The organism is Fulvivirga sp. AWR4_260 (assembly GCF_056158185.1).
In genome coordinates, this window is record NZ_JBSWSU010000015.1 from 2,768,232 (window position 1) to 2,825,902 (window position 57,671).

General features: G+C 36.2%; 45 protein-coding genes (2 of these 45 cut by a window edge). 23 read left to right on the plus strand and 22 right to left on the minus strand.

Going from position 1 to position 57,671, the window contains the following annotated elements; translation table 11 throughout:
- Both ACXACQ_RS17995 and ACXACQ_RS18000 read left to right on the plus strand, forming a co-directional pair.
- Positions 1 to 2,816, plus strand: the 3' portion of a protein-coding gene (locus tag ACXACQ_RS17995; RefSeq protein WP_474977367.1) for a CheR family methyltransferase. 814 nt of this gene lie to the left of the window's left edge; the window shows 2,816 of its 3,630 coding nt (coding positions 815–3,630); the start codon falls outside the window, past its left edge; its stop codon occupies positions 2,814 to 2,816.
- 25 nt (positions 2,817 to 2,841) lie between these two features.
- Positions 2,842 to 3,195: a response regulator gene (locus ACXACQ_RS18000; protein ID WP_474977368.1), complete on the plus strand. Its 354-nt coding sequence runs from the start codon at positions 2,842 to 2,844 to the stop codon at positions 3,193 to 3,195.
- Here ACXACQ_RS18000 and ACXACQ_RS18005 read toward each other — a convergent pair whose 3' ends face one another.
- The 4 genes from ACXACQ_RS18005 to ACXACQ_RS18020 all read right to left on the minus strand — a co-directional run bounded on the left by ACXACQ_RS18005 (position 3,196) and on the right by ACXACQ_RS18020 (position 7,560).
- Positions 3,196 to 3,783 (minus strand): biliverdin-producing heme oxygenase, encoded by a 588-nt coding sequence (locus ACXACQ_RS18005; RefSeq protein ID WP_474977369.1) that lies wholly within the window; start codon positions 3,781 to 3,783, stop codon positions 3,196 to 3,198.
- Positions 3,780 to 4,145, minus strand: a complete 366-nt coding sequence (locus ACXACQ_RS18010) for a response regulator (protein ID WP_474977370.1) — start codon at positions 4,143 to 4,145, stop codon at positions 3,780 to 3,782. Before ACXACQ_RS18010 ends, ACXACQ_RS18005 begins: the two co-directional genes overlap by 4 nt.
- Before the next feature lie 35 nt (positions 4,146 to 4,180).
- On the minus strand, positions 4,181 to 6,409 hold the full coding sequence (locus ACXACQ_RS18015; protein ID WP_474977371.1) for an ATP-binding protein: 2,229 nt from the start codon (positions 6,407 to 6,409) through the stop codon (positions 4,181 to 4,183).
- A gap of 200 nt (positions 6,410 to 6,609) precedes the next feature.
- A complete protein-coding gene (locus ACXACQ_RS18020) occupies positions 6,610 to 7,560 on the minus strand; it encodes an aldo/keto reductase (RefSeq protein WP_474977372.1) in 951 nt (316 codons plus the stop codon).
- 165 nt (positions 7,561 to 7,725) lie between these two features.
- Here ACXACQ_RS18020 and ACXACQ_RS18025 point away from each other — a divergent pair, with 165 nt between their 5' ends.
- Positions 7,726 to 8,049 (plus strand): DoxX family protein, encoded by a 324-nt coding sequence (locus ACXACQ_RS18025; RefSeq protein WP_474977373.1) that lies wholly within the window; start codon positions 7,726 to 7,728, stop codon positions 8,047 to 8,049.
- Here the strand turns inward: ACXACQ_RS18025 and ACXACQ_RS18030 are convergent.
- From ACXACQ_RS18030 to ACXACQ_RS18040, 3 genes are all read right to left on the minus strand, one after another.
- Complete coding sequence (locus ACXACQ_RS18030) at positions 8,046 to 8,723, minus strand: alpha/beta hydrolase family protein (protein WP_474977374.1); 678 nt, start codon at positions 8,721 to 8,723, stop codon at positions 8,046 to 8,048. The two genes, ACXACQ_RS18025 and ACXACQ_RS18030, sit on opposite strands and share 4 nt — an antisense overlap.
- Positions 8,724 to 8,804: 81 nt before the next feature.
- Entirely contained in the window at positions 8,805 to 9,044 is a 240-nt protein-coding gene (locus tag ACXACQ_RS18035; protein WP_474977375.1) for a hypothetical protein, read from the minus strand.
- 114 nt (positions 9,045 to 9,158) lie between these two features.
- Positions 9,159 to 11,159: a cellulase family glycosylhydrolase gene (locus ACXACQ_RS18040; protein WP_474977376.1), complete on the minus strand. Its 2,001-nt coding sequence runs from the start codon at positions 11,157 to 11,159 to the stop codon at positions 9,159 to 9,161.
- A gap of 303 nt (positions 11,160 to 11,462) precedes the next feature.
- On the opposite strand from ACXACQ_RS18040, the gene ACXACQ_RS18045 reads away from it, so the two are divergent.
- Entirely contained in the window at positions 11,463 to 11,657 is a 195-nt protein-coding gene (locus tag ACXACQ_RS18045) for a hypothetical protein (protein ID WP_474977377.1), read from the plus strand.
- Between the two features lie 54 nt (positions 11,658 to 11,711).
- Here ACXACQ_RS18045 and ACXACQ_RS18050 read toward each other — a convergent pair whose 3' ends face one another.
- The 4 genes from ACXACQ_RS18050 to ACXACQ_RS18065 all read right to left on the minus strand — a co-directional run bounded on the left by ACXACQ_RS18050 (position 11,712) and on the right by ACXACQ_RS18065 (position 23,574).
- Positions 11,712 to 12,653: a PorP/SprF family type IX secretion system membrane protein gene (locus ACXACQ_RS18050; RefSeq protein ID WP_474977378.1), complete on the minus strand. Its 942-nt coding sequence runs from the start codon at positions 12,651 to 12,653 to the stop codon at positions 11,712 to 11,714.
- Between the two features lie 17 nt (positions 12,654 to 12,670).
- A complete protein-coding gene (locus ACXACQ_RS18055) occupies positions 12,671 to 18,916 on the minus strand; it encodes a T9SS type B sorting domain-containing protein (protein WP_474977379.1) in 6,246 nt (2,081 codons plus the stop codon).
- Positions 18,917 to 19,049: 133 nt separating this feature from the next.
- Complete coding sequence (locus tag ACXACQ_RS18060; protein WP_474977380.1) at positions 19,050 to 22,220, minus strand: FG-GAP-like repeat-containing protein; 3,171 nt, start codon at positions 22,218 to 22,220, stop codon at positions 19,050 to 19,052.
- 52 nt (positions 22,221 to 22,272) lie between these two features.
- On the minus strand, positions 22,273 to 23,574 hold the full coding sequence (locus ACXACQ_RS18065) for a PorP/SprF family type IX secretion system membrane protein (protein WP_474977381.1): 1,302 nt from the start codon (positions 23,572 to 23,574) through the stop codon (positions 22,273 to 22,275).
- A 230-nt stretch (positions 23,575 to 23,804) separates the two neighbouring features.
- Between ACXACQ_RS18065 and ACXACQ_RS18070 the strand changes: the two genes are divergently transcribed.
- The gene (locus tag ACXACQ_RS18070) at positions 23,805 to 24,623 is read left to right on the plus strand and encodes a porin family protein (protein ID WP_474977383.1); all 819 of its coding nucleotides are present in this window, start codon (positions 23,805 to 23,807) and stop codon (positions 24,621 to 24,623) included.
- On the opposite strand, the gene trpF is transcribed toward ACXACQ_RS18070, so the two are convergent.
- On the minus strand, positions 24,616 to 25,221 hold the full coding sequence (gene trpF / locus ACXACQ_RS18075) for a phosphoribosylanthranilate isomerase (protein WP_474977384.1): 606 nt from the start codon (positions 25,219 to 25,221) through the stop codon (positions 24,616 to 24,618). The genes ACXACQ_RS18070 and trpF overlap by 8 nt on opposite strands.
- Before the next feature lie 147 nt (positions 25,222 to 25,368).
- Between trpF and ACXACQ_RS18080 the strand changes: the two genes are divergently transcribed.
- From ACXACQ_RS18080 to ACXACQ_RS18135, 12 genes are all read left to right on the plus strand, one after another.
- On the plus strand, positions 25,369 to 25,686 hold the full coding sequence (locus ACXACQ_RS18080) for a thioredoxin family protein (RefSeq protein ID WP_474977385.1): 318 nt from the start codon (positions 25,369 to 25,371) through the stop codon (positions 25,684 to 25,686).
- A 7-nt stretch (positions 25,687 to 25,693) separates the two neighbouring features.
- A complete protein-coding gene (locus ACXACQ_RS18085; RefSeq protein WP_474977386.1) occupies positions 25,694 to 25,936 on the plus strand; it encodes a DUF6952 family protein in 243 nt (80 codons plus the stop codon).
- 64 nt (positions 25,937 to 26,000) lie between these two features.
- Positions 26,001 to 26,699, plus strand: coding sequence for a hypothetical protein (locus ACXACQ_RS18090; RefSeq protein WP_474977387.1), 699 nt, complete (start codon positions 26,001 to 26,003; stop codon positions 26,697 to 26,699).
- The gene (locus ACXACQ_RS18095; RefSeq protein WP_474977388.1) at positions 26,686 to 28,278 is read left to right on the plus strand and encodes a S8 family serine peptidase; all 1,593 of its coding nucleotides are present in this window, start codon (positions 26,686 to 26,688) and stop codon (positions 28,276 to 28,278) included. Before ACXACQ_RS18090 ends, ACXACQ_RS18095 begins: the two co-directional genes overlap by 14 nt.
- 23 nt (positions 28,279 to 28,301) lie before the next feature.
- On the plus strand, positions 28,302 to 28,955 hold the full coding sequence (rpe, locus tag ACXACQ_RS18100; RefSeq protein ID WP_474977389.1) for a ribulose-phosphate 3-epimerase: 654 nt from the start codon (positions 28,302 to 28,304) through the stop codon (positions 28,953 to 28,955).
- A gap of 21 nt (positions 28,956 to 28,976) precedes the next feature.
- On the plus strand, positions 28,977 to 31,337 hold the full coding sequence (locus tag ACXACQ_RS18105) for a TonB-dependent receptor (protein WP_474977390.1): 2,361 nt from the start codon (positions 28,977 to 28,979) through the stop codon (positions 31,335 to 31,337).
- Positions 31,338 to 31,348: 11 nt separating this feature from the next.
- The gene (locus ACXACQ_RS18110) at positions 31,349 to 31,939 is read left to right on the plus strand and encodes a penicillin-binding protein activator LpoB (protein WP_474977391.1); all 591 of its coding nucleotides are present in this window, start codon (positions 31,349 to 31,351) and stop codon (positions 31,937 to 31,939) included.
- Between the two features lie 80 nt (positions 31,940 to 32,019).
- On the plus strand, positions 32,020 to 33,423 hold the full coding sequence (locus tag ACXACQ_RS18115) for a COG3014 family protein (protein ID WP_474977392.1): 1,404 nt from the start codon (positions 32,020 to 32,022) through the stop codon (positions 33,421 to 33,423).
- A gap of 128 nt (positions 33,424 to 33,551) precedes the next feature.
- Entirely contained in the window at positions 33,552 to 34,007 is a 456-nt protein-coding gene (locus ACXACQ_RS18120) for a hypothetical protein (RefSeq protein ID WP_474977393.1), read from the plus strand.
- Positions 34,008 to 34,365: 358 nt separating this feature from the next.
- Positions 34,366 to 35,433 (plus strand): hypothetical protein, encoded by a 1,068-nt coding sequence (locus tag ACXACQ_RS18125; RefSeq protein WP_474977394.1) that lies wholly within the window; start codon positions 34,366 to 34,368, stop codon positions 35,431 to 35,433.
- A gap of 169 nt (positions 35,434 to 35,602) precedes the next feature.
- Positions 35,603 to 38,158 (plus strand): DNA gyrase subunit A, encoded by a 2,556-nt coding sequence (gene gyrA / locus ACXACQ_RS18130; RefSeq protein ID WP_474977395.1) that lies wholly within the window; start codon positions 35,603 to 35,605, stop codon positions 38,156 to 38,158.
- A 37-nt stretch (positions 38,159 to 38,195) separates the two neighbouring features.
- On the plus strand, positions 38,196 to 39,374 hold the full coding sequence (locus ACXACQ_RS18135; RefSeq protein WP_474977396.1) for a tetratricopeptide repeat protein: 1,179 nt from the start codon (positions 38,196 to 38,198) through the stop codon (positions 39,372 to 39,374).
- 175 nt (positions 39,375 to 39,549) lie between these two features.
- On the opposite strand, the gene ACXACQ_RS18140 is transcribed toward ACXACQ_RS18135, so the two are convergent.
- Entirely contained in the window at positions 39,550 to 40,629 is a 1,080-nt protein-coding gene (locus ACXACQ_RS18140) for a hypothetical protein (protein WP_474977397.1), read from the minus strand.
- 389 nt (positions 40,630 to 41,018) lie between these two features.
- Here ACXACQ_RS18140 and ACXACQ_RS18145 point away from each other — a divergent pair, with 389 nt between their 5' ends.
- Entirely contained in the window at positions 41,019 to 41,924 is a 906-nt protein-coding gene (locus ACXACQ_RS18145; protein ID WP_474977398.1) for a helix-turn-helix domain-containing protein, read from the plus strand.
- Between the two features lie 81 nt (positions 41,925 to 42,005).
- Positions 42,006 to 42,818, plus strand: a complete 813-nt coding sequence (locus tag ACXACQ_RS18150) for an SDR family oxidoreductase (protein ID WP_474977399.1) — start codon at positions 42,006 to 42,008, stop codon at positions 42,816 to 42,818.
- Between the two features lie 51 nt (positions 42,819 to 42,869).
- On the opposite strand, the gene ACXACQ_RS18155 is transcribed toward ACXACQ_RS18150, so the two are convergent.
- From ACXACQ_RS18155 to ACXACQ_RS18165, 3 genes are all read right to left on the minus strand, one after another.
- Complete coding sequence (locus tag ACXACQ_RS18155) at positions 42,870 to 43,364, minus strand: hypothetical protein (RefSeq protein WP_474977400.1); 495 nt, start codon at positions 43,362 to 43,364, stop codon at positions 42,870 to 42,872.
- Between the two features lie 83 nt (positions 43,365 to 43,447).
- Positions 43,448 to 44,185: a TlpA family protein disulfide reductase gene (locus ACXACQ_RS18160; protein WP_474977401.1), complete on the minus strand. Its 738-nt coding sequence runs from the start codon at positions 44,183 to 44,185 to the stop codon at positions 43,448 to 43,450.
- Positions 44,186 to 44,194: 9 nt separating this feature from the next.
- Positions 44,195 to 44,446, minus strand: a complete 252-nt coding sequence (locus tag ACXACQ_RS18165; protein ID WP_474977402.1) for a hypothetical protein — start codon at positions 44,444 to 44,446, stop codon at positions 44,195 to 44,197.
- Positions 44,447 to 44,597: 151 nt separating this feature from the next.
- Here ACXACQ_RS18165 and ACXACQ_RS18170 point away from each other — a divergent pair, with 151 nt between their 5' ends.
- Positions 44,598 to 45,290, plus strand: coding sequence for a DUF2293 domain-containing protein (locus ACXACQ_RS18170; protein WP_474977403.1), 693 nt, complete (start codon positions 44,598 to 44,600; stop codon positions 45,288 to 45,290).
- A 13-nt stretch (positions 45,291 to 45,303) separates the two neighbouring features.
- On the opposite strand, the gene ACXACQ_RS18175 is transcribed toward ACXACQ_RS18170, so the two are convergent.
- Genes ACXACQ_RS18175 through ACXACQ_RS18185 form a run of 3 tightly spaced genes read right to left on the minus strand, consistent with a single transcriptional unit; the run spans position 45,304 to position 47,639 of the window.
- On the minus strand, positions 45,304 to 45,543 hold the full coding sequence (locus ACXACQ_RS18175; RefSeq protein WP_474977404.1) for a DUF1456 family protein: 240 nt from the start codon (positions 45,541 to 45,543) through the stop codon (positions 45,304 to 45,306).
- Between the two features lie 39 nt (positions 45,544 to 45,582).
- Positions 45,583 to 46,275 (minus strand): hypothetical protein, encoded by a 693-nt coding sequence (locus tag ACXACQ_RS18180; RefSeq protein WP_474977405.1) that lies wholly within the window; start codon positions 46,273 to 46,275, stop codon positions 45,583 to 45,585.
- Between the two features lie 23 nt (positions 46,276 to 46,298).
- On the minus strand, positions 46,299 to 47,639 hold the full coding sequence (locus tag ACXACQ_RS18185; RefSeq protein ID WP_474977406.1) for a DEAD/DEAH box helicase: 1,341 nt from the start codon (positions 47,637 to 47,639) through the stop codon (positions 46,299 to 46,301).
- A gap of 257 nt (positions 47,640 to 47,896) precedes the next feature.
- Between ACXACQ_RS18185 and ACXACQ_RS18190 the strand changes: the two genes are divergently transcribed.
- The 3 genes from ACXACQ_RS18190 (at position 47,897) to ACXACQ_RS18200 (ending at position 51,506) form a co-directional block, all read left to right on the plus strand.
- Positions 47,897 to 48,571: a TatD family hydrolase gene (locus ACXACQ_RS18190; protein WP_474977407.1), complete on the plus strand. Its 675-nt coding sequence runs from the start codon at positions 47,897 to 47,899 to the stop codon at positions 48,569 to 48,571.
- Positions 48,568 to 49,284: a tRNA threonylcarbamoyladenosine dehydratase gene (locus ACXACQ_RS18195; RefSeq protein WP_474977408.1), complete on the plus strand. Its 717-nt coding sequence runs from the start codon at positions 48,568 to 48,570 to the stop codon at positions 49,282 to 49,284. Before ACXACQ_RS18190 ends, ACXACQ_RS18195 begins: the two co-directional genes overlap by 4 nt.
- A gap of 179 nt (positions 49,285 to 49,463) precedes the next feature.
- The gene (locus ACXACQ_RS18200; RefSeq protein WP_474977409.1) at positions 49,464 to 51,506 is read left to right on the plus strand and encodes a glutamine--tRNA ligase/YqeY domain fusion protein; all 2,043 of its coding nucleotides are present in this window, start codon (positions 49,464 to 49,466) and stop codon (positions 51,504 to 51,506) included.
- 75 nt (positions 51,507 to 51,581) lie between these two features.
- Here ACXACQ_RS18200 and ACXACQ_RS18205 read toward each other — a convergent pair whose 3' ends face one another.
- The 3 genes from ACXACQ_RS18205 to ACXACQ_RS18215 form a co-directional block, all read right to left on the minus strand.
- Positions 51,582 to 51,923, minus strand: a complete 342-nt coding sequence (locus tag ACXACQ_RS18205) for a hypothetical protein (protein WP_474977410.1) — start codon at positions 51,921 to 51,923, stop codon at positions 51,582 to 51,584.
- Positions 51,924 to 52,104: 181 nt separating this feature from the next.
- Positions 52,105 to 53,640 carry a golvesin C-terminal-like domain-containing protein gene (locus ACXACQ_RS18210; RefSeq protein WP_474977411.1) on the minus strand — a complete coding sequence of 512 codons (1,536 nt, stop codon included), beginning with the start codon at positions 53,638 to 53,640 and terminating at the stop codon, positions 52,105 to 52,107.
- Between the two features lie 233 nt (positions 53,641 to 53,873).
- A protein-coding gene (locus ACXACQ_RS18215) for a glycosyl hydrolase (protein WP_474977412.1) crosses the window boundary here: on the minus strand, positions 53,874 to 57,671 show its 3' portion. The gene runs 867 nt beyond the window's last position; only the last 3,798 of its 4,665 coding nucleotides appear in the window; its start codon lies beyond the right edge, outside the window; the stop codon is at positions 53,874 to 53,876.

Consider the following 57,671-nt stretch of genomic DNA (forward strand, 5'->3'; position numbering starts at 1 on the left):
TAGAAGAGTTTTTTAAGTATCTTTTAATAGGTGTTACGTCTTTCTTTAGAGATAATGATGCTTTTGCAGAATTAAAAACTGAAATAAGAAAGCAAATTATTAGTAAAGATAAACGCGCCAGACTGCGTGTTTGGGTACCCGGCTGTGCCACAGGTGAAGAAAGCGTTAGTATTGCTATTTTAATTAATGAACTATTAATTGAAACCAATAGGTATGATATTAAAGTTCAAATTTTTGCCACTGACATTAATGCCACTGCACTGAAAGAAGCCAGACAGGGCATATACAGTAAAGAAAAGGTTGAAGCCATCCCTAATGACCTAAGAAAAAAATACTTTGACAAAACCGGTAAAGAAGAGTATGAACTTTCAAGAGATCTTAAGCAAACTATATTATATACTCGCCATGACTTAACCAGTAACCCACCTTTCTTAAGGTTAGACTTGGTAAGTTGTCGTAACTTATTTATATACTTTAACCAAAGGCTTCAAAATCATATTTTCCCTATTTTTCAATATGCCCTTCATCCGGGAGGTTTGCTATTCTTAGGCAAATCAGAAACTGTTGGTAATTACAAGAACATATTCAATACCATTAATGCTAAATACAGAATATTTAGCAGAAAAGATAGAACTCCCACCAAGCCACTAAAGCTACCTTCTACCAAACCACTAAGTGTAGATAAAAAAATATCAGCCAACCACAACCTGAAGAATGAGACGCTCAGTATTCATGAGATGGTTAAAGAAACGGTATACCATACATTTGATTCGCCTTATGTTATTATTGATGACAATTTGGACATTATTGAAATAAGTGGTGATACCAATGATTTTCTACGTATAAAGCCGGGTTTAGCAAATATGAACCTGCTACGCCTAATTTCTGAAGACCTGCAAATAGAAACCCGAGCACTAGTTACTGAAGCAATCAAATCCATGAAAATTACTCGTGGTAGAATTAGAAGATACGAAGATTCGGGCCAAGAGCATTTAATGCGCTTAATTGTAAAACCATTGATATATGCTAAACCGGGTCATCCATATTTTATGGTAATTTTCGAATCATTTGATTTGAACGAACCGTTTTTGCAAAACAGAGAGCAGTATTTTGATGAAAGTGAAGCTACTTCTCAACATATTCAAGAATTAGAATATGAGCTAATCAGTAACAAGCAGCACATGAATACCCTTGTGCAAGAGCTTGAAACTACCAATGAAGAACTGCAAGCATTGAATGAAGAGCTACAATCATCCAATGAAGAGCTGCAAGCCTCTAACGAAGAGCTAGAAACTAGTAATGAAGAGTTGCAAGCGACCAACGAAGAGCTAGAAAATGCCTATGTAGACCTTAGAATAGCTTCGCAGAAGCTAACCAGACAAAAGCAGTTGATGGAACAAATTTCCATGGCATCACCCGATTTAATTGCAGTCGTATCTGGTGAAAACTTAATTTTAGAATATGTAAACCCTGCACTAGAAAATTTAGTAAAAAACAAGCCGCTAGAGAACAGGTCTGTGATGGGATTATTTAGCGGAACAGAAGATCAGGGTATAATAAGACTATTGCACGAAGTGCGAAGTACAGGCAAATCTCAGCAGGGTTACGAGTCACCTTTCACTTATTATCATAATAACGAGGAACATACCTTATATTTTAATTACTCACTAGCTCCATTACAATCAGAAGAGCAACAAGAGCAACCCGATGTTATTGTTTATGCTGCCGATGTAACCGACCAGGTAGCCGCACGCCTTAAGGCCGAAGCTAACGCTCGTTTCTTTAGCACACTGGCTGAGTCACTACCTCAAAAAATATGGACTTTAAATGCTGATGGCAATATTACTTATATCAATCAGACGCTTAGATCTTATTTAGATTACACAGATGAATCATTGGCTAATGTTGACATTAATAAGTGCATACACAAAGACGATCTAAAAAATGCAGTAGATGGCTTAAAAAAGGCCATGAAAACCAAAAAAGAATACCGAGCTCAGTATAGATTTTTTGATAGCAACAAAATTTATAAATGGCATTTGGTACGAGCCATTCCTATACTCAATACTGAAGAAGGAATAGTGGTATGGATATGTTCTGCAACAGATATACATGAGCAAAAAACTATAGAAGAGAAAAAAGACGAGTTTTTAAGTATTGCTAGTCACGAACTTAAAACCCCGCTTACTACAGCTAAAGCATACATTGAACTACTACAAGAAGTTTTAGCTGCTAACGATATTGATACATCTCGCCTCTATGTAGAAAAAGCGTATAAAGGTGTAACTAAAATACAATTACTAGTTAAAGACTTACTAGATGTAACCAGAATTCAAATTGGGAAATTAAAATTTAACTACGAAAAATTTGAGTTCAATAGAATTGTGCAAGAGGCCATTGATAATGTAAAACCATTATCAAGCCACCACAAAATCACGTTTGCAGGAGCACAGCTAAACAGTGTGATAGATGGCGACCCTGCAAGATTAGAGCAAGTGATGATGAATTTCATGAATAATGCCATTAAATATTCACCTGATGCTGATGAGATTATCATAAATAACAAAATAGAAGGGGAGACTATAACTTTTGAAGTAACAGATTTTGGTCCTGGTGTTCCTAGTCAGTATAAAGAAAAAATATTCGATCGTTTCTATAGAGTAAAACAAAAAGATGATTTCGCTTCAGGGTTGGGAATAGGTCTGTATATATCGAAGCAGATTATTGAAAGGCACAAAGGTAAAATAGGGGTTAAGAATAATAAAAATAGCAAAGGATCTACCTTCTATTTCGAAATCCCTATTGATCACGATTGAGCCTAAATACTAACCTGCGAAAAACATGAAAAAGAAACTTTTAATTTGTGATGACGACAAAGATATACTTGAACTCACCACTTTTATTTTATCAAAAGAATATGATGTTACAACCACTACCCATGTACGTGATATATTAGAAAGAGTAAAAACATCGCCTCCTGATCTTATCCTTATGGATTTGTGGATACCCGATATAGGAGGGGCGGAGGCAGTGAAGCTTTTAAAAAACAACAAGGACACCAAAAGCATCCCTATAATCATTTTCTCTGCTAACGATGAAATAGAAAATATTTCAATAAAGGTGAAAGCCAACTCTTACATAAAAAAGCCCTTTTCAGTGAAAGGGCTTAAAGGAATAGTTAAGAAATTTATTTAACTAAATATTTTCAAAGGAGAGTTCAGAAATGCTTAAGAAATAATCGTAAGCATTTTCTGCTCCAGCTTTAATCTCATCTTCTTTATCTGGGTGTATTTCGGCATAGGCATTAAGAAAATCTACATATTTCTTCCAATACATACCTGTTTCATTTCCATAACTATTCAAAAAGTTATAAGCATTTTCTTCATCAATATCAGGTATACTTTGCAGTTTCTTATAAATAACTTTTGCGCCCAAAGACGAGCCTTCAGATACATATAAGGCCCCCAACATCTCGGCCACAGAGCTAATTTGTAGCTTTTCGCCTAATTCAGGAATACCTTTAATATTAAGTACACTTAAATCTTTTAATGCTAAATGACTTTTTCTTCTGGCATCAAAGTTAAACTTGCTCAACGCCTGGTCTTGCTCAAAGCCATCATATCTATTCTCTATTGCATCATTAAACAAATAATTTCTTAGAAGAAATAATCTATATTCATTTAAAGTCATAGACGAAGACATTATCTTATTAGTAAAGTTGAGCGCTTCAGCTTTATCATGCTTTGGCTTGGTTAACTCACGTAGTTTCTCTGCTATCTTCATATTTTTGCTGCAATAGTGTCCATAACCTGCTCTATATGTTTAAGAGCAAACGGTTTTTCTATATATCCATCAATTCCGGCTTCATTGGCCCTGGTACTTATATCATGTGCACCAGAAAGCGCCATTACCACAATATCATTTTCCTTTCTCACCCTTATCATTACTTCAATACCATTAGTATCGCCCCAATTTATATCCATAAATATAGCATGAGGTGTACTATTTTGCATTTTCAAGTCAAACTCACTATAAGACATACACTTTACAATGTTATATCCTTTTCTTTGACCTATTATCTGTATCAGATCACACGTATCTTCATCATCGTCACATACCATTATGCACAACTGCTGCTTTTCCATTTTATCTTTTTTAAGTATTACTGATGAAGAACTGATTATTCTTGTTTAGGAAAAGCCACATAAAATGTAGATCCGTGTCCTAATTCGCTTTCAATCCAAATTTTACCATGGTGCCTGTCCATTATCTTTTTCACAATGGTCATGCCTACACCATTTCCTTCAAATTCTTCATCGGTTGTTAAACGCGAAAATATCTGAAATATCTTCCCTACATTTTTCATGTCTATTCCTATTCCATTATCATTTACGGAATATACTATTTCATGTTCATTTTCTATAATATCCACCTTCACAATACTTTTAGATTGTTTCAATGAATACTTAACTGCATTGGAGAGAAGGTTACTAAAAACCTGACTTATCATGGTTTCATCACCATAAAGTGGCACTAGCTCACCATACTGAAATTCTATTTCCTGATCGCTATATGCAGCCTTTAAATCTTCTATAATCTGAGGCAGCAGGCTTTTTACATCTACTTCCTTAAAACTAGTTTCGATTTTACCTATTCTCGAATAATTGAGTACAGCCTTAATAAGGTCGTTCATACGATCAGCATTTTTCACGATCTTTGAGAGCATATCAGCTGTTTGCTCAGTAAGGCTGGGGTTTTCTTGTATAAGTATTTCGGAATATACCTTTACCGCGTTGAGTGGTGTGCGCAAATCATGCGATACGGTGTAACTAAAAGTATCCAACTCTCTATAGGCAGCCTCCAGCTGATCGTTTAGCTTTCTTATTTCATTGGCCTTTTTCACGATCACTTGCAGCAAATCTTCTCTCAGTTTTACCACCAAACTTATATCGGCATTGGACCAAGGTTCCGATTTATTTTCCATCACCTGAGCCCATTTTTCGAAAGATTGTCTAGGGCATATTTCAAAACTGCCATTAGCGTCCTCCACTATATTCACTGCTTTATTAGGGTCTCCTCCCCAATAAATCGTTTGTATCACTTCTGGTTTAAACCAAATAATATATTCCTTCAAACCGGCAGAAATTACCGCAGAGATAATGCCCGAAGCATGATCTTTGATTTTGGGGCCATCAGGATAATAAATACTAAGTTCATCAGTAATTAAAATATCCTCTTTCTGATGCTCACTTAGCCAATCCACTAATGCATCAACCTCCGATTCATCAGGCGTATTCCCTAATAACGCCTTTTTATTATCAGCATAAATAGCTACACCACCAGCATCAATTAAATCTAAAATGGTATTCTTATGAGCCGTCAACCCATCTATAAGGTCATACTCTTTCAATGTCCAGCCCACTAGTTTAGAGGCTATTTCCCTGCTTTTTTCAATACTCTCATTTCTCTTGTCAAGTAAATGCAGTTGTAATGATGATGAGAACAATTGGCCCATAAACCTACAAGCTTGCCTTACTTTGGCATCAATAAAATAAGGTTCTCTATGATGGCAGCTAATCAATCCCCACAACTCATCGTTAAGCATTAAGGAGATAGTCATAGAAGCTCCCACCTTCATGTTTTTTAAATATTGAATATGAATAGGAGAGGAGGAGCGTAATACCGAGTGCGACAAATCAGTAGGCTCGTTACATTCTGTTATAATTTGAGGGTGTAACTTAACAGGATCTGAATGTACATTTTGTATCACCCTAGTACTATTGACCTTAAATAAATCTCTAGCTATCTGTGGAATATCAGAAGCAGGGTAATGTAGCCCAAAATAAGATGTTTCAATGGCATCTATTTTAGAATCAGCGATAACTTCACCATGCCAGTCATCATGAAATTTATAGATCATTACTCGGTCATAACCTGTTATGTCTCTAATTTCATCAGCAGTGTTGGCTAACAGTTCGTTCAAATTAGCACTATTATGAATTTTTTGCATTGCCCTAGTAAGGTAGCTCTGCAAGTTAAACTCATTAGTTTTTATTAACTCTGGCTCAAACTCCAGAATAACGTATTGTTCCCAACTATGAATGAGTACATTATAAGATTTTTTCTGCTGATCTTTTATGACTGGAAGTATCGGCACTGAAGTATCTGGTGTAATAAGATACCCCTTTACTATTTCTGTAAGACTATTGATTTTAGTCTTTTCAATATGTTCTCCAATTAATTCTTTAAAGCCAACCGGCACAAAATCCGATATATTCTCACTTACTTGCTTTATTATTAGAGTGTCTTTTTCAACTACTATAAAATAACCAATATCCTGAATTGCTCCAATTATGTGTATCGGTTCGTTTTCGCAGTTGTTAACATCAAACCCTCTCTTTTCTTCCATCTAAGTTATATTCAAGTAAATTTATAAGAAGAATAATATTTTCAAATTTAAGAAACACTATTCAACTTTATCAATCTATATAAAAATTTATTATAAGGCTTATTGCGTAATAAATACACAGATTTTATAAAAAACAACCTATAAGCATACTTATAATCATTATTATGCTGCACAGGTTGTTCCTTTATAGTGTTATTTTTTTAGTCCCAAAACTTCTTATCTTCATAGTAGGAATCCTCTACTTTCCACATATCAGCATTTACAAACCTGAACTGGTAGTCAATATCAGCAATTTCCTTCATATCTTGAGTAGTAAGTTGAATACTTGCCGATTCAAAATTTTGGATTAGCCTGTCTTTATGTACCGACTTGGGTATAACGGCCGTATTCCTATTTACAGCCCAGCTAATTAAAACCTGAGCTGTAGTACACTTATGCTTGTCCGCTATTGTTTTGATAACCTCCTGTTCTAATAAAATAGGCTCATCATCTTGCTTCATTTTTTCTGGCCTGTCTCCAGAGCCTAATGGGGAATAAGCTGTCAAATGAATTTCGTTAGATTTAGCAAAATTTACAAGCTCATTTTGCGGTAGAAAAGGATGCATTTCAACTTGAAGCATTTCCGGTTTGTGGTTGCAATGCTCTAAAATCAATTTCAATTTATCAATATTAAAGTTTGACACACCAATATGCTTGGTCAACTTCTGCTCTTTCACGTATTCCATACCAGACCATGTCTCTGTCAACGGCACTTCATCCAAACCATATACATCGTCTTTATTTTTAGGAAACTGCACACCTTTCTTTAAAGCTACGGGCCAGTGAATAAGATATAAATCGAGATAGTCCAACTGTAGATCCTCCAAAGTATTTTGCAATGCAGGCAAAACATCTTCTTTTCTATGACTGTCATTCCAAAGTTTTGAGGTAATCCACAATTCTTCACGCGATACAACACCTTCTTCTATGGCTCTTTTTATTCCTTCACCCACTTCGTTTTCATTACCATAAATAGCTGCACAATCAATATGTCTATAACCAATTTTGATAGCTTCGTAAACCGCCTTAGCAACTTCTCCAGGATCAGATTTCCATGTCCCTAATCCTACTATATCTAATTTATCGTTATTTTTAAATGTTATTCTTTCCATGTCATAACAACCAATAAATGAAAGAATTGTTACAAACAGAAGGTCTAATTATTAGTAAGCAAATATTTCATTAGTTTAAATAGTAACCTTTATTGCTAACTTTCAATTAGTTAATAATAACAATTTTATTTTTGTCAAAGAAAAGATATGTTAGGACTATATACAATGGCATTTATATATGCGGCTGCAGGAATCATGCATTTCATAAAACCCAAAATGTATTACGGCATTATACCAGACTATTTTTCGCATAAAATGATGATAGTTTATTTAAGTGGTATCTGCGAAATAATGTTTGCACTCGGTTTAGTCTTTCACGCCACTCGCTCTTATTCTGCCATCATGATAAGCTTAATGCTTTTAGCATTTTTACCTGTACATATTTTTATGCTTACAAGTAATAAGTTTAAAAAAATTCCTCGCTGGATTTTATGGTTAAGACTTCCTTTACAGGGTTTATTAATATATTGGAGTATTCAATATATTTAAATCAGGTTATCTAACCATTTACTAGTTTCATGTGCGAGCCACGGCATCACTTCTTCCTGTCTCAAAGCATTTGGGTCCCGCTTTAGCGTTTTAAAACTATGATCTGCACCTTCTAGAGTTGAAAGAACAGAATTAGGAACATCTGCCAATACGTTTCTAAGAAGACCTATATCGGCCAGTTTATCCCTTGTACCTTGTATAAAAAGTTTAGGTAAATCATATTTATAAAGGTGTTCTGCTCTGTCCACAGATGGCTTGCCCATAGGGTGTAATGGAAAGCCATAGAAAACAACCCCATTAATATTTTGTAAAACACGCTCCGATAGTAATAAGGAACTCATTCTCCCTCCAAAAGATTTCCCTGCTAAAAACAGGGGAGTAGTTCCTGCAAAATTTAAACTCGATTCGTAAACTGCGTTTATAGCTTCAAGTGCTACTTTTGGCCTATCGGGAATCTTTTTCCCTTTTTCCATATATGGAAAATTATACCTTACCGATCCAATGTTTTCAGTAAACAAAGCACCTGCTAAGTTCATCATAAAAGAATGATCCATTCCAGCTCCGGCACCATGTCCTAAAAGCAAAATTGATTTTGCCTTTTCAGGAATATCAATAGTCAAACTAACTTCTCCTATCTGCTCCTCAACAAATACTTTTTTTGGGTATAAAGACATTTGGTAAAAATATAAAACTGTAGAATTTATTCTACCCTAGTAAGTAAAAAAGTCTCCCTTGGAGGGAGACTTTAAGCTTTATTACTCGTCTTTGTCACCATTAATATCAATATCTACATCTTCGTTTTCCATACCAACTTGCCCTTTTTCAGCATCTACCTTAAGTTTCAATTTCTCATCTTTTTTAGCTTCAGGAGCATCTGTAGCCTGCTCTACTTCATTGACAGTACCATCATTAGCTTGTTCCTTTACCTTGTTGTCATTACAACTCATAAAAGCCATAAGGCTGAAAGCAAATGCAAATAATTTAATAGTTTTCATAATTCTATTTTTTGGTTTGCCTTATAAGTACAAGTCTTTTGCCAAAATAAAAAAGCTCAGGTTAAAATTAACCTGAGCTTTTTTGCTGATAAAATACCTTAAATCGTTCTTAATTTATTTAACTATAATTTTTCGTATTGAAGATGCATCATTATTGACCACTTTAACCAAATATATTCCTTTTGGAAAAGTATCAAACACCATTGAATTGATATTGCTCATTGAAAACAGCTCAACTCCATTTAAATCATACACTTTAATCGTTGAAGGCACACCTGCTTCAACTCGAAAACCTGTTTCATCTGCCGGGTTAGGATAAATATTTATGTTACTTCCTGTAATGTTCGTTGTTGCCGACAGCTTTGCAGAATTACTCACCGCAGACCATGTAAAAGTCTCCCAAGCACTGGCTGTAGCCCTATTGCAACCCATATATTGCTCGCCATTTTCAGATGAGACAAACATTCCATTATTACCACGAAGCGCAAAGGTACCATTACCTTGAGCTACCCATGTAAATAATTCCCACTCTTCCACCATTTCCCTATTACAGTTCATAGGTGCTTCTCCATTTTCTGATGACACATACATTCCATTACTAGCACGTAAGGCTACTTTTCCCATGCCTGCATCTTCTACAGTAAAAGCTTCCCATTCCAAAGGAGTGGTCCTATCGCACATCATTGATTGCTCTCCGTTTTCCGATGAGACATACAAGCCATTCACATTCCTAATCCAAATAGTTTGGCCAACCGGAATTTCAGTGTCATCAGTAGGATCATCACCAGACAGACAACCTGAAGAATAAGGGGGAGGAAGTGTTTCCGTTACAGCACTAATTGTATTGGTATTAGGTATACAATTTTCAAATTTGATATGTTCAAGCACTGCATTCATTACTGAAGCTCCATCCGTGGGGTAATTACCTCCAATTCTCATCAAGGCCGCGTTCTCATTTACATCGTGCCGTTTGTAAGTCCAATGGCTCCAACCTATTCCATACTCTTCAAGCCAAGCTATATTTTGCCGAAGCCAGGTATTATTATTTTCCCCTGTTTCACCAACCCATACCGGTACATTATAGGCTGTTCGGAAATTTATCAGGTTAACCATCCTGTTTATTTGATTGGGATTAGCATCCGGAACCCAATCATCAGAAGCATCGATCCAATAACGATGAGCATTATAAACCAATCCCCAATTAGGGCTAAAAGTAAATGGTTCTAAGTAATCATAGTTATTTCCCCAACCATTCCCTTCAATCATAAGCATATGATTATCGCCATTATTTCTGATAGTAGAAATAAGTCTCTGAAACAAACTATGTATTGCTTGACCTCCGCCAGGCACATTATTAGGCTCATTTATTAAATCATAAAAAGCTATTCTGGGCTCTGCTTTATACTTTTCTGATATTCGAAGCCATAATTGATTAGTCACATCCTGAAAAACAGGGAACTCCCATAAATTATTAGCAAAAAATGCGTCTGAAATATTCTTATCTGAGCCTTGAGCACCAGGTGCTGCATGTAAATCAAGAATAATATACAAACCATTATCGGCACACCATTCAATCAGTTTGTCTATAATACGAAAGCCTTCTAAATCATATGTAGCGAACAGCTCTCCATTATTATACCAGCTTCTAAGCGCTGCCTTATATTCATCATGTCCATAATTTAAATTATTGATTACATTATTTCGAACCACTCTCTGCTCTTCGGTTAAGAATAGTTCATAATGCATAGGTAAGCGTACACTGTTAAATCCTAAAGATGCTATATAATCTATATCGGCTTTGGTTATAAAATTATCTCGCCATTTTTGATAAAAATCTTCTACTTGCTGCATGGACTGTCCCTGATCGTAGTATTGTTTTTTCATCTGCCACTGCGTACCAGGGCACCCATCACAACCTTGTGGGTTTAACATATATCCTTCTTGTAGGAGCCACCCCCCAAGTCCTATAGATCTGAGAACAACGGGTTGTCCATTTTCTGATCTCACAATTTGACTACCACGCGCTTCAAGCCAACAGCTTTGTGAATAGGAGGGGGCAGCTCCTATGAAAGCCATTAACCAAATAATAATGAGTTTAGGAATTAGATTTTTCATAAATAATAATTGGGTAATTATTCAAGGTATTTTATCGTCCCTTCATTTTTGCAAACTAAAAGGAAAGCTCAATTTAGAACGATATACCAATTATTAGAAATGAATCATTGTCACTAGAAGTACAATATAGCACCTTAAAAATACTGGAACACTTTCTCTAAATTGGAAATAGAAATCAACAAAATGTTGATATTAATGTACAGTAGTATCGATAAGGCCACGGTTATGCTGCTTTCATTGGATTATATTTTTCTGGCCTAGTCTTTGTCCTTAGTTATTACATTGAAAACCAATTAATAAAAAATGGACATAGTAGATATATATAGAACTCAAAGTTCAGCATTAAATAAAGTAGTGAAGAATCATATATTTAACAGAAAGTTAAAACCGACTGAAGAAAAGTCCACTTCATTGTCTGGTACACCTAGTGGCAACTCAGAACAGATAGATTATATGCATAATCCATTAAGCTCAGAATATTTGCTCAAGAAGAAATAAAAAAGGGAGGCCAAATTGGCCTCCCTTTTTTGAGTTGATATAATGTAATGTAAATTAATACTTGAATACACTCGGGCATTCTACATTTCCGTGAATTTCTCTTATCCTAAATCTATAATTTAAAGAAAATTCATGAGTACCGGCAGAGAATTGGTTAATATCTGAAGTTGTCCAATCGTAAGAATAACCAAAATTCAATTGCTCACTTAACTTCAGTTGAATGTAAGTAACAATAGCATCTATATTTCTATAAGAAGCTCCTACACTAAACACGTCATAAAATACAAAGCCAGCGTTTAAATCAAAATTTAATGGTTGCCCTTCTTGCCCCCTTACCAAAACTGTTGGGTTAAATTGCACCGCTTTCATTCTATCTAACGGAAGTAACATTCCAGCATTTAAGAAATAATATCTCGACTCTCTAATTTCTCCAAGAAGATCTCCACCAGAAGAAATATTGTTATTCAGTAAAAATGGTACAGAAAAACCTGCAAAGAAGATATCATTACTATAATATACACCCGCTCCAAAATTAGGCTTAAACTTACTGTCAAAACCAGCAAAAGATCCATCTCCGGGATCACTTAAATTAAGGTCACTAAAGTCAGCTGAAGTTAAATTAAACCCGGCTTGAAGCCCCATAGAAAAAGTTCCTACGGCAGATTTTATTATAAAAGCATAGCTACCAAACATAGTGGTATTAGAATAACTACCAATTTTATCATTAGCTACCATCATCCCTACACCAATTCTATTTTTCATCAATGAAGTATGTGCACTAAAAGACATTGTTTTAGGCGCTCCATCGAAATTAACCCATTGGTTTCTATACATGGCGGTAGCACTAACTTGCACATGACTACCTGCCACTGCAGGGTTGATTACTAGCGGGTTAAAAAGATATTGTGAATAAACTGGATATTGTTGAGCAAAAGCCTTATTCATCCCAAGTGAGATGAATAAGGTTAAAACTGTCAATTTTATTAATTTCTGCATCTTAAAAACTTATGCTTTTAGTTAACAATTTCAATGTAACCTGACATTGGCCTTGAACCATTTCTTTTATCAATAACATAGAAATAAGTTCCATCAGGTAAATCCGTTCCCATAATACTAAATCCTTTATTAGAGACTCCATCAAAATAGATGGTTTCATTGTCATATCCTTCAGCTTCATAAACTAAAGTACCTGCTCTATTAAAAATTTTAACAATATTATTTGGATACGAACCTATACAATTTATTTCAAAGAAATCATTCTGTCCATCACCATTTCTAGAAATACCATTGTGAGGGTTTACTTCAGGAAGTATCTCAACAGACCCCACCTGAACACAACTATCTATAGAAGTAACTTGAACATTATAAATCCCTTCTGCTAACGAATCTGCTGTAATACCACTGCCTACCCATTGACTTCTTTCTGTAAAGTCATTTCCTTCAGCTACCCAAATAATACTCTTTATTGCCACAGAGTTTTCAGGTATCAAAGTTATTGAACCATCCATATTCCCACATTTGGCATTAACAATAGAAAAAGTAAATTCAGGTAATTGATCTTGATGTATAATCGTAGCCTTTACTATCGGTGATGTACAGTGAGTTTTATTATCCATTGCAACTACACCATAAATACCTGCGGTAACATGCTTTAATCGATCTCCCGTACCTATTTCCACATATTTATCATCATCTAGCACCTCATACCAAGTAAACGTATATCCATTAACTTCTCCCTCTACATCAGCAACTAATTCGCCTCTAGGAACAGTATAACAACCAATATCATCTGAAATTACCGAAATACTAGGAGTTATAGGAATCACTAGTTGTTCAGGGACAGCCTCTGAAGTTACTTCTCCGTAACAGCCACTTACCACATTTGTAGCTCTTACTGTATAAGATACATTTCCCTTAAGTTTAGAAACATCAGGACCTGTCGCCACAACATTACTTAGATCATCCCCTTCAAACCATTCAAATGTATAACCTACATAGCCTCCATCTACTCTTGCACTTGCTGCACCATTTGCATAATCCAAATCACAAACCGTTGAAGGGGCTACCATTTCAATAGTAGGCACAACTGGTGATGTTTCACTAGTTAATACAACAGAACTCTCTGTATAACATGTAGGGTCATTTCTATCAGAAACCCTCACTAAGTAAGTGTCTCCATTGGCCTCGTCCGTTACCCCCAGATCAGTAATAATATTATTACTATTATTACTACCATCAGGCAGTGTCCATAAATAATCATAATCAGCAGGATCAACATTCACTAAAGAAACCGAAACTGCTCCATTACCAGGATCTACACATTTAGAATTCTGCGTTACAGAAGTTCTTATTATTACGTCTTGTCTCTCTTCAACTAAAATATAATTACCTTCTACAGTACACCCAGTAGTTGTAACGGTTACTACTACACGATACTCTCCAGCATTAATTGGAGACAGAGTAGGAGTTGTACCTATAACTGTAGTTGGATCACTAGTTTCAAACCATTCTATATCATAAGCTCCTCCATTAGATAATCCATTAATTACGGTTATGCTAAGTTCTCCATCAACGTTTGGATTAGCACAAGCTGTCGGATTAGTGAATGACACTGCATCGATAACAGGTTTATCAATTCTATCTTCTAGAGTAATCTCTTTTACTCCTGTGGTACAAAAATCACCAGTTTGACTTATTGCTTTAACGTAATATGTTCCTGCTGGCAATCCATGATATTCTTCATTATAAGATCCTGAAGCTACTCCTACATTTAAAGGGGTTGTTTGGTTTACATCCTGATACCACTCAAACATGAAACTTCCATTGGTTGCTGATTGAGGTGTTCCGTTAATATTTACATAATCAATAACTATACTTCCTGTTTGACTATTACAACTAATAATATGTGAAGGAGTAAAGTCCCCAACTGAATAAGTAGGAGGGTTGTTTTCAATGGTATATGTCCTAAAAATTGAACAGAATTCACTCGCACCACTTGCATCTATAATTTCAACCGTATACTCCCCAGGTTCAAGGTCAATTAAATCATCTCCATTAATATTAGCAGGGTTTACTAAATTACCTTGTGTTCCTGCTCCTTCGTACCAATTCAAAATATAACTAGCATCCACGGGGGTATTTACGGTGATATCAATCTCACCATTAAATGTATACGACCCTTGATCCATACAATTGGTATTGTGAATCAGATCGTCAACTGTAATCATAGGATAGTCTACTTGCGCAGGAACGGTGGCAGTTAAATAATTATCACCACAATACTCAAATTGGCCTGCATTAGGTCCATTAGGATTTGCAGCTATCGACATAAAATAGTCTCCTGCAGCAAGTGAATCAAAGGTATGAAACTGTGTACCAATAACTTCTTCGAGTATTGTATTTAAATCATCCGCACTATAAATTCTAAGTAAATAATTATCCCTAGAAACTGGTGTACTCCCATTTGGAGTAAATTCTATATCTATACTGCCATTTTCCCCGGGGCTACATTTAGTTGATGCTGTAATATCATCAACTTCAAATGTAATACTATAACCTTCGTTGCTTGGTAGAGAGTAAACAATTGATTTTTGACATCCTGTATTCTCATCAATAACTAAAGCAGTATAGGTAGCAGCCTCTACACTAACCCATACAGCAGAATCTATAACATTATACATAACAGTGTCTGGGGCTCTACTTCCAGGGGTCACAGGCATGTTATCCTGATACCACTCAACCGTAAACGTAGAAGGAACAACCGTACTAATATCTACCACCACAGTACCACTAGCACTATCACAAGCTACGGGGTAAACTAACCCATCATAATTAACCATCAAATCAATAACCGGAGAAGTAATATCTACAGTTACAGGATCAATAGTATGACAATCAGTAGAACTATGAACAGCTGTAATTGTATAGGTTCCTGCATCAAGGCCATCAAAAACTTCATCTCCTGTACCTATTAAGGCATTAGTATCTACATTAGGCCCTGAATAATAATAAAAAGTATACTCAGTTAAATCTGCTGTTACTCCATTCTCTGTTACATTTACTTCTATTCTACCATCAGGGTTATTACAACTATTTGAGTTATCAGTTGAAACCACATCAATTTCTCTTGTAAGCGTAATCTTATTTATAGTTACTTCAGCTGTTCCCGAACAACCGTTAGCGTCTATAACTTCAACAGTAAAAGTACCAGTACCTAAACCAGTGGCTAAAGCACCAGACTGCAGTATAGAGCCCGATGTATTTTGCCCTTGATACCAGTTATACGTATATGGAGCAGTTCCACCAGAAGGTACAGCTTCAGCTTGGCCGTTTGGATTAGTGTCATCACATGAAGAATTATCCGCTAATACACTGGCTGTAACAGAAGGCGGGGTAGTTCTTTCTACTGTTACTGTTACAGTATCGGATGAACATCCACTACCATTATTTATTGCAACTACGGTATAATTACCTGCATCTAGGTTAGACCATGTTGCTCCTGTAAAGTCAGGAGTAGGTTTAACGGTACTTCCTTGATACCATTCGTAAGTAACATTAGTGTTAAGAGAACTGTCACTTGAATTATAAGCAATCACAGAAACTTCACCATCTAATGCTGTAGAAGAACAACTAATATCTGTCTTACTGGCCACCACATATGGTACGTTTTTCAAGTTAAGTATACCTTCGTTCTCAGAGTCTGAACAACCTGTTAATTTTTCGGTCATAATTACGGTATATTGATTTTCTACACCATAAGTACTACCACCACTTAAATAATCTATAGTAGGTCCAACACCAATTACAGTTGTAATATCACCAGAGAAATACCATTCAAAGGTAAAATCACTAGCAGGAGCACCTCCCAAATCAAATGCTCTTAATCTACCATTTGGTGTACCACAATCCGTTTCATCACTCTCTACGACAATTCCTGCTTCAACATTTTTAGTAGTTTCGGAAATAATTACCTCCAAAGAGTCCGAACTACATAAAGCCGTTTTGTGTTCGGCATATACATAATATGTACCACCTCTCAATCCAGTGATTGTGGGTCCTTCATATAATAAATTACCACCATTTATACCTGCGCTGTCATACCAATAAAAATTGTAATCCGCAGTTAATTTATTCGATCCTACAAGCCTGTAAGCACTAGCAGAACCGTTACCAGGAGCTGTAGAAATACAAGCAAAATGAGGGGTAGTATCAACGTCAATCTCAAATGGGGTAGGGTGTACCTCAGCAGATACAATATTATCATAATCACATTCTAAGAAATCGGTATTTCCTTCAAATGGATCTGGTAATGGTACTGTAGATCCGTTATCGTTTACTACAACAAATAGAGCAAAGTCTCCTCCATTACCTGAAACTGTCATATCTACCTGAACCTCGTCACCAACTTTCAAATTTTTAATTGCTACATATTCAGTTTTCAACCGTGTAGTTCCTGCAGTCATTGGATCTCCTTCATAGAAGGTGATAGGTAAATTACCTGAAATATCAGTATCTCCTTTATTTCCTATAGTAAATGTAACCTTGAAATCTTCATCAGGACACTTCGGTTGCTCTATAGTTACAGAATTTTCAGTAATATATATATCTGGTCGCGCATATGTAGGACAACCTGTAGAACTTAAAAAAGGAGATTGATTCAAAAACCCATTTAATGGTCTATTAGGTCCTTCAGTACAGTCTCCTGTTGACCATATTAGATGATGCTTTTGCTGTCTTCTCGGAATCGTCAAATCATTATTAACATTTACGTTAAAGTAAGCATGCTGATTCCATAATCTTCTTGCAGGCACCCATGGTTCTCCCGCTGATTTATAAGCTCTTACTTGACCATATCTCCAATTTCCATCGTTATAAAATTCATCTCTGGTCATATTGTCGTTGGTAGCACATACAACACAAAGCTCACTAGCTCCGTCAGCATCCACATCCGCTACTATAGGGTAATCCAAATTTGTTCTAGAAACACACCGCATAGTAGTATTGGTACTACCATCTCCATTGATTATATACAAATAACCTTCATCTCTATATACAATCTCATTTTTACCATCACCATTAAAATCAAACAGTGTACATCCTGTAATACCTGATGTTTCTTCTTGAATAGACTTTCTCCATTTAAGATTAAAATTTTCATCTAATGCATAGAGATACCGACCTGTTACATAGGAAACGTTCATTTGTCCGTCCCCATCTAGATCGCCTATATTCAACCTACCTGTACCATTTTTCCAATTATAACTAGGGTCTTGGAATTTTATTACCTGTTCGTTATACACGTCCCAGAAAAAAACTGTAGTCCAGTTACTTCTTCCATATCCCGAAGCTTGACCTGAAAGTATTACATCCAAGTTTCCATCTAAATTATAATCAGCTATACTCGTAGAGTTTTCAATCACCTTCCATTGATAGCCTCCTGGAATAGTAGTAATGGGAGTTAGGGTCCCCGCATTTTCAGCCCTACTATTAAGGCGCACATCGTAAATTACTCCACCACTAACTAGTTCTAAATTAGCATCACCAAACATATCTACTGCAACACCACCACCGTTAAAGTCACTTCGGTTATCATTACCTTGTACTATAATGGTACCGGTCTCAGCATCCAAAATGGAATTGTAAATATATAATTCGACCTTACCATCACCATCGAAATCAGCTAAACTAGGATGAACAGGATCTTTACCAGAAATCCGCTTACTCACCCACAATAAATCGAGGTTGCAGTTAAAAGCCATAACTTTCCAAGATCCATCATTAACTACTACAAAGATTTCTGAGCAAGACTCAGGATAGTTTGTACCTGCAGGGTTAGGTATATTACCAATAGCTACGGTCCATGTACTACTATACCCGTATAATGTTCTTTCATTAATTAAAGATCCATCTTGCCCACTGATAATGAATATTTTACTATCCTGGCGGCTACGAGTAACCACTTCTGGCATTCCGTCACCATCCAGATCACCAATAGCCATACGGCTTAGGTGGTCAGCAGTTTGACCTTGAGACATCCAGTCTAAAGACATGGAGAAATCAGGATACTCACTTGGTGCAACATCACAAGCAGCATCATTTCCTAAATAAAAGCCATCACATGCCGAGTCTTCAGAACAATCAGAGTCAAAACAGTCTATAAAACCGTCTCCATCATCATCAAAGCCATTGTTACAAATCTCTTGTGCATGCAGTACTCCAACTATAAAAATATAAGACAGCAGAAGTAGAATTTTTTTCATAACATACGAATTAGTTAATTGTCGGTGTGTTCATTGTTGTTTGTATCTATAAATAGGTTTAGCCCCTATATGGTAACTGCAAAAAGTACAATATGTACCTTTTTTCCGTTTAAATAGCCCAAATACTGAAAGATTAACGCAATAGAGTTATTGATCCTGATTTGGCTATTTGAGAACCATCACATTTTATAATGTAATAGTAAACTCCACTAGGCATCTCCACTCCATTAGAGGTGCCATCCCATTCATTATTATAAGGTTGTGCTTCATAAAGAATATTTCCTGTCTGGTCTAAAATAGACACAGAGCATTGCGGAAACTGTTCAATTTTTTCAATAACCCACAATGCGTTAATATCGTCTTCTTTATTCGGTGAAAAGAAATTTTTAGGTTTTAATATATTTCCAATTTGATCACCTTCAATTAAGATTTGAATCTCAGATTCTCCGTAACAGCCATTTAAATCCTCCCCATATACTTTAAACAGTGTGGATTTGATAATATTTGCAAATGGATCGGATATAGTAGAGTCGCTTAATAAATCAGCTGGCTCCCAGTGATATTCATCTAAACCTGAAGCAATCAACTGAAAATCGACCTCTGGTTGTACTACGCTACTTTCTGTATTAATAACTACTTCAGGTGCGGGTATAACTTGAGTTATATTATATACCGTTTCTGCGATGCAACCGGCATCATTAGAAACCTGAACCGCGTATTCACCAGCCTCAGCAACATCTATTGTACTTGTATTGTCTCCTGTATTCCAATTATAAGACTTTAAGCCATCTGTAGCGGATAAGGTAATAATTTCTCCTTCACATAACTTCTCTTGGCTAGCGTTAATATCTACACTTAAAGACTCATCTAATACTTTAACATCTTTTGATTGTTCTGATTTACACGTCATGGCCGAACTATAGCGGATAGTTAAGTTAACCGTATAATCCCCAGCAGAAGTATAATTCAGTTCAGGTGAGGCCTGAGTTGATGTTCTTCCATTGCCAAAATTCCAAACATATGAAAAATCGCCTTTAGGCAAACCGTCTATAGAAAATTGAACCGGTTGATCCTTGCAAATAGTACTAGGCGCATTCATCTTAATCTCTCCTGCAGGTTCTTCTAAGAAGCTTAATGATACCTCATTAGTATTAAAACTCTGTGTACAGCCGGGCACATTGGATATTTTTGCATAATAAGTGCCGGATGTTGTAATACCGGATAACTTATAACTAGTTTCATTTGGAAGTTGTGTTCCTCCACCTCTAAACCATTGATAATCATAACTTGGGTCATTAACAGAAACCTCCAGATCAATAGGATTGGCTGCACCACACACAGTAGTTTCAGATGGAGGCACAATTTGGAATTCAGGTATATCTGTTGCTTGTACAAGAACGGATTCTGTTTTAATTAAACAACCTGCAGCACCATAAATATCCAAGTAGTATGTTCCCACATCTGATAGCCTAAAATCATCTGTAACTTCTACACTAACTCTGGAATCAGAAAAATTATTAGGACCTCGCCATTCTATTGTACCCGGACCAGCACCAGATGCCGATAAAACAAATGAACTTCCTGGGCAAATAGCAGGGACTGCATTAATTGTAGGCAAACTTCCTCCTGGAGGTGCATTGATAGTCACTGGTACTATCTCTGAGGTTTTTGTACAACCTCCCTGAGTAATAGAAACACTGTAATCACCCGAAGATGTAACACTTAAGGTAGGAGAGTTTGTACCCACTGGACTTCCTCCATTTGACCAACTATATACAGCCCCTGGTAAAGATTGTACTTTTAGTATTACAGGATCACCAGTACAATCTGTAATTGGACCTTCAGGGTAAATAATTGGTGTAGCACAATTTTCATTAATTAAAATACCAAATTGACCAGCTCCATTTCTAAACTTAGTATATACAGCATCGGGCTTTCCGTCATTATTGATATCAGCTGCATGCATATATCTTGAATTAATAACACTACTCACTGCGATGGTGGTATTTAATTTTCCTCCCTGAAAGAAGTTAATGGTCTCAATACTGGGACTTCCTTCAAAGAAATCAGCCATCCCATCACCATTAAAATCAGCTGTTCCTATACCATAGGAACTAAACTTACCAAACCGTTTGACACTACCAAAAGAAAGAGAAGCATCACTTGAGTTATTTAACAAATAGGCTGCTCCAGGCGAATTAGTTGAAGCGTTGTTTAGCACTATATCAGGCTTTCCGTCATCATTTACATCTACATTTAATAATTTGAATATAATATTTGAGCCTGTGCTAAAAAATGTCCCTGAGGTAAAACTAAAGTTATTAGGAGCACTAGCGTTTTTCAATGTAGTCATATCGCTAGAATTCAATTTTGAAAAAGCTACATCAGCCTGTCCATCTAAATTAAAATCCCCAATTGCAAGTCCCACACTACCACCTGTACCTCCTGATGAAGTAAAAAGCTCTGGAGTATTATCAAAATTTATTGTTCCACTTGAAGTGTTTCTTAACACCCCAATTCTTTGCTTTGTCAATTCCTGATCCGTGAAAACCAAATCAGGCTTGCCATCTTTGTCAACATCATAAATTTTAATTTGTCTTATTGATACAGTAGTACCTAAATCAATAGTTTTATTTAAAGTGTAACTTGTTCCACTCTTTGTTAGGATAAATATTCTAGTTACTTCGCCCTGAGCTGCAGCAAATTCCACTGCTACAAGTTCAGGCACTCCATCACCATTTAAATCGCCACAGTCTACGCTACGAGTTAGTGCACTTATATTTATAGAGGTAGGAGGAGATAAAGAAAGCGTACCATTGGTTGAGTTATTCAGATATAAAGAAAGACCATTAGCGGCTTCATGAGATAGAATAATATCACTTTTACTGTCGCTGTTTACATCACACAAACAAACCTCATAAGGCATTCCCTTAGAGTCTGTTATAATATTAGAAGTAAAAGAATTAGTGGCTAAATCATCAACACCACCAAAATTGACCATAAAAGAATTAGGACTATATGCAGTTAAACCACTAGCTGTATTTACAGTAACAAATCCATAAGGAGCTCCTGCAGGTACCGTTGCCTTTAGTAATTGACTAGAGACAAAAGTAACATTAGTGGCCTTTATGCTACTGAAATAAACTTTAGAACCCGAATCAAAGCCAGTTCCTTTTATTTCAACTTCCTGCCCAGGCATTGCACTGCTTGGATCAACCTTCGCAATATTTACATATTGCGCAAACGAAACATTTATACAAAGCCATGATATAATAAAGACAACAGAGATTTTAAGGAAACGCATAATTATTGGTCAGGTTTATCAATTAATTAAACTAACATGGTCTAAAGTAACCTTATTGCTCTACAGTAATAATGGTAACGCTCTTATACTTAGTTAATTCTTGTACCGCTCTGCGCTGTTCATTAGCCTCTTTTAACTTAGTAGTCTGATAGCTATACACATGGTACTGTTTATCTATTTTATTGTAAAATATATTAGTATACAATTCTTTTTCAGCCATTCTTCTTACAAAAGCATCCGCAGAATTAAAGTCTCTGAAGGACTTAACTACTACATAGTATTTTTTCTCTTTGGCATCACCTTTATCCTGACCTAACCCTTCGGAGATATCATCGGTAGAGAATCTAGCCTTATGAGTTTCGGTTTTTTCAAGAGTTCTGAGCATAGGTTTCTTCCGTTCAACCTTTTTCTTCTCACCAATTCTAATTGTTAACTGAACTTCGTGGGATCCCTGCGTATAACCTTCAACCCAAGTGCTTGCCGGTTCATAAGCATAACTAAATAGCAAATTTCCAGCTTTAAACCCAAATAAACCGGCTGCTCCATAGTTCAATCTATATGCGCCACCAATCCATACATTCTCATTGAGGTTAAGTGTACCTAAAACTTCAATTCTTTCATTAACAGTAGATGAGTATTTATACATAAAATAAAGCTGAAGAGGCGCATAAGCATCTTCAATTTCTACCCTGCGCTTCATTCTACCTCTTCTTCTGGTAACAATTTTTTTGTCTAAATGCTTCTTAAAATAAAGCATAGTTTGAACTTCATCTAAAGGAGAGAACTCATAGCTTTGAAAGCTCGATTCATTCAAATAAGTTGTTCTGAAAAGTTTGGGCAAGCTAACGCCTAAATTAAGACCTCCTTTTGTTCTTAGTTTAAAACCAAAATTTCCCACTGGCTGCATATTGTTATTGGTGTATTGCGCCAAAATAGGATCATCAGGATCGTCTATTTCATTCATATCTATGGAATTGCTAGTTATACCTAGAGACATTCCAAAATGTAAAGAGGCATTTTTAGTTAGGTAAGATTTATATGAATAGGAACCTAATATATCATTAGTAGTAATTAAACCTCTACTAAAATTCCTAATCATGAAACCAACCGAACTTTGCTTAAAGTTAAAGGGAGTCTGAAAAGTAAAAGTATTAGCAACAGGAGCCCCCTCAATACCTCTCCATTGCTGCCTATGGATAAAGTCAACCGTCATATAACCTGAATTTCCTATTTCTGCAGGAGATAGCAAATACAAGTTATTATAATAGTGATTATACACCGGAGCCTCCTGTGCAAAAGAGGCCAGCGATAACGTTAAAAATAAAAATATAAATGTGAAAAAATGTTTACCCATTACTGAGTTTAATAATCATAATCATCTCGATAACAAAAATTTATTAACTTAAATCCAACTATATCAAATAAAGTCTGCAAAGCTAACGTTTCGAAAATTAAAATAAATATATCTCGAAACTAAAAAAAATCATATATTGGGGTGTCAATTTAAATTAAAAAAATCTGGATTTAAAGTGTAAAGTTGGTGTTATTAATTTTTTTTGCAAAAGAATATACTTTTTTAACAAAATGAAACAAGCTATTAAAAAGGCAAATCTCATATTTATTTTAGTCATTGGCTTATTTTTTCTCGATATCCACACATCTCAAGCTCAATTGCTTATCGGTCCACGTATAGGCATACAAGCTTCGAAGCTACGATATGCCAGTAAAGACTTTAGAGACTCAGTAAAAACATCTCCGAAAATAGGCTATTTTGGGGGATTAACAATGGCCATTGAGGTGAAAGAACGTTTTTACCTTCAAGTTGATCTTCTTTACAGTCGAAAAGGGTCAATCGTTGAAAGTAAAATTGATAAAACAGGGGAATACAATATTCACGAAAACTATATTGAAGCTCCTATTCTTTACCGTGTAAACTTTAAAGAGAAAATAGGGAGAAACCGAGCATTTAAATGGTATGTAGGTGCGGGCCCGGTAATCAGTTACTGGCTCAGTGGGGGAGGATCTTACACGTCTAGTGAGATTTTAGAAGAAGATTTCTTTACTGCAACCAGAGATTTGACCATGACTTTCGATAAGCCTGAAGATGAACTAGGCCCTAATGATTTGCTCATTGACGACCCTAATAGACTGCAACTTGGCGTGAATGTGGGAACAGGTTTAGTTTTTGACCTTCCAAACACACATTCAATTGCTTTTGATGTAAGATTTACACTGGGCCACACCATTAGAGGTAAAGGTGACCCAGCTATCATACAAGATGTATACTATTTTTATGATAATTTAGATAGCAAGTATTTAGCCTTGAATTTAGGATTATCTTACTTATTCGATACTAACATCTCTCAAAGGAAAAAGGGTAAAAGTACGATCAAGGTTAGATAAAAGGATCATCTTCCAGAACTTCCAGTATATCGGCTAACTCATCATAATCTTTATAACCGGGGCGAAGCTCAGCACTACCTGTAAGCGCTATACCCTTTGCTCCGGTTTCTTTTATAAGCTCTTCTACATTTTTTTCGGTTATACCGCTACCAATAAGTAGTTTAGCAGCAAAACCACATCCTTTAATCATTTGAATTTCCTCATTACTTAGCGCTGCGTCTGATTCATTTTTAATCAGAATCAACTCAAAATTATCTGCATTTATTGAAGAAATGTCGTTTAACTTGGCTTCTAATATTATTGGTAAATCATATTGCTTTAACTCTTCTGCAATACCACTATCAGTGATTTGTATATAATTAGGTGCATACTGGCTAACAATTTCACTTATCTCACTTACACTAGCACCATCTACTTCAGCTACATATTCAACGCCCGACAACCACTCTGTTATTTCTTTGTATTTGTCTAAAGGCATAAATGCATGGTGACTTTCTATTAAGTTAAAGCCAAGTAGATTAACTTCCATACCTGCACAATACCTAGCATCAGAAAGGTTAGTTACTTCGCTTACTTTTACAAATGTTTTTAACGCCATAGATAATCTTTATTATACGATCAATATAATCCATTAATTTAATGACGTAAATCTAAGAGATTTTTTCTTGTTTAGCAGAAAATTAAACTTGACATAACAGCTCGCTGTTATTATTGATATTATTAAATTAAAGCTAAAAATAAAATTATGGCTGTAGAAGTATTAACTGACGACAATTTTATAGCTACTATAAAAGATAACGAAAAAGTAGTAGTAAAATATTTTGCAGGCTGGTGTGGTAGTTGCCGATTATTCTCACCAAAATTTAAGAGATTATCGGGAGACGAAAGGTTTTCTGATGTGCAGTTTGTAGATGTTGACGCAGAAAAAAATCCGGAAGCTAGAAAATTAGCAGGGGTTACTAATCTTCCATTTTTTGCAATATTTAAAAATGGAGAACTTGTTGAAACGGTATCTACTAGTAAGGAAGATGCGGTGGTTGAATTAATTGGAAAATTAAACTAACAAATCAATGAAAATTCCTGAAATAAAAAGGTTGGTAGAAAACCATAAGATTGAAGAATTGATAGAAGCAGAGGAAAATTTGGTTGAAGAACAGCCTCTAAACATTGAAGTAAACGGAGCTGATGAAGGGGAGAAATTGACTCACGTATTTGCCGCCATTTATATAATTAATAAAATGGAAGACGATAAAGTTGATTTTAAAACTGCCTTAAGAGAGTATACTTCTAAAGTTAGAGAATCTATCAACTAAGTAATAAAGTCCTTTTTTATATTTTAAAAGAACGGTTTTGCCGTTCTTTTTTTTATATTCAAGCATGAGATATATTTTAGGTATACTATGCTGTACTATCATCATAGCCTTTTACTCTTGCAATGACTCTGAGATTGCTCCTGATGGAGAGCGAGTAGGTTATAATTACTTTCCGCTGCAAACTGGTAATGAATATATTTATACTATCAACGAAATTGACTTTAAAGTAACAGGAGAGATAGATACAAACCAATATAGCCTTAAGGTAGTACTTGCTGATTCGTTTTACACTCAAACCAATGAGTTAGCATACGTATTGTACCGATACACCAGACATAATAACACGGACAGCTGGACTTTCAGCGATGCTCAGCCCGTAAGAAGAACCAACAATCAACTTATCATAACGGATAATAATACACCTACAGTAAGATTAACTTTTCCTGTTGAAAATGGGAAATCATGGAATGCCAACGCTTCCAATACGTTGGAAGAAGACGAATACATCATTGACAGCTTAAGTCATTCGTTCACCTTAAAAAGTGACACTGTTGCCAATACTCTAACCGTAATAAAAGAAAACAATGAAGACTATACCGTAGAATATGAGAAATCTTTCGATGTATATGGATTGAATGTTGGTTTAATTTACTCAGAAAAAACTAATTTAGAATATTGTACCGATGCCGATTGTATTGGTCAACAACAAATTGTATCAGGTAAAATATTCAAACAAAGCCTCATAAATTATGCCCTTAAGTAAATGGCTCTTTATCTTTTTTATTTTTTTCGGTTTCAATGTATCAGCACAAAATCAATATGCTGTTTATTTCGTAGATAAACCCGTCTCAGACGAGCTTTTAGCACATCCTGAAAATTACTTAAGCCAAAAATCAATCGATAGACGCAGTAAACAAAATATTGATATAGACCCTACAGATTTACCCGTCAATTCTTCCTATATAGACGAGCTCAAAAGCAAAGATTTGGAAATCAAATATATTTCAAAATGGTTAAACCTAGCCATTTGTGAATATGAAAGTACCTATAATGAAGAAATTGTCAACTTATCATTCGTAGACACTACAATACTACTTGGCCCCTCAGTACCTACTCTTGTAGGTAAAGTAAAAGGCTCTGAAAAAAATATTAATACTAAAACAAGTGCCAATATGGCTTCCAATCGCCAATTAGCAATGTCTGGTATTGATAAATTACACAGCGATGGGTTTACAGGAAAAGGTATTTCCATGGCATTTTTCGATGGTGGTTTTAGTGGAGTAAATACTATTGAGGGATTGCAACACATATTCAATTCAAATCGGTTGATTGACTCATACAATTTTGTTAATAATACTGATGATATTTATAGCTCAGGCAATCATGGAACGCATGTATTTTCTATAACAGCAGGCTCTACATCTGGCACCTTTGAGGGCAGTGCATATGAAGCTGAATACCTTTTATATGTTACTGAAAATAATCAAAGTGAATACCTTGTAGAAGAATACAATTGGTTGATAGCAGCAGAGAGGGCTGACAGTATAGGTGTAGATATTATTAACAGCTCATTGGGGTATTATGATTTTGATAATGCGGTAATGAACCATACTTACGAAGATTTTGATGGCAAAACAACGCCTATAGCCAAAGCCGTAAATCATGCTACAAATAAAGGAATAATTGTGGTTGTAAGTGCCGGCAATGAAGGCGATACCCCTTGGCATTATATTACCACGCCTGCTGATGCAGAAAATGTCATTTCTGTAGGAAGCGTAAGTAGTAATTATGCGCCATCATATTTCAGTAGCTACGGCCCCTCCAGTGATGGTAGAGTAAAACCTGAGGTAGCTGCATTAGGCTCAGGGGTTAGCTTTATTAACGAATTGGGTTACGTAAATAGTGGCAACGGCACGTCATTTTCCTCGCCAATTATCTCAGGATTAATGGCATGCTTGTGGCAAAAATTCCCTGAAAAAACTGCGATACAACTGCGCCAATTACTATTAGAAAATGCATCGCAATACAATAACCCGGATGATAGAATTGGTTATGGAATAGGAGGGTACGAGCATACAAAAGTAACTGCAGTAGATAATAAAATAGATACTGATTTAAGAATTTACCCTAACCCTACTGATGATCTTATATTTATTGAATCTCCAAATGGTGTCTACCAAGTTAAACTATATAATGCTGTAGGTGGAACAATAACAGATACACCCTATAATATAAATAAAGCAGATAAAACAATTTCACTTAAAAACCTTCCTCGAGGAGTATATCAATTAATTATTAACTCAGGTAAAGACTTACAGACATTTAAAGTAATTAAAAACTAGTTGTTTTTTTTATCTTTGAGGGCATGAAAAAACCGTTAATAGCCCCGTCAGTATTGGCAGCTGATTTCGCGAATTTGCAGTCAGAAGTAGAGATGCTCAACAGAAGTGATGCCGATTGGATTCATGTAGACATTATGGATGGTATTTTTGTTCCTAATATTTCCTTTGGAATACCGGTAACAGAAGCCATTAATAAGCACGCAAAGAAACCATTAGATGTACATCTAATGATTGAAAAACCGGAGAATTATGTAGAGGCTTTTCATAAAGCTGGTGCTGAATCTATATCAGTTCACTATGAGGCATGCCCACACTTACATAGAAACCTGCAGCAAATTAAAAACTTAGGCATTAAAGCCGGAGTAGCGCTTAACCCTCATACTCCAGTTTCATTATTAAAAGACGTAATACAGGATATTGACTTAGTCTGCATCATGTCTGTAAATCCTGGTTTTGGTGGGCAAAAATTCATTGAGAAAACATATGATAAAGTATCTGAATTAAAGGAACTTATATTAAAAAACAATGCCAATACTTTAATTGAAATTGATGGAGGCGTAAACCAGGGCAATGCAAGAAAATTAATTGATGCAGGAGCAGATGTTTTAGTTGCAGGTAGCTTTGTTTTTAAATCTTCCACTCCAGAACAGACAATAATTGACCTAAAGAACGTTTAGGTAATACTCAAAAAACCGTTGATGAAACTTATATTAACAACCTTTACCTACCTCTTTTTTATTACTATATGCTTTGCCCAAAATGGAACCGTTAGCGGAACCATTTATAGCAGTAATAATACTCCTCTTTCTGATGCTACAATACAAATTAAAGGTACTTCAGTAGGTACAACAAGTAACTCAAAAGGGCATTATAAATTATCTCTCAAAGAAGGTGCTGTCACTTTATTATTTCACCACATAGGACATGAGCCGCAAGAAAAAAACATTGAAGTAATTGCCAATCAAAACACAGACATTAGCATTACACTTATTGAAAAAACGGAAGTATTACGTGGAGTAGAAATTGCTGATTACCGTGAGTCAGAGCGAGAAAAAGTCAGCGCCACACGAATAGAACCTATCTCAGCACAGAGCTTGGTAACTCCATTCGGAGATTTCAACAAAATATTAACCACGCTGCCAGGCGTAGTCAGTAATAATGAGCTTTCATCTGCCTACTCCGTAAGAGGGGGGAGTTTTGATGAAAACCTTGTGTATGTAAATGATATTCCGATCTACCGCCCATTTTTAATAAGCAGCGGGCAACAGGAAGGCTTAAGTTTTGTTAACTCTGATCTTGTTGAAAATGTAGAGTTTTCGGCAGGTGGGTGGCAACCTAAATATGGAGATAAATTATCTTCTGTGCTAAATGTAAAATACAAAGAACCTACATCATTTGCCGCAAGTGCGAGTGTGCATCTTTTAGGAGGGTCAGCACATGTAGAAGGCACTTCTCCCGATGAAAAAGTAACTTATGTAGCAGGAGTAAGGCATAAATCTGCTCAATATTTATTAAACACTTTAGAAACTCAAGGTCAATATCTACCACGTTTTACCGATGTACAAGGCTATGTGGGGTATCAAATAAGTAAAAACACTCATTTAGGTGTATTAACCTCTTATGCCAGAAACCGGTACCTTACTGAACCGGCCAGCAGAGAAACTGATTTTGGAACATTTAATCAATCATTAAGACTGTATGTTGCCTTTGAAGGTCGCGAAATATTAGAATATGACACTTACCAAGGTGGGTTAAAATTATCTCATAAATTCAACAATAAGCTAACCAGTGACCTTATTGTTTCTGGCGTTAAAGCTTCTGAAAGAGAATATACCGATGTAGAAGGAGGCTATAGGTTATGTGATGTTGACAAAAACACTAGTTCAGGCTCTTTTAACGAATGTATTTACATCAGAGGTATAGGTTCTAATTATGACTATGGGCGTAATATTCTTGACGCAAATATTATTAATATAGAAAATAGAAATACTTACACGCTAGATGATGATAATATATTACAATTTGGCTTCGGTTATTCGTATCAAGATATTGATGACCAATTAGATGAATATGCCTTCCGTGATTCTGCTGACTACGTATTGGATATAGATAAAACATCGGCTGATAATAATATTTCAAAGAGCCAATACACCGGATTTGTCCAAAACACATCGTACTTCGACAAAGGTTTATCTGCTACTTACGGCCTCAGGTTCAATTACACTGACCTTAATGGCGAATTACTCATAAGCCCCAGACTTCAGCTCTCATACAAGCCTAGTTGGGAAAGAGATATCATTTTCACGGGTGCAGTAGGAGTGTATCAGCAACCACCATTTTACCGTGAAATGCGCGGCTATGACGGGAGCCTAAACACCAATTTAAAAGCTCAAAAATCCATGCATATTATTGCAGGTATGGATATGAAATTAAATTGGTGGGAACGTAAATTCAAATTTACAGGTGAAATTTATTACAAAAAAATGTCTGATATAGTAGCCTATGACATTGATAATGTAAAGCTCAGATACTATGCTAACAATGACACCAAAGCATTTGCCACTGGCTTTGATATGCGAATTAGCGGTGAATTTGTACCAGGAACTCAATCATGGTTTAGCTTAGGAGTAATGAATGTAAGAGAAGATTTAGAAGCAGACAACCGTGGTTATATAAGGCGCCCCACAGATCAAAGGCTAAACTTAGCTATATTTTTTCAAGATCATTTACCTACAAACCCTACTGTTAGAGTTAGTTTAAGCTTATTTCTTGGGACCGGACTTCCATTTGGTCCTCCGCAAGAAATTGAACAACGAAACGTTTTTAACGGAGCAACGTATAGAAGGCTAGACGTTGGCTTTTCTAAGATTTTTTATTTAAATACAGAGAAATATAATAAAAAAAGAAGCCTAACTTTAAGTGCAGAAATCTTGAATTTACTAGGTACCTCAAATGCGATATCTTACACATGGATCAATGATGTAAATAATGACCAATATGCTGTACCTAATACATTATCGGCAAGGTTTTTGAACGTAAAACTTTCGTTAAAAATATAACTTTATTTACAATGACTCATTTTATCAAAACCTTTGCTTTATGTGCGCTGGTGGGTTTCATATCATTTTCATGTTCTCAGCGTACTGTAACACGTGTTAGTCCAGATCAACAAATCGACTTAAGTGGTAGATGGAACGATGTGGATTCAAAAAAAGTAGCTAATAAAGTAGTACAACAGTTTTTAAATAGTCCTAGATATCAACAATATTCTAGTGATTTAGGAAAAACGCCTGCTATCATTGTAGGGTATATTAAAAACAAAACTAGTGAGCATATAGACTCTGACAACTATATCAAGAAATTTGAAATGGAGATTTTCAACTCAGGTTTAGCTGATCTGGTAGAATCTCCTGAATTCAGAGAAAAACTAAGAGAAGAAAGAGCTGATCAACAAGAGTTTGCTTCACCAGAAACAGCTGCCAGCTGGGGTAAAGAGTACGGAGCTAACCTAATGCTTTTCGGAACTATGACTTCTGAAACAGACTCTTACAACAAAAAGAAAGTAGTCAACTACATTACTACTTTATATCTTACTGACTTAGAGACTAACAAGAGAGTATGGTACGGTCAGGAAGAGATTAAAAAATACATAGAAAATTAATAGATACTTTAGTCCCTTGAAATCAACTCGAGGGACTTTTCTATTTTTTTATCCAAACTATAATTTCATTTTTTTAATAGATGAAAGGCTTTAATTACCTCATATTCAGCTATTTATTATTCCTATCTTCGTGTGCCACATACTACGAAATTAACACTGATTTTAACAGACAATTTGAAAGCGGCAATATCAAAGGTGCCAACCAAGTTTTAGTGAGTAAAGAGAAAAAACTCACTAAAGGAAAAAACAAACTGTTATATTTCATGAACCGAGGCGTGGTACTTAGCATGCTAGGCGAGTATGAAGAAAGCAACAAGTATTTCGAAAAGGCTTACCTTTTTAATGAAGATTATCAGGTAAACTACCTCAATGAAGGTGTATCATTCCTTACCAACCCCATGTTTGCTGACTATAGGGGAGAGGATCATGAAAAACTACTCATCCTTTACTATAAAGCGCTAAATTATTTGAAGCTTAATCAATATGATAATGCGCTGATAGAATGTAGGCGGTTAAACATTAGGCTAAATCAGCTCAGTGATAAATACAAAAGCGATAAGAAGTATAAAGAAGATGCTTTCATTCACAACCTCATGGGCATTATTTATGACGCAAAGCACGATTATAACAATGCATTTATCGCTTATAGAAATGCTTTAGATATCTACAACAAAGAATATTTAACATTATTTAAGCTAACAGCCCCAACACAGTTAAAAGAAGATATTTTGCGTACGGCCTATTTAACAGGTTTTGACGATGAGTTTGCCTATTTCAAAGAGCAATTTGGCATGCCAGATTATAAGTATGAGCCACAACAGGGCGGTGAATTAGTATTCTTTTGGAACAACGGTTTAGGTCCTATAAAATCAGAATGGAGCATTAACTTTGTAGTGGTAAAAGGTCAAGGTGGGGTGGTAAACTTCACTAATGACGAATACGGCTTTAGCTTTCCGTTTGCAGTACCTGTAAACAAAGAGACCGGAGAAAGTAGCTTAGGAGATTTAAGTGCATTCCGCGTAGCTTTTCCTAAATATGTAGAAAGAAATGAAGTATACACAAACGCAACTTTAAGCGTAAATGGCAAAAGTCATAAACTTCAATTAGGAGAAGACGTGAATGCCATTGCATTTAAAACGCTGCAAGAGCGTATGATACAAGAATTTGGAAAAGCACTGCTTAGGGTAGCATTAAAAAAGGCAGCGGAAAAAGCAGCAAGAAATGAAAAAGATGGATTGGGTACAGCAGTAAGTATATTTAATGCTCTAACGGAAAAGGCCGATACTAGAAACTGGCAAACACTGCCGCACAGCATATATTACAAGCGAGTAAACTTACCCGTAGGATCACAACAAGTAACATTCAATATGCGCGGCAATCAGACAAAGGCACAAGAAGAATCGTTTACCTATGACGTACAAAAGGGAGAAACAATATTTCAAACCTACTCTTCGTTGGATTACACATATAGAAGAAGTCAATAAAAAACGGTGTTTTTCGAAGAATTTACCACTTTTCAAATAAAAAGTTTGAAATCCTAAATCAAAAAGCCTTTATTCGAGGTTTATTAAGTTGAAATAACCTTTTTTACACATATTAATAGATATACAAAATGAAGAAGTTAAGTTTTTTAGTCCTAGCATTCACTTTATTCTTAGCAGGAAACAACGCTTTTGCTCAAGGTGATGCAGACTACGTAACTGATGAAAACCTTAGAAGATATGCCATCATTGAAGATGTAAAAGCTACTATGGTAAGCGAAATCAGAGATGTGACATCATCTATGGTAAAAAACCAAGACGGAATTGATGGGGCTAGATTTAATGAGCTTTCTAAAGGAGCAGAACCTGCTAACGACTTTGAAAAGAAGTTCATGGATCAAATCAACGAAATAGTAAATGATAGAAAAAAGGCTATCGGTGATGTAATCCAAACATTAGCTACTAAAATGATGCCTGATGGAGGTAAAGCTTATCAAGCTGTTAAAAAAGCGATCTCATCTGATGCAGAAGTGAAAGCTAAATATGAGAAAATCTCATCTCAAATTGAATTGAAAGAAGAGGCATAATCACAGCCTACATAATATTAAAAAAAGGGATAGCTATCACTATCCCTTTTTTTATTGCCTATTCTAAAATATGTTGGCCGTATTACCGTTACTACTCCAATATTATTTTAATCTTTATTTGCCCTGCGGACATGATCGTCACAAAAATTATGTATATTATATGACTTAAGTAAGATAATGATAGAAATATGCATAAGAGCATAGGGAAATATCGATGAAAATGAATAAATAAGGGTTGAATTGTTCTTTTACTACCAAAATATTGGTTAATATTGTCGGTTTAAAACTTATTACAACTAACCTAGTTAGAAGCTAAGGTTAACAGGATTTGAAGCTGAGGAATTATTATAAATATAACATGTTCTTAAAAAGATTACATGTATTTTTTTTAGTTGTAGGTATGGTGGGAGCCTCATTAATAATCAATCCACAGCAAGCTTCAGCACAGGAAGAAGGTAAACACCTGTCTATTCCTCTAGATCACTTTTACGCAGACCCCACCAACACCAGCGGACTACGCAAAATCTTAAGCAAAATTCATTGGAGTTTCTCTACAGGCTATGGCCGTACATTTTACAGTCAGGACCTGTCTGAGTTTTCTTTATTACAGCAACCAGACAGTCTACCCATTATTTTTGATGGTAAATCAGATGTAGTAGGAGGCAGGGGCTACGCTTACTGGTTTAACACGGTAGTGAATAGAGACAATGTGTCTAACAACAACCCTGAAAACTTCGCTGTTAATGGTGATACCACAGATCTGAAATTTAAAGCACCGGGGCACAGCATCCCTTTGAATTTAACTCTTCATTACGAATTTGATAGATATAAAATAGGAGCAGGGTTCAACTTTGAATATCACAGACCTGGCACCTTTGCGCCCAATGTTTATAAAGATCAAATCAGCTCATACGAACCTAACTTCGGCAGTGCTTTCTATAAAAAGTATTATCTTATTTTAGGAGCCAGAGTTTATAGGTACTATGCTTACAACATTGTGGTTGATGCCCAAGTAGGAGCCTTTGCTCTATCCAAAAAATTTGACAAAGAATTTGTAAATAAAGGCGTGTACTTTAACATAGGAACTACCTTTGAAAGGCAAATGTCAGAATACTTCAGGGTCTTTGTTCGTCCTAGTTTTGACATAAAAAGCTTTAAAGTAAACTTACCTGAGTCTTCGGGCTTGCAAGTGAACCATTCCATGAATGCTGCTTATCTTAATTTTGGTATCACCTACCGAATTCCTGAATTAAGAAAATGCGTACTAAAGCAATGCACTACACAAATCAATCATCAACATGGCGATAAGTTATACAGAAGCCGTGTGCATCCTATCTACAAAAAGCAAAACCCTCATCACGGAGAAAACTACCCTGTATTGATAAAATACAAAGGTAAAAACAAGAAAAAAATGCATCCATATTGATAGAGATTAATACGCTATGAGTCAATTGCATATCGTAATCTATTCAAGTGGTGATTAAACACCCGTTTTTATTCACATAAAGGCAATAATTGTTAAAGTAACATTGTTAATTGCTGCTTTAATTGCGTAAATTCGCCTTGATTTAAGATAAATGACTATATAATACTTTATGGCTGAAGGATCGAATGAAAATTTGCCGGCCGGCAGACAAGGAATAATCCCTATTAACATAGAGGATGAAATGAGAGGAGCCTACATAGATTACTCTATGTCGGTTATTATTTCGCGTGCGTTACCGGATGTGAGAGATGGACTTAAGCCCGTGCACCGAAGAATCCTTTACGGTATGATCGAGCTAGGCGTAAATTATAATAAGCCTTATAAAAAATCAGCGAGAATTGTAGGAGAGGTGCTTGGTAAGTATCACCCACACGGTGATGCTGCAGTATACGACACCATGGTGCGTATGGCTCAAGAGTGGTCTCTTCGTTATCCACTAGTTGATGGCCAAGGTAACTTTGGTTCCATTGATGGTGACTCTGCTGCGGCCATGCGTTATACCGAAGCAAGGCTAAAAAGAATAGCTGAAGAAATGCTTACGGATATCAATAAAAATACCGTAAACTATCAGCCAAACTTTGACGACTCATTAAAAGAACCATCTGTACTTCCTGGTAAATTACCTAACCTACTACTAAACGGTACCAGTGGTATTGCGGTGGGTATGGCCACTAACATGGCACCCCATAACCTAACTGAAGTAGTAGATGGTATCTGTGCATATATTGATGATAATGAAATTACCATAGAAGGATTGATGCAGTACATTACTGCTCCTGACTTTCCTACAGGTGGTATCATATACGGCTACTCAGGCGTAAAACAAGCCTTTGAAACCGGTAGAGGTAGAGTAGTAATGCGCGCTAAGGCAGAATTTGACACTACCAAAACAGGTAAAGAGCAAATCATTATCACAGAAATCCCTTACATGGTTAACAAAGCCAGCATGATTGAAAAAACGGCTGCTTTAGTTAATGACAAAAAATTAGAAGGTATTTCTGATATCAGAGATGAATCTGATAGAAACGGTTTAAGAATAGTATACGATCTTAAAAAAGACGCTATTCCTAACATTGTTCTTAATCATTTATATAAATACACTCAGCTTCAATCTTCATTTGGTGTTAATAACATTGCTTTGGTAAAAGGCAGACCTGAAACACTCAACCTCAAAGATTTGATAGTGCATTATGTTGACCATAGACATGAGGTAGTTATCAGAAGAACACAATTTGAGTTAGATGAAGCTGAAAAAAGAGCGCACATTTTAGAAGGTTACCTTATCGCGCTCGACAATCTTGACGAGGTTATCGACTTAATCAGAAACTCTAAAGATCCTGATGAGGCAAAATCTGGCTTAATAGAGAAGTTTGAATTAAGTGAAATTCAAGCCAAAGCCATATTGGAGATGAGACTTCAAAGGTTAACTGGTCTTGAAAGAGATAAGATTCAAAAAGAATATGAAGAAGTTAAAGCTTTAATTACTGACTTAAAAGACATTCTTGCTCGTGAAGAAAGAAGAATGGATATCATTAAAGAAGAGCTTCAAGGAATAAAAGAAAGATACGGAGACAACCGTAGAACAGAAATCGTACACAGTGCTGACGACATCACTGTAGAAGATATGATTCCTAATGACGAAATGGTAATCACTATTTCGCACCAAGGCTACATCAAAAGAACGGCATTATCTGACTACAGAACTCAGGCAAGGGGAGGAGTTGGCTCTCGCGGAGTAGCTACTAAAGATGATGACTTCACTGAATTGCTATTCATAGCCAAGGCACACAATTACCTTTTAATATTTACTGACAGCGGTAAACTATTCTGGAAAAAAGTTTACGGAATACCTGAAGGTAGCAAAAACTCAAAAGGTAGAGCCATCCAGAACCTAATTAACATAGAGTCTGGCGATAATGTACGTGCGGTAATCAATGTAGAAAGTTTAACCGATGAAGATTACGTAAAAAATAACTACGTAATGATGTGTACTGTAAATGGTACCATTAAGAAAACTTCATTGGAGGCGTATTCTCGACCAAGACAAAATGGTATTAATGCCATCACGGTCAAAGAGGGTGACAAGCTGCTAGAAGTTAAACTTACCAATGGAGATAACCACATTGTTATAGCCAAACGAAACGGTAAAGCCATACATTTCCATGAGTCAGATGTAAGACCAATGGGAAGAACAGCATCTGGAGTAAGAGGTGTAACCTTAGAAAGTGATGACGATATCGTAGTAGGTATGGTTTGTATCAGTCGTGATGAAGCTAACCTTATGGTAGTTTCTGAAAATGGATACGGAAAAAGATCTTTGGTAGAAGATTACAGAATTACTAAGCGTGGCGGTAAAGGTGTAAAAACCATAAACGTTACGGAAAAGACTGGCAAACTTGTTGCAATAAAAGAGGTAATAGATACGGATGACCTTATGATTATCAATCGTTCTGGTATTACCATAAGGCTGGCAGTAAAAGACTTACGTGTAATGGGACGAGCTACGCAAGGAGTGAAGCTTATCAAGTTGAGCGATAAAGACAGCATTTCATCTGTAGAGAAAATAGAACAAGTAGAGGTAGAGGAGATAGATGAAAATGTAGAGGATATCGAAAACGAAAACACAGATACAACTACTCCAAATGAAGGAGAAGGAGAAGAGTAAAATTAAAACACAACTAGACTATAATTAATATCAATTTATGAAACGATTAATTTTATTACTGGCTGCATCATGCGTGGCTGGTTATTCTTTTGGACAAAAAAAGCCCAAGATTAATCAGGCTGAAAAGGCAAGAGAAGATGGAAATTTAGGAGAGGCGAAGGACATTATAGATGCTGCCACTGAACACGAAAAAACAAAAGAGGATGGTAAGACATGGTATTATAAAGGGTTGATATACACTTCTTTAGATACAACCTCTAACGCTCAGTATAAAAATTTAGATGATGCTCCATTGAAAACTGCAATGGAATCTTTCGCTAAAGCTGATGAGTTGGGTGGAAATAAAGAATATTACATTTCTGATGCTAATGGTTTACCTGTATTAAAATCTCAGCAATTACAAACATTGTGGAGCTACTACTTAAACAAAGGAGTGGAAAACTACCAGGCACAGAATACTGAAGAAGCAGTGAAATACTTCACTAAAACTCAGTTGGTAATGCCTAAAGATACAACTGGTTATATCTATGCTGGTTTATCTGCTCAGTCAGGAGAGGACTACAAAACTGCCGCTGTTAACTATTACAAACTTATTAATGATTTAGATTATAAGAGTGAGGATATCTATAATTCATTAATCTATATCGAAAGTGTAGTAAATAAAGACAACGAGAAGGCGCTAGAGGTAATTCGTAAAGCCAAGAAGGCATTCCCTGAAAATACAACCTTTACAAAATCTGAAATCAACACATTGATACAGATGGATAAAGTGGACGAAGCACAAAAAGGATTAGAAGAGGCTATTGCAAAAGAGCCAGATAACGCTAACCTTTATTTCACTTTAGGAGTTATGCACGAAGAGCTTGATAACAAAGATAAAGCTGAAGAAGCTTACGCTAAAGCTGTTGAGTTAGAGCCAGAAAACTTCAACGCTAACTTCAACTTAGCTGTGTTGAACTACAACGAAGCTGTTGAGTTAATGAAAGAAAAAAACAACTTAGGCATTACATCTGCAGACATCAAAAAATCAAAAGCGATGGAAAGCGAAATTAATGCTAAGCTTAAAGCGGCAATGCCATACTGGGAAAGAGTTTTAGAACTTGATGCTCAGAACAGAACTGCATTAGAATCTTTGAGATACATCTATAGCCAATTGAAAATGAATGCTAAGACTGTAGAAGTTTCTGAAAAATTAGACGCACTTGGTGACGAATAATATTCGCCACATCAACATTAATAAAAAGAGCTTCAATACTGGAGCTCTTTTTTTATGCCCAAGAAAATGTATACTAAGAGTAATCAAAGATTGAGAGGGGAGTTCATGAAAACTCTATTTAACATAATATAAATTATATAACATTAAAGGCATATCGTGCTTTCCAATTCCTATGTCAATTAACACTATCTTCTTCTTTAGAGAAGTCTATCATTTGCCAGTTACTACATGGGGTATGAGCGTATGATATAAAGCTTATATCTGCAAGGTGACTAATCTTTTCTTGTAAATACTCAATGTCAAGATACTTAACTATTTCTGTTAAATAATCACTCGAAAATACCTTTTCCAAATGTTCATTCATCTCATTGAAATAATACCAGAAAATTAGATTTGGTCTATATTCTTGAGTTGAGGCAAAGTCTTTTAACTCATCTAATAGTTTACAATCATTACTTGAGATTGTTTTACGGAAATCTGCCAATTCCATTCTTCTTAATTTATCAAATAGATATTCCGCTGTTTGTTTATCCGTATTCAAGGAAAGATTATAATTGTTTATTATGTCCAACTCCTTTTTCCATAAATTAATTAGCTCTGGCTCAACTATCTTTTGAAAATTTGATATAAATCGAATTAGCTCAATATATGAATAAGCTGCTCCTATAAGAACTCTTCCTTGCGCCAAAAGGTCACTTGGTAATTCACGTACTTGAATATTTAAAACTTTACCTAACTCTTTTTCTAAGCTTAAAAGACTTAGAAACCTTAATCCAGTCAAACTTGAGTTTGTGAGTGGAGCCTCAGGATGATCTCTTAGCATTGAATTGAAACATTCAATAATAGATAAGAGAGATTTATGCACAGTATCAGTTATCCTCAAACACCCAATAGAATCATAAATAAAAATGTAATTGAGATTCTTTTTTAAATTGAAATCAATGTTTTTTTCGACTTCATCTTGATATATTGATGCAAGTGCTAAAAATTCACCTCTAAGATTAGTTTCAATCGTCAAAGAAATTTGTTGTTCTTGTCTTACTGTTCTATATATTGATATTACTATCGTGGTTAATATGATATTACCTGCGATTAGCTTTAAATAAGGATCATATCTTTTGAAAAAATAACTAAATCCTCCTACAGATAAGTCTGTAGATAATTCATATTTTATTGCATCCCATGTTAATAATGCAAAAATAAATATAAAAAACAGTATAGGTAAACAGAGAACCTTCCACAACTTAATTTTCAAGACTGTTATATTTTCTTAATCATCGTTATAAATGATCAATTTAATAAATAATAAGTGTGACTCTCACATCCTTTGAATAAAACTCTTTCTTTCCCTTGTTTATTAGTGTAACATTAACACCAGCTGATTTCATCAATTCTGAAATAACACTTTCTTATTGTCGCTTAAATTCCACTATTAAACCCATGACATTTGAATCATTTTCTTATCTAATTTTACTAAAAATATCACAATAAACACAATATAAAAATTAATAAACTCAATAAGTTACTATTTATAGTGTATAATGAGTTGATAAACAATATTTTATTCCAACAAAAAATATCTACTCATTAAACTTTTACTCAATTCCCCTACCCTACAACACATCACCTCATTTTCCGTATGCTATGAATATGCATAGTGTAGAGACATTAGATGATTTTTATCGTGAAAGGTTCAAATACAAACCTCAGCCACTTACTGATCAGGTAGGGCATTTTAATGCTTTCAGTTTTGATAACCTCACTGGCTGTAGCGTAAAGCCAATTCCTTATAACCGCAGGGGTTATTTTAAAGTAAGTCTTATCAAAGGTAAAAATAAAGTTCACTACGCAGATAAAACTATTCAAATCAAACAACAAGCATTATTATTTGCATCACCTCATGTGCCTTATAATTGGGAAAAAATTGGTGATGAGCAAGTGGGCTTTTCTTGTGTTTTTACTGATAACTTTTTCCATCATTTCGGTAATCCTAGGGCATATGCAGTGTTCCAACCTGGTGGCACTCCTATCATTGAGTTGACTCAAGATCAGCTTCAATGGGCGCAGCAGCTTTTTGAGAACATGCTTACCGAATGGGCTTCTGATAATCAACACAAGTATGATCGTATGCGCCTGTTCGTATTTGAATTATTATACAATTCTGAAAAAATAAAGCCACAAAACAAAATTACTCATTCACCTATCAATGCCTCTAAAAGTATTACTGATCGCTTTTTAGTGCTACTAGAGTCACAATTCGATAACCAAGCGAACAGCAATATCCCATTGAGGTTGGCCTCCGAATATGCTGCTGAGCTTTCTATTCATGTTAACCATCTGAACAAAGCCCTAAGAGAAGTCTTGCAAAAGTCAACCTCTACAGTGATACAAGAGCGGCTGTTAGTCGAAGCTAAAATTATGTTAAAGCACTCTGATAAAGACATTTCAGAAATTGCGTACTGTTTAGGTTTTAAAGAGACAACTCACTTTCATAATTTCTTCAAAAAACTGACTAGCCTCACTCCTAGTCAATTTAGATCCACTGATTGATTTTTGTACATATCTGATTGATATGCGTTATTCCTCCATACACTATTAGGCGGAGTTTTGTGCTTATAAAATAATTACAATATGGCACAAACAATTTTTATAACAGGAGCCTCTTCAGGCATAGGCAAGGCTACGGCTATTTACTTTTCAGATAAAGGGTGGAATGTGATCGCAACTATGCGCAAACCACAAGAGCACGAAGATTTGAAACAGTACGCTAACATTACGTTGCTACAGTTAGACATTACAGATCAAGCACAAATAGAGGCAGCTGTGAGGAGCGCTACAGAAAATAACACCATTGATGTGGTGGTAAACAATGCAGGTTATGGCACAGTTGGTGCACTTGAAGGCACTGAAGATATAGAGTTAGAACGCGTAATCAATACCAACCTTACTGGTGTAATTCGCCTTACTCAGGCTTTCCTTCCACATTTCAGAGCCAACAAAAGAGGTGTTTTCATTACTATTTCTTCTATTGGTGGGTTGGTAGCTTACCCGTTTTTCTCATTGTACCACGCTACCAAATGGGCTATTGAAGGCTGGACTGAAAGTATGGCTTTTGAGCTTAACCGACATGGCATTCAGATCAAAACCGTACAACCTGGTCCTACAAAAACCGACTTTACAGGAAGATCATTGGTAGTACCTGAGCATGAAGCCTACGATGAATACTTTGAAGAATTTAAAAAGGTATTTTTTAGCGATGAGGTTTTAGAAAACATGGCACCAGCCTCTGACGTAGCAGCAACTATCTATGAAGCGGCCACAGACGGGAAAACACAACTTCGCTACCTTACCGGATCGGTATCCAACGATACCTATACGCACCGTACTGAAGTTGGCGCTGAAGCTTTTCATCAAGAATTAGATCAGGCTTTTTTCAAAAAATAATGAATTTAAACAAGGTGAATAGACATTTCACCTTGTTTATTATAATGTAGATTAATTGTCAAATTCAAAATTCTTAATATTATGATTAGAAGATATTTCTGTCCACTTATTAAGTTTAAGCACCAGTGCCTTAGCTTCAGATTGTATGTTCTGATTAAATATTTTGATATCCACGGGTAAATAATAATACTCTTCTAACTCATAAATAGCGTATCCTAACTTCTCCAAAAATGAATATCCCTGATCGGCCAATTGTAAAAAATCAAGAAAAATACTTTCAGGGTTAGTGCATCCGTCACTCAACCGTTCGAGGTGATTTAATATTTTCCAGCTATTGAATTCTTCTGTGTCAAAAAACTTTAACATTAATTTTTCTAACTCATGCTTTGCGTCCTTCTGGACATAGTCAAAACTAAATAGTTCAAATATGATGTCTTTATCTATCATATTAACCAAATCAGCTTGACTATAAAGCCATTGCTCAAATTCCGTAAGGGTTATTTCACCATATAAAGTATGGTATAGCTTGTGTTTTAGTGTTTCCATGATTAGCTTTCAATGATCATCACAAGAATAAAACACAAGTACGCAATCTATTTGCGTAACGAAATTTAATTGAGAAAATAGGTTTATTTTATCAATTGATCCAACAACATTTTGAATTCCTCTCCTTTTCCTTCCACTACTCGCTCTACAAACTGCAGTTTCCCTTCTTTATCAATAAATATTGAAGTAGGGTAATCCTTCACTCCTAGGCTATCGATAAAACTACTGGCATCAGTCACTTGAATGAACTCAAAAGGGTGTTTATCCATGAATTTTTCCACTTCTGCCTTTTTACTGAAGGTTATAGCGATGAAATTCACCTTTTCATTATAGGCCTCTTTTAAACTATTCAATACTGGTATTTCTCGCACGCAAGGAGCACACTGAGTAAACCAAAAATTAATCATTGCAGGCTTGTGGTCCATACCTAAAGTGATGTCCTCTCCTTGCCTAGTTGCTAATTGTTTTTTAGGGAACGGCTCTCCTATAATTTGATAAAGCAATGCATTAGAACCATTATAAACATAAGTGTGCCCTTGTTTTACGGTGTACTTAAATTCTTGAATAATGGAGTCTCCTACGTTATACTTATCATATAAATGAAATTTCACTTCCGTTTTACCGAGGCTATCGTAAAACTCCTGATTCAGCGCTTTTCTAAAATTAAAATACTCGTCTTTGGTAAGGGTTTTGTCTTTTAAAAGATCTTTATAAAAGTATTGAGGCTGTACTTTTTCCGCGGTTTGTTTTTCATCAGGTTCAGCTACTTTTCCGCAGCTAATTACTACTATAAATGTCAATATTATAAATAAAACCCTCATAACAGCTCCTTAAACTATTCTACTTTCAGAAAACAAATCATAAGCTGCAATAAGTGACTCCTGACCTGTTGACTCCTCAAACTTTTCATATTTTTCTATGTCCGCACGATTTTCAATGTACACCGGGCGATAATTATCTTCCAGTGCATCCCAAATCACCAATAAATATTTATAACTGATCTTACTCTCACGCCCACTCTCAAGCCAGTCTTCAAATAAGTCTTCGTGCAGTGATTTCGGAAAATTCGGACTATCGAACATATAATTTTTATTTTCTAAAGTAAGAAGCAAATTAACACGACTTATACCGCTATAACAAATACAAGCTCAATTTATAATCTGCCCACTCCCCTCCTATTATTCATCACAATCTGCGATGATCATCCCTTTGAATTATTAATTTTGCCAATTCATGAGTAAAACAGATACACCACAGCAGCGCATAGTTAGTCCGGGAAAAAATGGCCACATTACAAATGAATACGGAAAGGCCGAAAAGCCTCCGCAAGGCTGGCAGTTTTTACCTGCCGGTGATGCTGCAGTAACAAGAAAAATCACCGCAAAAGGTAGCTACTGGAGGGTGCAAATTAAAAAAGGAAGACGCACACAATCATTAGGTGTTTGGGCTCCGGCAATACATATAAAAGAAGCTCAAGATGCCGTAGCAGCCATGCGTGCTGCTCCTGATTATGAAAAGAAAAAAGCTAGTGCTGCGAAGTCACGAGCCAAAAAGCAGGAACAGTATACCGAAGATTTTGAGCAAGAAATACTTAAACACCTGAATTTTGACGCTAAATACGCTAAAGAAGCAAAGTTAATGGCCAGATTAGTGACGGTACATGCCACACCTGTGGGTAGCGGAACAGTGGCCAGAACAAGCATGATACCTATAGAAGAAAGAGCTGCAAAAGCCGTTATTGCTTGGATGAGGCACAAAACCACCAATTATGACAATCTCAAAATAGCACGTGTAAAAGGTGAAAGGCGCAAAGTGAGACGAAAGTTAGCCGAAGGATCAGTGAAACTGCTCAATATTTATCGTAAAGGAGATGCTTTACATCCTAACTGTCCGTTAAAGGCAGCACTTATAAGAGAGGGATTATAGAGGGAAAAACCCTCTATTTGCTGTTCTTTTTGGGCCTCACTCCTCGCAGGTGAATGATGAGCCCATCTAAAAAATTACGTAAAATCTGATCTCCAGCCTCTACAAATTTAGGATGATTTTCATCCCTAAACATATCTCCCAGCGCCCCTTTGCTGATTTGAAAATTCACTAGCTCAAGTATTTCCACTATTTGGTCATCTCTCAGCTTATGAGCCACTCTAAGTTTTTTTAGTATATCGTTGTTTGTAAGCATTTTTATTTATTTCAAATTCGAATTTAGCTACTGGCACTGTTATTCCTCTTCATCATCTTTTGTAACCAAAAATGGCTCAAAATAAGGACCATCTTTCTCTTCAAAAGTAAGTATTGGCGCCATTAGCTTTTTAATAGCTCCATCTAAATGTGTATAATTTGACGAAGAGATGTGCAATGGAATTTTATACATCCGCTCATCTTTTTTATCGAATGGACAGGGTTCTTTTGAGTTAAATAAATACGGGATTAAAGTAGCACTGCAGTTAATGGCTAATCTTGAAAAATCATAAGACTTATCCAGTTCTGTAAGCTTAATATTTATCTCTTCAAAAAACTCATTGGTAGCCGCCAACCTCATTCTAGAACCCGCACGTGATTTCCCCTTTTTATTGAGATATTTAATCTGGCTAAAGCCCTGTTTCTTACGCGTCATATAGGCAGAAAATGTAGTATGGTAAACATTGCTTTTGCCTTTCATTACACAAATAGCGGCATTACCAGACTCTACAGTCAGGTATAGCACCGTGTTACCATCATTGACCAACTCCAAGTCTCTGGTTACATTTACATGAAGAGGCAATCTTAAGAAGCCTACCTGATCATGCGATTCATTCAATATTCTTACAGCATGCTTCTGATAATCATACTCAAACTGTGGCATTGCCGTATGCACAAGATTGAAAATTTCAGAAAAGGGAATATGAAATAGGTTTATCGACTTCTGCCCCATTAGTTTATAACTTCCACTTTAAATTATCTGCGCTTCTTATTCTGCTTTTTATCACCTCTGGTTTTGGGCTTTTTATACTTAGTGGCCATTTTAGCCTTGTAAGAACTTCCCGAATTCACCTTTTTATTTTTATCTTTCTTTTCAGCATCCTTTACAGGCTCGGCTCGCTTTAGATTTCTTCCATATTTCCCTTGCTTTTCCTTCGGCCTTTCGTCAGGTATCAGCTGATGGTTGACCTCTACTTCTTCAGGAAAATCCAATACATTGATGGCGGTGTTCATCAAAGCTTCTATTGCCTGCTTGTCATCAGCTTCCTTTTCAGTATAAAACAATAGGGCTTCGCCTTTCTCTTCAGCACGGCCTGTTCTACCTATTCTATGCATGTAGTTTTCAGGAAACTTTGGTGTATCGAAATTAATAACGTGCGATACCTTGTCTAGATCAAGACCACGAGCAATCACATCTGTAGCTATTAATATCCTTTTACTACCATTTTCAAAAGCTTCTACAGCTCTTATACGGTGGTTTTGTGTTTTATTAGAATGAATAATTTCATATTCTGAACCAAAGAAATCAGCCATTTTATCATAAAGCAAATCGGCTAATTTTTTACTAGATAAGAACACCAGCACCTTTTGGTAAGTAGCCTTATCTCTCAGCAAATGTGCCAATAAATTAACCTTAGTGTTGAAGTTATTTACCGGATAAGCATTTTGAGATATATTCTCTAATGGTGTACCGCTTACGGCTATCGTTATCTGCTCAGGATCAAAAAAGAAAGTTTGTATCAAATCATTTACTTCATCCGTCATGGTGGCAGAAAACATAACATTTTGCCTTTTCTCTGGTAAAAGATCAAACAAATTGCCCAGCTGAGTTCTAAAGCCCATATCTAGCATCACATCTACTTCATCTATTACCAGCTTTTTAATGTCCTTTGGGCTCAATGCCCTGGAAAGTATAAGATCGTAAAGTCGGCCCGGTGTTGCCACTATAATATCCTGCCCATCGGCCAATGATTCCTTCTGCACCCTTATATTTGACTCTCCATATACTCCAAGCACTCTCACAGACATATATTCTGTAAGCTTTTCAATATTTTCTACTACTTGCATCACAAGCTCCCTTGTAGGTACAAGTATTAATACTCGAGGGTGCAGTGCATTAGAAAATTTCAAGTTTTGAAGTATTGGCAGCAAGTAAGCAATGGTTTTTCCTGTACCTGTTTGAGATATACCAACCACATCTCTTCCTGAAGCAACCACAGGAAACGCCTTCTCCTGAATCTCAGTGGCATTGGTAAAGCCTAAGTCATCAATAGCATTCTTAAGCTGTTTGTTAATTTTTAATTCTTCAAAACTCATTCAGTACACCTTTTTTTTTGCAAAAGTAGCTGTTTTAAAGCAACAGTGCCAAATGTTAAGAAAATTCCATGCTAATGCATTATTCCATTATTATTGAAATAATATCAAATACATGCGTATTATGTCCAACTTTGTGACTATTCTGTTGTTACATTTTATAGTGGTTTGACCAATACTGTGACCGCACAATCATAGTTTGGATTTTTTACGACCGCTAATAAACTAACCATAACTAATTTGAAAGCAATAACTGACCAATGCAAGAATCGATTTTTAATCAATATGAATACATAGATTTTCACACCCATAAAATGCGAAACCAAGAGAGAGATGATATTATGGAAATCATTTCTTTCCACTTAGGCCAAGATAGAGAATACGACTATTTTACCGTGGGGCTACACCCTTGGCTAACTGAAACCACCGTTACCCCAGAGCAAAAAAACCAGCTCAATGAACTGCTTTCTCGCCCCAATTGTATGGCAATGGGTGAAATGGGCCTTGACAACCTTAAGGGGCCAGACATGGATAGTCAAATAGAGATTTTACGCAGCCAACTTACTATAGCTGCAGACTTTGACCTGCCAGTAATTATTCATTGTGTTAGAGCCTTTGACCAACTTATACACGTAAAAAAAGAATTTCCATCCATCAAAAAATGGTGTGTGCATGGGTACGGTAGACATGCTATTCTAGGGCAGCAGTTAATAGATCAGGGCTTTTATTTATCTATAATGCCTACTATACCTGCAGCCAAATATGCTGAGCTTTTTGAAGCACTCCCCATCAATAGGTTGTTTTTAGAAACAGATAGTATGCCGAAAGTAAACATAGAGGACATATATTTGCAGGTGGCAACAGAAACAGGATCAGAAGTTTCTGACATTTGCCGTCAGATGAATATTAATCTTAAAGAATTTTTTAACAGATGAGTCACTGGTTAGAACGGACAGAATTATTAATAGGCAGCGAGGCATTAGACAAACTAAAAAAATCAAACATACTGGTAGTAGGCCTTGGCGGTGTGGGCAGCTATGCTGCGGAAACTTTGGTACGTGCTGGGGTAAATAAAATGACTATTATAGATGGCGATGAAGTAGACCCTACCAATAAAAACAGGCAGCTACAAGCTTTAGACTCTACCGTAGGGCTGCAAAAAGCCCATGTATTGAAAGATCGTTTTTTAGATATCAACCCAGCACTTGATGTTACAGTGGTAGATGCTTTTATGGAACCTGAAGTGATGTCTGAGTTTCTTCGAGAAAATTCTTTTGACTTTGTGCTAGACTGTATTGATAGTTTTGTACCCAAAATGAGCCTAATTCTTACTTTAAGAAGAATGAAGTGTAACTTCATATCTTCTATGGGCGCAGGCGGAAAGCTCGATCCATCTAAAATAAGGGTGGCTGATATTAGTAAAACACGTGAATGTAAATTTGCTCAGCAGCTAAGAAAACTGCTCAAAGGAAAAGGTGTAACCAGAAGGATTTTATGTGTTTATTCAGAAGAAATCCAAATCAAAGAATCATTGAAGCTTACTGATGGCTCCAATTACAAAAAGTCATTTTACGGTACTATTTCTTATATGCCGGCCATGTTTGGTATGACCATGGCCTCGGAAGTAATAAAAAGAATAACGAACTAACATTATTCAATAGCATTTGATATGAATTCCGGCCAAAACAAGCCGGAATTTTTTATTTATAGCATATAATACATTCTTCAATTCAATAATTTATATTTTCGCGCCCCTACTTAATGTAGGTTATAGATATCTTGTAATTATATGTAATTACAGTAATTTTGTTTTTTAATATTTAAAACATGGCAGAATCCTCAGAATCTCTAAATTTTATAGAACAAATCATTGCGGAAGATCTAGCAAATGGCTTATCAAAAGATAAGTTAAGATTCCGTTTTCCACCAGAGCCTAACGGCTATTTACATATTGGCCATGCTGCATCTATTTGTCTTAATTTTGGTTTAGGTAAAAAATTCAACGCACCTGTTAATTTGCGTTTTGACGATACTAACCCCAGTAAAGAAGAACAAGAATATGTAGATGCCATTAAAAAAGATATTGCATGGCTTGGCTTTCAATGGGCTGAAGAATGTTATTCTTCTGACTATTTTCAGCAGTTATATGACTGGGCCATTGAATTAATAAAAAAAGGTAAGGCTTATGTTGATCCGCAGTCTGCTGAACTAATGGCAGAACAGAAAGGTACGCCTACCACTCCCGGAGTAGCTAGCCCCTACCGTGATAATACTGTAGAAGAAAATCTCGAGATTTTCGAGAAGATGAAGAATGGAGACTTTCAGGCTGGTGCGTACGTATTGAGAGCCAAAATAGACATGGCCTCTCCTAACATGCTTATGCGCGATCCTATTTTATATAGAATAGTGAACAAGCCTCATCATCGTACAGGTAGCGAATGGTGCATATACCCGATGTACGATTGGGCACACGGTGAGTCTGATTACCTCGAACAAGTTTCGCACTCCATATGTACTTTAGAATTTAAACCTCACCGTGAGCTTTACGACTGGTTTTTAGATCAAATATATGACGATCAAAAACTTAGACCCAAGCAACGTGAATTTGCCAGAAGAAACCTCAGCTACACAGTAATGAGCAAGCGTAAGCTATTAGAGCTAGTGCAATCTAATACTGTTTCAGGCTGGGATGATCCGCGCATGCCTACAATCTCTGGCCTTAGAAGGCGTGGCTACACTCCTGAGTCTATAAGGAAATTTAGTGAAGTGTCTGGTATCACCAAACGTGATAGCATCACGGATGTATCGTTGTTAGAATTCTGCATAAGAGAAGACCTCAACAAGACTTCTACTAGGGTAATGGGCGTTTTAGATCCTGTAAAACTGATCATAACTAACTACCCGGAAGGAAAAGAGGAAATGCTTGTGGCAGAAAACAACCCTGAAGATGCTAATTCAGGCACACATGAAGTTCCTTTCTCTCGTGAGCTTTACATAGAGCGTGAAGATTTTAAAGAAGAAGCTGGTAGTAAATTTTTCAGACTTACATTAGGCAACGAAGTAAGGTTAAAAAATGCTTATATAATAAAAGGTGAATCTGTAGTAAAAGATGCCAATGGAGAAATAACAGAAATCCATTGTACTGCTGACTTAGATTCTCGCTCTGGCAGTGGCACTGAAGCTAGCATGAGAAAAGTTAAAGGCACACTGCACTGGGTATCTATTAAACATGCAATTACGGCCGAAATTCGTGAATATGACAGGCTTTTCTTAGACGAAGCGCCAGATTCACATGAAGACAAAGGTTTTATGGAGTTTGTTAACCCTAACTCTTTAAAAATAGTAGAAAAGGCCTACTTAGAGCCTTTCTTAAAGGAAGCTGTGCTAGATGATAAATTCCAGTTTCAACGAGTGGGTTATTTTACTTTAGATAAAGAGGCTACTACAGACCGAATGATATTCAATAAAACTGTTGGGTTACGAGATTCTTGGGCCAAACAACAGCCAAAAGAGAATAATCAGCCGGCACAAAAACAAAATGCTAAACCTGCTCCACAACAGCAAGGCCAGCGTAGCCCTATCAATGAGATTCAGAAAATAAGTAAAAAATACACTAACTTATCTGGTGCTAAATTAGAAGCTGCAAGAGCAGATATTGCAAGGTTAGCTGAAAGCGTTGGGTACGATGACCTTGAGCCTTTGTTTAATACCGCAGCAAAGAAAGTAGGAACAAGAATTGGCGTGATGATAAGCCTTGGAGTATTGCTTAAAAATGGTCATGAACGTAACGAAGCCATTAATGAGTTTATTCAAAAAGGTATAGACGATAAAAATGAGTTGTTAGTAGAAGAGGCAAAGAACATCAGCTAAGAATTCTTTTCTAAACGTTATAAATAAAAAACCCTCAAGCAGTTTTGCTTGGGGGTTTTTATTTGAACTAGTGTCTTATCCGTTATTGATGTCAGTAAGCTGTTTTAGCAACTTGGTTGACTCTGAATGAAGATGCTCTATTTCTCCTTCATCATTCAACTTAACATATTGCCACATGTGTAGCGTTTCTCCCAAATTACTATCTTCAAGTAACTTAATCATTTCATGCATTTTAGGAACACACTCACTCCATTTAATGCCTTCTATAGCATTTGTATCTAACCAAACATAATGCTCCATGGCTTTATCAATATCTTCGAGTACTTGATTTAACTCAGGACCACTTCCAGACCTTCTTAAGAAACTTCTTACTTCCCGGTTAATATTGTGAAATTTTAGTGGTGTATTTCTTTTCATATCTGTAACTGTCAATTATGATTATCTACTTAATTTACCATATTAATTAGATAATTAACAGCACAAAGCATATCGAAATGCAATATTTTACATGTTAGAATCTTTATAGCAATAAAAAAGGCGAAGTGTTAACCACTTCGCCTCTTCATTAAGACTTTACAGTATTATACTTCTAGTATAATTATTCTACAATAAGCTTTAAACGCTTTCCTGTATTTTCAATTTCTAAAAGATATATTCCGGGTTTCAGCATGGAGATATTAATCTGTTGGGCATAGGCAGCTCGTAATTCTTTAGTAAGCACCAATTGTCCCGTAAGGTCAAAAATACGTACAGAGCCACCTTTAGGTAAACCTGTAATATTTATAAACTGCCCTGCTGGGTTAGGATAAATTTCACTGTCAACGAACACATCTTTAATCACACTACTTGATTTTTCCGTTGCAATTCTCAGAGAAGGATTAACTGCACTAAACTTAAAGGCATCGGCCACCACATACCCAAAAGGACTATTGTTACTTACCACTATCTTTGCAGTATCACTGAAATGATAAGTTCCTAAACTCACCCATTCACCATCGTTCATTTTTTGATCAGCGAATATAGTAGTAGTATCTCCGTCATGGATGATGCTTATAGGCGTTGCTGAAGATCGATTAGTATATGCAAACCACCAACCTGAAACCTCATAGTCTCCTGAAGCAATAGCAGTAACATAAGTAGCGGTTCTAGTTCCTTTTGCAGTATTACCATCGTGTAAATAGTCACTACCATATTTACTGGCTGCACCAGCTGTACTCACTGTCCAATCACCCAAAAGCGTAGCTACATCATTATCTAAAATTATATCTTCCACAGGTGTAGTAGGTGGCGTTCCACTACTGTTTTTTGTTTTAGACAGAAACCATTTATAGATATTCATAGAATCTACCGCATTAGAATTGTAAGCGATATTTGGAGTTTGATTGTGATATACGCCAGGCAATAAGCTAAATTTCGCATCAGCATTAGGGTCACAATCAAGCATACTCAAAATAGGCCATTTCGCTACTACTGGACCATTTGCAGTATCATTACCTCCCGTTATTGCCCAAGCTGAAACACTATCCTGAGCTACCTTACATGCATCCGTTCGGCTACCTCTGCCTCCTACTGGAACAATGGCAGTATACAGAGGAGGATCATTAGTAGGAAAATATGCGGCCACCCAGCTACCAACACCACCCATACTATGCCCGGTCAAATAAACCCTGTTAGGATCAAGGTTATAAGTATTCAACAAAAATTTAACAAATGGTGCCACATCATCTCTGTTGGCATTAGGGTTATTATCATTAATATATGCCCAATTAGCTCTTTCTGTGATGGGTGTAAAAACCGCCAAACATTCTTCCACTCCATTTACAGTAAAACACATATCTTCACCATTTTTTATCAGTTTCGCAGGTGTAGTATAAGGTGTATTTTCAATAATTCTAGCCTCGGTTGAATCCTGAGTATCTTCAAAGGTTATTCCTTTTGCTCCGCCATGCAGATAAATTAAAACAGGAGTCTTGTCTCCTGTGGGTGAATAACTAGGAGGTAAATATTCAAGGTAGGCTCTGTTGCTGCCATTATAAGCTGCAAGTTTCGCTCTATTTTGAGCATTAGTATGATTGGCAAGTATCATTATGCAACACAACAGCGCATAAAAGTGCATATTTTCAGTAAACTTCATGTCATCAATTGTCTTAGATTTAAATAATGATTTTTAATAATTAATATTTATTTAAATCCAATTTTTAACATTAAAACCAATATAAAAATACACTTTCACTTATAACATTACATTAATAACTTTATTAGATAATTCATTTCATTTAAACAAAAATAGTATAGCAATAAAAAAGGCGAAGTGTTAACCACTTCGCCTCTTCATTAAGACTTTACAGTATTATACTTCTAGTATAATTATTCTACAATAAGCTTTAAACGCTTTCCTGTATTTTCAATTTCTAATAAGTAAATACCGGCTTTAAGGTTAGAAACATCCATTGTTCCTCTTCCTGCCTCAGCCTTTAGTGCTTTTTCAGCCATAACCTTACCTGAAAGGTCATAGATTAATGCTCTGCTATCTACAGTTAAGCCTGTAACTGTAACGATATCATTAGCAGGGTTAGGGTAAACATTATAGTTAGTAGCAGATGAAATCTCATTAGCTATTCTAGCTACACTACCACAATCACCTACAATAAAGCTTTTCTTATTATTAAATGTATTGTTCTCACCACCTTCAGGTAAGCTATATCCATAATAGAAATATACTCTAGTACCAGAAGCCACATTCAACTGAACTGCTTCATTGGCATTAACAGTGTATCCGGCAAAAATAGCATCAGGATTAGTGCTGTAATATAAAATACACGTAGGGCTACCAACTCCATTTCTGTTAGGAACAAAAGTAATTGTCTGACCTTCAGTTTTTACTGAAAAATCATCGTTTACAGAAACAGTACAACCTTCAGAACCAGAATCATCAGAACCTCCAAATTCAAGCTCCAACCAGTTGATATTCCAACCAGCAAATGCTGAAGTTAATCTTAGTGTCTGTTGTCCTGCGCTTAGGTTTACGTTAGCAGTAATGGTAGTCCATGTTTGCCATCCACCAGTAGGTGCAACATTGGCAGTACCCACGTTAACTCCGTTAGAAGAGAAATTAACAACTCCAGCAGCAGTTTCGGCAGCCACACGTAATGAGATAGTGTAAGTTCCCGCTTGAGCTACATTAATAGAATATTCCATCCAATCATTAACATCGATATAACCTACGTTATAACCGCCTTCTTCACATACTTCATTTTCCGTTCCACTTTGAGCCACATAATCTTCTGCCTCAATATGACTAGAAATAGGCTGTTCGGTTACTGGCACAAGCTTCCACTGTCCGCAAAGCTGTCCATTGTCAGTATATTGGTTAATATTAGCTCCTGGCTCTGTACTAGCATATGCAACTTCTATGATTTTGTTGCTATGAAGCGCTCTTAGTTTATAAAAACCATCAGTCGCTTTTTCAGCTTTAAAATGCTGATTACCTCCAGCCAAATAATCCCACTGAAGAATATTAGCGAAATCATCTTGGCTAATAGCATCTACATCAAGGCTCTTTCCTGATAATTTATTAATGATAGAGTAAACACCAGCAGATACTTCTGCCAACACAAATTGCTGATTTTCGGCACCTGTATAAGTCTGTTGTTCAATATTAGCACCGGCTTCAACACTACTATTAGCTACCCCCATCACAAGTCCGCTTACAAGGTTTTCTAAATAATATGTACCTGCAAGACCCGTAGTTCCTCCAGGAGTATTATTCTCTTCAGTAGTAATATTAGCTGAAACTTTAGCTGATTTAGCTCCTTCGGTATCAATAGCATTGATCTCTACCGTATAAGTAGTACCCGCAGCAAGATTAGTGAACTCATAAGCTGCCGCTGTAGTTTCAGTTACAAAAGCTCCATTTAAATATACTTCGTATCCTTTTAAGTTACCGTCTACATCTGTAGAAGCATTCCAGTTTACAACTGCACTGCTAGCAGAAACTGCACTTACGGCTAACCCGGTAGGTACAGAAGGTGCAGAATTAGTGCTTCCATCTAAATCACCAGTTTTAGTAAAAGTGATTTTACCTACGTTAAATACGCCTGACTCAAAAGTTAATCTGATAATATGCTGTCCTCCAGGTATTGAAATGTTTCCTGTTTTTGACGGCTGATACGTATCCCAGCTACCTGTTAATACAGTGCTTATCGAAGCTACAGGATTACAATCTAACGCAACAGCTATGTTTCCCGATTGCCCACCTTCAGATCCGTTAGAAGAAACATTAACAGATAAATCGTAGATACCAGCAGCAGCATTGATACTGTACTCTACCCACTCTCCTGCAGTTATCCAACCAATAGAATTACCTTGCGATGCACTTGTAGCAGCATCCACTTCGTCATCTGTTCTGTAATCAGCTTCGTAAACGTTAGGGTCTACATCAAAGTAGCTAATTCCATTACCTCCTTTATCATAATCACCAGCATTGAAAGTTCCAGGAACAGCCAAAGGACCGTTGTACGGCTCTTGAGTACCTAAACCTACCGTTACAGGGAAAACATTAGAAAGTTCAAAACCACCGTTTCCATATGCTTTTGCAGTGTAAGAATACACACCATCAGCGTTAAAAGACTGGCTTAGCTCATAAGGAGCAGAATTATCTGTAGCTACTACCTCACCGTTTCGAATAAATTCTACAGAAGAGATAGCTCCTGTTACATTAGCTTTAAGTGTAAAGTTTCTATTAACACCAGAAGTACATGGCTCAGCCACAATACCCGGAGCATCAATAGTGATACTTAAGCCTGTGTCTTTATTGGTAGCCATTTCACCAGCAGGTACAAATAATGACGTACCATCAGAGAAATGCACAGTAATATCAGAAGAACCATAGTTATGCGCTACATAAGTTTTCTCTCCATTTTTATTAAATACTGAAGCTATAGGGTAATCTGCAGTAATTTCATCTGCTACCTGCCCCATGGCATTCATTGTATGCAACCAGTGGTAAGTTTGAGCATCAGACATACCTACTTTTACACTTCTTTCCGGATAACTATTATAAAGCTCTATAGCTCTGGCAGGATCTAAGAAAGAAAGGAATGTCCAGTACGTATCATACCATAAGTTGGCGTTAGGTGTATTGCTTAAAACTTCAGTTTTAGCAGTCATACCATTCCATACTTCTTGTACGTAGTCAAGGTCATATCCCATATACAAAGAACCACCGTGGATTGGATATAACTGAATACCATACGAAGCGGCAATATCTGTAGTCCACCAAGTACCATTATCATATCCAGCTCCCCATATTCTAGCCACCATTTCGTGCTGGTAAGCAGGCTGGAAAGTACGATCGTTAGTATCGAACCAATATTCGTGTACTGCAGTGATTTCTGTAGTATATAAGTATATACCTAAATCGCGAATTTCTTTGTTATTAGTGATTGTTCCCCAGTGGATCAATGAAGCATTGAACTGCATAGATTCAGAAGTAGACTCTTGGTCATTTCCAAAAGGCTCTGTAGAGAAACCATTTGCCCAAGCATGACCACCGTAAGGACTAAAGTTTCTTAAGAATGGGAACATGCTATCATTTTTATCAGAATTAGCCGCATCTCTTACCAAAAGGTTGATCATACCTCCATATTGGTTAGCCCATCCTGGTCTAAACTGCTCTAATGCAGAAGCCGCGTGAATGAAATATCCCCAATGGAAATGGTGATCGTTTAAGTTAGAATCTTGGCTATGTCCTGCAGGGTAACCTAACATAGCATCCCAAGTGTCATTGTAGTAAAATAAGAAAGCGACTTCACCACCTTCTACTTTTAACCAGTCTTCCAATCTTTCCTGAACAGTATCGAGCATTTTATCACGTGCTTCTGTGTACCCAATTTGATCAGCAATACGAGCAGCCTGAATTAATCTGTTCATATTTTGTCCCTCATTATAAGAGTCTGTCCATGAAGGAAGTCCGTCACCTTTGATGGCATCAAGCTTTTTGTATAAGCTATTGATATCAAATCCATCACTATATTTTCCTAAGTCAGGAAGAGTCGGTAAAATACCACTAAATTTATTTTCTACAGCAAATTCGTTTCCTGCCAAAGTTCTGATTTCTCCTCTTACAGAAAAATAACTAGCCATATTAGGAGTTGGTGAACCTCC

Coding starts and splice junctions, on each gene's coding strand:
- ACXACQ_RS18080 (WP_474977385.1), top strand. CDS start 25,369: ATGGCTGTAGAAGTATTAACTGACGACAATTTTATAGCTACTATAAAA.
- ACXACQ_RS18155 (WP_474977400.1), bottom strand. CDS start 43,364: ATGGAAACACTAAAACACAAGCTATACCATACTTTATATGGTGAAATA.
- ACXACQ_RS18175 (WP_474977404.1), bottom strand. CDS start 45,543: ATGCTTACAAACAACGATATACTAAAAAAACTTAGAGTGGCTCATAAG.
- ACXACQ_RS18040 (WP_474977376.1), bottom strand. CDS start 11,159: ATGAAAAATCTAATTCCTAAACTCATTATTATTTGGTTAATGGCTTTC.
- ACXACQ_RS18210 (WP_474977411.1), bottom strand. CDS start 53,640: ATGAAGTTTACTGAAAATATGCACTTTTATGCGCTGTTGTGTTGCATA.
- ACXACQ_RS18105 (WP_474977390.1), top strand. CDS start 28,977: ATGAAACTTATATTAACAACCTTTACCTACCTCTTTTTTATTACTATA.
- ACXACQ_RS18015 (WP_474977371.1), bottom strand. CDS start 6,409: ATGGAAGAAAAGAGAGGGTTTGATGTTAACAACTGCGAAAACGAACCG.
- ACXACQ_RS18085 (WP_474977386.1), top strand. CDS start 25,694: ATGAAAATTCCTGAAATAAAAAGGTTGGTAGAAAACCATAAGATTGAA.
- rpe (WP_474977389.1), top strand. CDS start 28,302: ATGAAAAAACCGTTAATAGCCCCGTCAGTATTGGCAGCTGATTTCGCG.
- ACXACQ_RS18030 (WP_474977374.1), bottom strand. CDS start 8,723: ATGTCTTTATACCCAAAAAAAGTATTTGTTGAGGAGCAGATAGGAGAA.
- ACXACQ_RS18195 (WP_474977408.1), top strand. CDS start 48,568: ATGAGTCACTGGTTAGAACGGACAGAATTATTAATAGGCAGCGAGGCA.
- ACXACQ_RS18180 (WP_474977405.1), bottom strand. CDS start 46,275: ATGGGGCAGAAGTCGATAAACCTATTTCATATTCCCTTTTCTGAAATT.
- trpF (WP_474977384.1), bottom strand. CDS start 25,221: ATGGCGTTAAAAACATTTGTAAAAGTAAGCGAAGTAACTAACCTTTCT.
- ACXACQ_RS18050 (WP_474977378.1), bottom strand. CDS start 12,653: ATGCAGAAATTAATAAAATTGACAGTTTTAACCTTATTCATCTCACTT.
- ACXACQ_RS18060 (WP_474977380.1), bottom strand. CDS start 22,220: ATGCGTTTCCTTAAAATCTCTGTTGTCTTTATTATATCATGGCTTTGT.
- ACXACQ_RS18150 (WP_474977399.1), top strand. CDS start 42,006: ATGGCACAAACAATTTTTATAACAGGAGCCTCTTCAGGCATAGGCAAG.
- ACXACQ_RS18095 (WP_474977388.1), top strand. CDS start 26,686: ATGCCCTTAAGTAAATGGCTCTTTATCTTTTTTATTTTTTTCGGTTTC.
- ACXACQ_RS18010 (WP_474977370.1), bottom strand. CDS start 4,145: ATGGAAAAGCAGCAGTTGTGCATAATGGTATGTGACGATGATGAAGAT.
- ACXACQ_RS18125 (WP_474977394.1), top strand. CDS start 34,366: ATGTTCTTAAAAAGATTACATGTATTTTTTTTAGTTGTAGGTATGGTG.
- ACXACQ_RS18115 (WP_474977392.1), top strand. CDS start 32,020: ATGAAAGGCTTTAATTACCTCATATTCAGCTATTTATTATTCCTATCT.
- ACXACQ_RS18000 (WP_474977368.1), top strand. CDS start 2,842: ATGAAAAAGAAACTTTTAATTTGTGATGACGACAAAGATATACTTGAA.
- ACXACQ_RS18005 (WP_474977369.1), bottom strand. CDS start 3,783: ATGAAGATAGCAGAGAAACTACGTGAGTTAACCAAGCCAAAGCATGAT.
- ACXACQ_RS18120 (WP_474977393.1), top strand. CDS start 33,552: ATGAAGAAGTTAAGTTTTTTAGTCCTAGCATTCACTTTATTCTTAGCA.
- ACXACQ_RS18020 (WP_474977372.1), bottom strand. CDS start 7,560: ATGGAAAGAATAACATTTAAAAATAACGATAAATTAGATATAGTAGGA.
- gyrA (WP_474977395.1), top strand. CDS start 35,603: ATGGCTGAAGGATCGAATGAAAATTTGCCGGCCGGCAGACAAGGAATA.
- ACXACQ_RS18170 (WP_474977403.1), top strand. CDS start 44,598: ATGAGTAAAACAGATACACCACAGCAGCGCATAGTTAGTCCGGGAAAA.
- ACXACQ_RS18070 (WP_474977383.1), top strand. CDS start 23,805: ATGAAACAAGCTATTAAAAAGGCAAATCTCATATTTATTTTAGTCATT.
- ACXACQ_RS18055 (WP_474977379.1), bottom strand. CDS start 18,916: ATGAAAAAAATTCTACTTCTGCTGTCTTATATTTTTATAGTTGGAGTA.
- ACXACQ_RS18185 (WP_474977406.1), bottom strand. CDS start 47,639: ATGAGTTTTGAAGAATTAAAAATTAACAAACAGCTTAAGAATGCTATT.
- ACXACQ_RS18045 (WP_474977377.1), top strand. CDS start 11,463: ATGGACATAGTAGATATATATAGAACTCAAAGTTCAGCATTAAATAAA.
- ACXACQ_RS18135 (WP_474977396.1), top strand. CDS start 38,196: ATGAAACGATTAATTTTATTACTGGCTGCATCATGCGTGGCTGGTTAT.
- ACXACQ_RS18110 (WP_474977391.1), top strand. CDS start 31,349: ATGACTCATTTTATCAAAACCTTTGCTTTATGTGCGCTGGTGGGTTTC.
- ACXACQ_RS18090 (WP_474977387.1), top strand. CDS start 26,001: ATGAGATATATTTTAGGTATACTATGCTGTACTATCATCATAGCCTTT.
- ACXACQ_RS18035 (WP_474977375.1), bottom strand. CDS start 9,044: ATGAAAACTATTAAATTATTTGCATTTGCTTTCAGCCTTATGGCTTTT.
- ACXACQ_RS18205 (WP_474977410.1), bottom strand. CDS start 51,923: ATGAAAAGAAATACACCACTAAAATTTCACAATATTAACCGGGAAGTA.
- ACXACQ_RS18025 (WP_474977373.1), top strand. CDS start 7,726: ATGGCATTTATATATGCGGCTGCAGGAATCATGCATTTCATAAAACCC.
- ACXACQ_RS18190 (WP_474977407.1), top strand. CDS start 47,897: ATGCAAGAATCGATTTTTAATCAATATGAATACATAGATTTTCACACC.
- ACXACQ_RS18065 (WP_474977381.1), bottom strand. CDS start 23,574: ATGGGTAAACATTTTTTCACATTTATATTTTTATTTTTAACGTTATCG.
- ACXACQ_RS18200 (WP_474977409.1), top strand. CDS start 49,464: ATGGCAGAATCCTCAGAATCTCTAAATTTTATAGAACAAATCATTGCG.
- ACXACQ_RS18160 (WP_474977401.1), bottom strand. CDS start 44,185: ATGAGGGTTTTATTTATAATATTGACATTTATAGTAGTAATTAGCTGC.
- ACXACQ_RS18145 (WP_474977398.1), top strand. CDS start 41,019: ATGAATATGCATAGTGTAGAGACATTAGATGATTTTTATCGTGAAAGG.
- ACXACQ_RS18165 (WP_474977402.1), bottom strand. CDS start 44,446: ATGTTCGATAGTCCGAATTTTCCGAAATCACTGCACGAAGACTTATTT.